This window comes from Pseudovibrio sp. Ad13, assembly GCF_001623225.1.
In the GTDB taxonomy this organism is placed as follows: domain Bacteria; phylum Pseudomonadota; class Alphaproteobacteria; order Rhizobiales; family Stappiaceae; genus Pseudovibrio.
Window position 1 is genome coordinate 55,889 of record NZ_LMCC01000011.1, and the last position, 57,671, is coordinate 113,559.

General features: G+C 51.2%; 43 protein-coding genes and 1 pseudogene (2 of these 44 running past the window's edge). 32 read left to right on the forward strand and 12 right to left on the reverse strand.

From position 1 onward, the window contains the following. From PsAD13_RS12475 to PsAD13_RS12540, 15 genes and pseudogenes are all read left to right on the forward strand, one after another. On the forward strand, nt 1-1,185 hold the 3' portion of the coding sequence (locus PsAD13_RS12475) for a glycoside hydrolase TIM-barrel-like domain-containing protein (protein WP_063318363.1). It extends 2,694 nt beyond the left edge of the window; only the last 1,185 of its 3,879 coding nucleotides appear in the window; the start codon falls outside the window, past its left edge; its stop codon occupies nt 1,183-1,185. A gap of 137 nt (nt 1,186-1,322) precedes the next feature. Beyond that, complete coding sequence (locus PsAD13_RS27330) at nt 1,323-1,616, forward strand: PepSY domain-containing protein (protein ID WP_208981842.1); 294 nt, start codon at nt 1,323-1,325, stop codon at nt 1,614-1,616. A gap of 191 nt (nt 1,617-1,807) precedes the next feature. After that, on the forward strand, nt 1,808-2,473 hold the full coding sequence (locus PsAD13_RS12480; RefSeq protein WP_057465896.1) for a response regulator transcription factor: 666 nt from the start codon (nt 1,808-1,810) through the stop codon (nt 2,471-2,473). Further along, nucleotides 2,466-3,887, forward strand: a complete 1,422-nt coding sequence (locus PsAD13_RS12485) for an ATP-binding protein (RefSeq protein WP_063318364.1) — start codon at nt 2,466-2,468, stop codon at nt 3,885-3,887. Before PsAD13_RS12480 ends, PsAD13_RS12485 begins: the two co-directional genes overlap by 8 nt. Before the next feature lie 222 nt (nt 3,888-4,109). Next, nucleotides 4,110-4,541 (forward strand): RT0821/Lpp0805 family surface protein, encoded by a 432-nt coding sequence (locus PsAD13_RS12490; RefSeq protein ID WP_208986598.1) that lies wholly within the window; start codon nt 4,110-4,112, stop codon nt 4,539-4,541. A 208-nt stretch (nt 4,542-4,749) separates the two neighbouring features. Beyond that, complete coding sequence (locus tag PsAD13_RS12495; RefSeq protein WP_063318365.1) at nt 4,750-6,216, forward strand: hypothetical protein; 1,467 nt, start codon at nt 4,750-4,752, stop codon at nt 6,214-6,216. Between the two features lie 138 nt (nt 6,217-6,354). Then, entirely contained in the window at nt 6,355-7,515 is a 1,161-nt protein-coding gene (ccmI, locus tag PsAD13_RS12500; RefSeq protein ID WP_063318366.1) for a c-type cytochrome biogenesis protein CcmI, read from the forward strand. A gap of 155 nt (nt 7,516-7,670) precedes the next feature. Continuing rightward, complete coding sequence (gene ccmE / locus PsAD13_RS12505; RefSeq protein WP_082597161.1) at nt 7,671-8,144, forward strand: cytochrome c maturation protein CcmE; 474 nt, start codon at nt 7,671-7,673, stop codon at nt 8,142-8,144. 69 nt (nt 8,145-8,213) lie between these two features. Beyond that, nucleotides 8,214-10,229: a heme lyase CcmF/NrfE family subunit gene (locus tag PsAD13_RS12510; protein ID WP_063288184.1), complete on the forward strand. Its 2,016-nt coding sequence runs from the start codon at nt 8,214-8,216 to the stop codon at nt 10,227-10,229. Nucleotides 10,230-10,234: 5 nt separating this feature from the next. Further along, on the forward strand, nt 10,235-10,717 hold the full coding sequence (locus tag PsAD13_RS12515; RefSeq protein ID WP_206599771.1) for a cytochrome c-type biogenesis protein: 483 nt from the start codon (nt 10,235-10,237) through the stop codon (nt 10,715-10,717). A gap of 167 nt (nt 10,718-10,884) precedes the next feature. Then, nucleotides 10,885-11,643 (forward strand): annotated as a pseudogene (locus PsAD13_RS12520) (alpha/beta hydrolase); the annotation flags it as partial. A gap of 172 nt (nt 11,644-11,815) precedes the next feature. Next, nucleotides 11,816-13,366 carry a Do family serine endopeptidase gene (locus PsAD13_RS12525; RefSeq protein ID WP_063318446.1) on the forward strand — a complete coding sequence of 517 codons (1,551 nt, stop codon included), beginning with the start codon at nt 11,816-11,818 and terminating at the stop codon, nt 13,364-13,366. A 299-nt stretch (nt 13,367-13,665) separates the two neighbouring features. Further along, nucleotides 13,666-14,346, forward strand: coding sequence for a response regulator transcription factor (locus PsAD13_RS12530; protein WP_057465903.1), 681 nt, complete (start codon nt 13,666-13,668; stop codon nt 14,344-14,346). Beyond that, the gene (locus PsAD13_RS12535) at nt 14,330-15,826 is read left to right on the forward strand and encodes a HAMP domain-containing sensor histidine kinase (RefSeq protein WP_063318367.1); all 1,497 of its coding nucleotides are present in this window, start codon (nt 14,330-14,332) and stop codon (nt 15,824-15,826) included. The genes PsAD13_RS12530 and PsAD13_RS12535 overlap by 17 nt, the downstream gene beginning before the upstream one ends. Then, complete coding sequence (locus tag PsAD13_RS12540) at nt 15,790-18,819, forward strand: bifunctional [glutamine synthetase] adenylyltransferase/[glutamine synthetase]-adenylyl-L-tyrosine phosphorylase (protein WP_063318368.1); 3,030 nt, start codon at nt 15,790-15,792, stop codon at nt 18,817-18,819. The genes PsAD13_RS12535 and PsAD13_RS12540 overlap by 37 nt, the downstream gene beginning before the upstream one ends. A gap of 73 nt (nt 18,820-18,892) precedes the next feature. Here PsAD13_RS12540 and PsAD13_RS12545 read toward each other — a convergent pair whose 3' ends face one another. Together PsAD13_RS12545 and pepN are read right to left on the reverse strand one after the other, a co-directional pair. Beyond that, nucleotides 18,893-21,268 carry a PAS domain-containing sensor histidine kinase gene (locus PsAD13_RS12545; RefSeq protein ID WP_057465906.1) on the reverse strand — a complete coding sequence of 792 codons (2,376 nt, stop codon included), beginning with the start codon at nt 21,266-21,268 and terminating at the stop codon, nt 18,893-18,895. A 192-nt stretch (nt 21,269-21,460) separates the two neighbouring features. After that, nucleotides 21,461-24,097 (reverse strand): aminopeptidase N, encoded by a 2,637-nt coding sequence (gene pepN / locus PsAD13_RS12550; protein WP_063318369.1) that lies wholly within the window; start codon nt 24,095-24,097, stop codon nt 21,461-21,463. A 270-nt stretch (nt 24,098-24,367) separates the two neighbouring features. On the opposite strand from pepN, the gene PsAD13_RS12555 reads away from it, so the two are divergent. The 7 genes from PsAD13_RS12555 to PsAD13_RS12585 all read left to right on the forward strand — a co-directional run bounded on the left by PsAD13_RS12555 (nt 24,368) and on the right by PsAD13_RS12585 (nt 34,391). Then, the gene (locus PsAD13_RS12555; protein WP_063318370.1) at nt 24,368-25,543 is read left to right on the forward strand and encodes a CaiB/BaiF CoA-transferase family protein; all 1,176 of its coding nucleotides are present in this window, start codon (nt 24,368-24,370) and stop codon (nt 25,541-25,543) included. A 171-nt stretch (nt 25,544-25,714) separates the two neighbouring features. Beyond that, nucleotides 25,715-27,502: an adenylate/guanylate cyclase domain-containing protein gene (locus tag PsAD13_RS12560; RefSeq protein ID WP_208986600.1), complete on the forward strand. Its 1,788-nt coding sequence runs from the start codon at nt 25,715-25,717 to the stop codon at nt 27,500-27,502. 140 nt (nt 27,503-27,642) lie between these two features. Continuing rightward, complete coding sequence (locus tag PsAD13_RS12565; protein ID WP_063318372.1) at nt 27,643-29,544, forward strand: ABC transporter ATP-binding protein; 1,902 nt, start codon at nt 27,643-27,645, stop codon at nt 29,542-29,544. After that, nucleotides 29,541-31,457 carry an ABC transporter substrate-binding protein gene (locus PsAD13_RS12570; protein WP_063318373.1) on the forward strand — a complete coding sequence of 639 codons (1,917 nt, stop codon included), beginning with the start codon at nt 29,541-29,543 and terminating at the stop codon, nt 31,455-31,457. Before PsAD13_RS12565 ends, PsAD13_RS12570 begins: the two co-directional genes overlap by 4 nt. A gap of 126 nt (nt 31,458-31,583) precedes the next feature. After that, nucleotides 31,584-32,612, forward strand: a complete 1,029-nt coding sequence (locus PsAD13_RS12575) for an ABC transporter permease (protein ID WP_063318374.1) — start codon at nt 31,584-31,586, stop codon at nt 32,610-32,612. Then, nucleotides 32,609-33,781, forward strand: a complete 1,173-nt coding sequence (locus PsAD13_RS12580) for an ABC transporter permease (protein WP_063293211.1) — start codon at nt 32,609-32,611, stop codon at nt 33,779-33,781. The genes PsAD13_RS12575 and PsAD13_RS12580 overlap by 4 nt, the downstream gene beginning before the upstream one ends. A gap of 16 nt (nt 33,782-33,797) precedes the next feature. Next, nucleotides 33,798-34,391: a class I SAM-dependent methyltransferase gene (locus tag PsAD13_RS12585; protein WP_063318375.1), complete on the forward strand. Its 594-nt coding sequence runs from the start codon at nt 33,798-33,800 to the stop codon at nt 34,389-34,391. Here PsAD13_RS12585 and PsAD13_RS12590 read toward each other — a convergent pair. The 5 genes from PsAD13_RS12590 to PsAD13_RS12610 are packed head-to-tail and all read right to left on the reverse strand — an operon-like array spanning nt 34,366 to nt 40,018. Continuing rightward, nucleotides 34,366-35,217, reverse strand: a complete 852-nt coding sequence (locus PsAD13_RS12590) for a polysaccharide deacetylase family protein (protein WP_208986602.1) — start codon at nt 35,215-35,217, stop codon at nt 34,366-34,368. The two genes, PsAD13_RS12585 and PsAD13_RS12590, sit on opposite strands and share 26 nt — an antisense overlap. After that, nucleotides 35,207-36,406: a glycosyltransferase gene (locus tag PsAD13_RS12595; protein WP_063318448.1), complete on the reverse strand. Its 1,200-nt coding sequence runs from the start codon at nt 36,404-36,406 to the stop codon at nt 35,207-35,209. Before PsAD13_RS12595 ends, PsAD13_RS12590 begins: the two co-directional genes overlap by 11 nt. Further along, on the reverse strand, nt 36,406-37,536 hold the full coding sequence (locus tag PsAD13_RS12600; RefSeq protein WP_063318376.1) for a glycosyltransferase family 4 protein: 1,131 nt from the start codon (nt 37,534-37,536) through the stop codon (nt 36,406-36,408). The genes PsAD13_RS12595 and PsAD13_RS12600 overlap by 1 nt, the downstream gene beginning before the upstream one ends. Continuing rightward, nucleotides 37,536-38,774 (reverse strand): glycosyltransferase family 4 protein, encoded by a 1,239-nt coding sequence (locus PsAD13_RS12605; RefSeq protein ID WP_063318377.1) that lies wholly within the window; start codon nt 38,772-38,774, stop codon nt 37,536-37,538. The genes PsAD13_RS12600 and PsAD13_RS12605 overlap by 1 nt, the downstream gene beginning before the upstream one ends. Before the next feature lie 2 nt (nt 38,775-38,776). Then, entirely contained in the window at nt 38,777-40,018 is a 1,242-nt protein-coding gene (locus tag PsAD13_RS12610) for a glycosyltransferase (RefSeq protein WP_063293332.1), read from the reverse strand. A gap of 253 nt (nt 40,019-40,271) precedes the next feature. On the opposite strand from PsAD13_RS12610, the gene PsAD13_RS12615 reads away from it, so the two are divergent. From PsAD13_RS12615 to ilvD, 8 genes are all read left to right on the forward strand, one after another. Then, on the forward strand, nt 40,272-42,863 hold the full coding sequence (locus PsAD13_RS12615; protein WP_063318378.1) for an ABC transporter ATP-binding protein/permease: 2,592 nt from the start codon (nt 40,272-40,274) through the stop codon (nt 42,861-42,863). A gap of 100 nt (nt 42,864-42,963) precedes the next feature. Next, nucleotides 42,964-43,404: a cyclic nucleotide-binding domain-containing protein gene (locus PsAD13_RS12620; protein WP_193757786.1), complete on the forward strand. Its 441-nt coding sequence runs from the start codon at nt 42,964-42,966 to the stop codon at nt 43,402-43,404. A gap of 13 nt (nt 43,405-43,417) precedes the next feature. Next, a complete protein-coding gene (locus PsAD13_RS12625; protein WP_063303657.1) occupies nt 43,418-44,239 on the forward strand; it encodes an MBL fold metallo-hydrolase in 822 nt (273 codons plus the stop codon). 86 nt (nt 44,240-44,325) lie between these two features. Further along, nucleotides 44,326-45,795 (forward strand): adenylate/guanylate cyclase domain-containing protein, encoded by a 1,470-nt coding sequence (locus PsAD13_RS12630; RefSeq protein ID WP_057465918.1) that lies wholly within the window; start codon nt 44,326-44,328, stop codon nt 45,793-45,795. 111 nt (nt 45,796-45,906) lie between these two features. Next, nucleotides 45,907-46,674, forward strand: coding sequence for a 3-hydroxyacyl-CoA dehydrogenase (locus PsAD13_RS12635; protein WP_063318449.1), 768 nt, complete (start codon nt 45,907-45,909; stop codon nt 46,672-46,674). A gap of 184 nt (nt 46,675-46,858) precedes the next feature. After that, nucleotides 46,859-48,199 (forward strand): FAD-binding oxidoreductase, encoded by a 1,341-nt coding sequence (locus tag PsAD13_RS12640; protein WP_063318379.1) that lies wholly within the window; start codon nt 46,859-46,861, stop codon nt 48,197-48,199. Nucleotides 48,200-48,217: 18 nt separating this feature from the next. Beyond that, the gene (locus tag PsAD13_RS12645; RefSeq protein ID WP_063318380.1) at nt 48,218-49,519 is read left to right on the forward strand and encodes an FAD-binding oxidoreductase; all 1,302 of its coding nucleotides are present in this window, start codon (nt 48,218-48,220) and stop codon (nt 49,517-49,519) included. A gap of 191 nt (nt 49,520-49,710) precedes the next feature. Continuing rightward, entirely contained in the window at nt 49,711-51,558 is a 1,848-nt protein-coding gene (gene ilvD, locus PsAD13_RS12650) for a dihydroxy-acid dehydratase (RefSeq protein ID WP_063293202.1), read from the forward strand. A gap of 83 nt (nt 51,559-51,641) precedes the next feature. Here the strand turns inward: ilvD and PsAD13_RS12655 are convergent, their stop codons facing one another. Then, nucleotides 51,642-52,292, reverse strand: coding sequence for a peroxiredoxin (locus PsAD13_RS12655; RefSeq protein ID WP_063318381.1), 651 nt, complete (start codon nt 52,290-52,292; stop codon nt 51,642-51,644). A 238-nt stretch (nt 52,293-52,530) separates the two neighbouring features. Here PsAD13_RS12655 and PsAD13_RS12660 point away from each other — a divergent pair, with 238 nt between their 5' ends. Next, nucleotides 52,531-52,869, forward strand: coding sequence for a metalloregulator ArsR/SmtB family transcription factor (locus PsAD13_RS12660; protein ID WP_063296315.1), 339 nt, complete (start codon nt 52,531-52,533; stop codon nt 52,867-52,869). Beyond that, nucleotides 52,841-53,302, forward strand: a complete 462-nt coding sequence (locus tag PsAD13_RS12665) for an SRPBCC family protein (protein WP_063296316.1) — start codon at nt 52,841-52,843, stop codon at nt 53,300-53,302. The genes PsAD13_RS12660 and PsAD13_RS12665 overlap by 29 nt, the downstream gene beginning before the upstream one ends. 41 nt (nt 53,303-53,343) lie before the next feature. Here the strand turns inward: PsAD13_RS12665 and PsAD13_RS12670 are convergent, their stop codons facing one another. From PsAD13_RS12670 to PsAD13_RS12685, 4 genes are all read right to left on the reverse strand, one after another. Beyond that, the gene (locus PsAD13_RS12670) at nt 53,344-54,144 is read right to left on the reverse strand and encodes an ABC transporter permease (protein WP_063318382.1); all 801 of its coding nucleotides are present in this window, start codon (nt 54,142-54,144) and stop codon (nt 53,344-53,346) included. Continuing rightward, complete coding sequence (locus tag PsAD13_RS12675) at nt 54,137-54,904, reverse strand: ABC transporter ATP-binding protein (protein WP_063318450.1); 768 nt, start codon at nt 54,902-54,904, stop codon at nt 54,137-54,139. Before PsAD13_RS12675 ends, PsAD13_RS12670 begins: the two co-directional genes overlap by 8 nt. Before the next feature lie 63 nt (nt 54,905-54,967). After that, nucleotides 54,968-55,987, reverse strand: coding sequence for an ABC transporter substrate-binding protein (locus tag PsAD13_RS12680; RefSeq protein ID WP_063318383.1), 1,020 nt, complete (start codon nt 55,985-55,987; stop codon nt 54,968-54,970). A 404-nt stretch (nt 55,988-56,391) separates the two neighbouring features. Continuing rightward, nucleotides 56,392-57,671, reverse strand: partial view of an anthranilate synthase component I gene (locus PsAD13_RS12685; protein ID WP_063318384.1) — the 3' portion only. 883 nt of this gene lie beyond the right edge of the window; 1,280 of the gene's 2,163 nt are visible here — the last part of the coding sequence; the start codon falls outside the window, past its right edge; the stop codon is at nt 56,392-56,394.

The window sequence follows — 57,671 nt, forward strand, 5'->3', positions numbered from 1 at the left end:
TTTAAACTTGCTCTGAGTAAAATTGATCTGCGACCGGGGGATGTATTGGAACTTCCCGGCGAGCTTCTGGGTGATGACACGACGTCCTTTCAGTGCCGGATTGATCAGATTTCATCTGGTGCTCATCTGGACGTTCAGGCCATACGGCTCAACGGACACCCTAATATAGCTGCAGCAGTCTCGGATGGATTATCACAACGATCTTTCAACGACACCACCTCAGGTCCGCCGATTGTCAGCATCTTGGATTTGCCAAGGTTCCACAGTGAGGGAGCGGATGATGGAAGCCCGGTGGTCGCCATCTACAATGCGAATTGGCCGAGTGCCTATCAGCTCTACAGCTCCAGCTCAGGTGAAGAATTCACACCGCTAGTGCAGGTGGCTGAACCAGCCATCATGGGCATATTGCAAGAACCTCTCAGCCCCGGTCCACTTTGGCGATGGGATCTGACCTCCCAGATCACCGTAAAACTCTATGGCGGCCAGTTACAAAGCCGAACGCAGCTCGATGTGCTGTCAGGCGCAAATGCCTGTGCCATTCGCAAAAATGATGAGTGGGAAGTGATACAGTTCAGTCAAGCAGAGCTGATCGCCCCCATGACCTACAAACTCACACAGTTACTCAGAGGGCAATTGGGTACGGAGCATCTGGTTGTTTCGTCGAGTGAGGAGAACGCCGAATTTGTCCTCTTGGACCAATCCCTGCTGAAACTGCCATGGACCAGCGACAAAGCTGATGTTGCGCTCTCATATCGTGTCGTTCCAGCTGGCAAACCTCTGGGCTTTAAATGGGCAGTGAACACAAGCCATGCCGGAAAACAAAGCTCACTTAAACCATTCGCGCCCGTTCATCTGAGAGCAAGCCAAACAGATAATGGGGATTTGGAACTTAAATGGATTCGCAGAGCCAGATGGGAGGCGGACAGTTGGGCAACGCCAGATATTCCTCTTCAAGAGGATAAACTTCAGTTTTCGGTCACGCTTTATCGTCAGGATGGGGGCGAAAATGAACGAACCGCCTTGCGTGAATATGAGGTGACACAGGAAAGCCTGATAATCCCACAAACCGAGCTGCAATCGCTATTTGGAGCAGGTCAGCATCTGGTGGCCTGTGAAGTTGCTCAAAACTCAACGAAATTCGGTTTGGGGACAACTTCAGATTGCTTGGCGAGCGTAACACTTTAACAATTGCTTTTACCGGATTATTTGCAAACCAAGCCAAGAAACATCACAGACCCCAGAGAATCTGCTAGGTCTTTGTTTTGAAATATATAACACCTCGTTCATGTGAGGTTCAGCCAGTGCCGGTTAGAAGACGCCCTATGAGACACCAATTCCACAACCTCTTTTTTCGCTCATTGATGGCACTGGCTTTGGCGGCAACGGTTTTTACATGGTCTGCACCTGCGCAGGCCGCGTGTTTGTCCTCCAGCCAGACCAGGCAAGCTGTTGCCAGCGGTCAGGCGCGGCCTTTGGGTTCGCTGCGGGTCAATGGGCAGATACTTTCAGCCAAGCTCTGTGAGCGAGGAGGGGGATTGGTCTATGTGCTGTCCGTACTCAACAACGGGAACGTCTCACAAGTGACGCTGGATGCACGAACGGGGCGCCGGTTGTAATCGAGCTGAGAAGAACTCTGGATAGAGATTTTTCTGCCTGAATTTGAACGAATTTTGGAAGCGATATTAGGCGATACTGCACATTCCTATCTGAAAAGTGGATACCGATTTTCAGATAGGAATGTGCAACTGAAAAATTAGAGCAGTCTGAACTGCTTGATGAGCCTGAGTGCTTGTGTGGGGTAGATCTTATGCGAATGTTGATCGTTGAAGATGATCGGGATTTGAACAGACAGCTGTCTGAAGCGTTGGAAGACGCAGGCTACGTTGTCGATAAAGCATATGATGGCGAGGAAGGCCATTTCCTCGGTGACACCGAACCCTATGATGCTGTCATTCTGGATCTTGGTTTGCCGCAGATGGATGGTCTCAGTGTGCTGGAACGTTGGCGCAGAGACGGCCATTCTATGCCAGTCCTTATCCTGACGGCTCGTGATCGTTGGAGCGATAAGGTTGCTGGCATTGATGCTGGCGCAGATGATTACGTTGCAAAGCCCTTCCACATGGAAGAAGTGCTGGCACGGGTGCGGGCACTGGTGCGCCGCGCCGCCGGTCTGGCTTCCAACGAGATTTCTATAGGCGACATTGTTCTGGACACCAAAGCAGGCAAAGTGACGAAAAACGGCATGTCCGTAAAACTCACCTCTCACGAGTTCCGCCTGCTGTCTTACCTCATGCACCACAAAGGCCGAGTGATTTCTAGAACCGAATTGGTTGAACATCTGTACGATCAGGACTTTGACCGCGACTCCAACACCATTGAGGTGTTCGTAGGCCGATTGCGCAAGAAGTTTGGTAGTTCACTGATCGAGACCGTGCGTGGATTGGGCTACAGGCTACAGGAAGAAAATGCCTGATAAGAACAGCGCAGACACCAACAACTTGCAGGGGCTGCTCAACTGGAACCCCATCAGGTTCATTCGCAAGAAGCAACAGGCGTCATTGGCATGGCGTCTGATTTTTGTTGCGGGCCTGTGGGCTGTTGTCAGCCTTGTGGTTGCGGGTGCCATTCTTGTCGCTCTGTTTCGTGAAGCGGGTGAGAAAGCACTGGATGAGCGCCTTGAAGTCCACATGACAGCAATTGTCAGTGCGCTTGCTGCGGAAGGAGAGCAGAAGAACCCTGCATTAAGCCGTATCGGTGATCCACGGTTTAACATGCCGCTGTCGGGATGGTACTGGACCGTGCAGCGCGGTGGCAAAGTTCTGTTTGAAAGCGAATCTCTTTTTGGTGACACGCTGCGCCTGCAAAACATGAAGGGCGAACTGGAACTCAAACAAAATATCACTGGCCCAGCTGGTCGCGATCTGCGCCTCTTGCAAAAGCGTATCCAGTTTGGTGGTCTCCAACCTGTAACAATCGCAGTTGCCGGAAGCACGCGAGAGCTTGGTGAAAGTACCGCATCCTTTGCATGGCAAGCAGCGATCACGCTGGGTGTTCTCGGTCTTGGTCTTGTCGCTGCTATCTTCCTGCAAGTGCGCTTTGGCTTGCGTCCGCTAACAGAACTTCAGGAGAGCCTTGGTCGGGTCCGTCAGGGAAAAGAGGAAGCAGTTCAGGAAGATCTGCCCAAAGAGCTGAAACCGCTCGCTGTTGAACTCAATGCTCTCATCCACTCAAACAGAGAAGTAGTGGAACATTCCAGAACACAGGTGGGAAATCTTGCTCATGCCCTGAAAACGCCTCTCTCTGTCATTACCAACGAGGCCAGAAGTTCAGATGAGCCGCTCACTTTGAAGGTTTCGGAGCAAGCGGATCTTATGAGAGGGCAAGTTCAGCACTATCTGGAAAAGGCACGGATGGCGGCTCAGCGCCGGGTGATCGGTGTGTCATGTGAAGCTGCACCTGTGGTGTCGCGCATGGCACGTGCAATGGAAAAAATCCATCGCGACAAAGAGCCTGAGATCACGGTTGATATGGATGAGACTCTGTTGTTCCGCGGTGAGCAGCAAGATCTGGAGGAAATCCTTGGGAACTTGTTGGATAACGCCTGCAAATGGTGTGATAAAAAAGTGTCAGTGGCGCTGAAAAGCAACAATTCCTCTGCGTCACTTATCGCTCTGATCGTAGAAGATGATGGCCCTGGATTGGGGGCTGAAGAGAAAAAACGTGCGCTGCGCAGAGGGCAAAGATTGGATGAAACCGTTCCAGGAACGGGTTTGGGTTTATCCATAATTGTTGACATTGCAGGTATTTACGGTGGTTCATTTGAACTTGGTGATAGCGAGTTAGGTGGATTGAAGGCAACGGTGATCTTGCCGTCGCTGACAATCTGATCTGTTGTGAGGCAGGGGTTGCATCTGTTTCAAACAGTCCTGATAGTAAGTGTAACTGTGTTTTAAGGGGTTGCTCCACGATAGCGTTTTCAAGCTAATGACGCTGCTTTGGTTTGAGGCCTTACTGGAAGACCTTGGAAGGGACAAAGAGCCTTTCCGAAAACGGATAAGTCGCAAAAGCGACAAAGAGGATGCATGTTGGTGCGAAACTGGAAAAAACTGATGGTCTTACCTGTCGTTGTTGGCGGTTTAGCCAGCTGTGCGACATCTGATCATGTCACCAGTGCTCAAACCGATGCCGAATCCTCATCTATTTTTGGTTTCTGGTCTTCTGACAGTGAGCAAAACGCAGCAGCTCAGGCTGCAATCGACAGCGCCACAGAAGGTGAGTTGAAGCAACTGCTCAGAAGCGGTGACCTCGACACCGTCTATAAAGCACAGAGCAAAGCGTTGAATGCCTCTGATGCAGGCAACAAAGTTGTCTGGCGCAACCGATTCTCTGGCGCGCAAGGCACAGTTAAGTCTGGTCCTGTCTACTACGTGAATGACCGCCGCTGCCGCGATTTCCAACATACCATTGCGTATGATGAGAAAACGCAGCTGATCAAAGGTGCGGCCTGTAAGGACGGTGAGCGCTGGGCAGCGCTGAACTAGCCCAAAATCCCTCGCTATAAGCAGTTTTTGCAGAAGGAAACACACCTTTCGCATGCGGAAAAGGCTGCTTATCAAGATTTGATTAAGCAATTCCGCCGATAGTTTTGATCAACAAATACAATTTTAGCAGTTGTCGTCTGCTGCATGTTGTGAGGGTTGAGCGTGTATAAGCTCAACCAGTGTAAAGCTGAGTACCAGAGAGATTTGGATGCACGAGGTCAACCATAAAGCATTGCAAATGGAGAAGGTGTTAGGAGCCTTGTCTCAATCTGCTTTGCGGATGTTGGAACGGTCTGTCGATGATACGGTGCAAAGCGGAACATCTGTGCCAAATGCCGAACTCATGCTGCTCACTATTCGCAGGCTCCTTGGTGAAGCCTCTTACATTCCTGAGAATAAGCTATCTCTGGATACGCCACTCAAGCGCGCCATTCTAAGCCCTCTTCAACCGTTCCTCATTCAAATGCCGCTGAGCACACCGCAGCAGGGTCGGATCGATGCCACAATAATGGAGCCGCTTTGGACCTACATGCGCCAGGTGCTTCTTTCTAATGAGTTTACCGAAGCGGTAGAGGCCTTGGAAGAGCTGTGTCAGCAACAAGATTTGCCCACGACCCACGAAACCATCCAGAAAGCACTCTATACATGCGCTGAAGGTCTCCGCCTGCGTTTGGTTGCTGCTGCAAAAAAAGAGCTGGAAGCAGCAGATCAAGACATTCAGATAAAGACAAAGCTTCGCCGCAAGGTTGGAGGCCATGTCAATTTTGATTTCTTCTGTGACGTTCTGGTGATTTTGGAAAGAGCGCCTGCATGGGAAAAGGTGATGGCAGACACTCCACCTTTTGCAGAAGACATTCTGTCCATGTCCTCCGGTAACAGTTTGCAAAACATGCGCGCCCACATGGAGCAGCACAGAGCTGAGGCCAATTATCTTGCAGCGCTGTCATTCCTCCGTCTGGACGAAGCGCCTGTTGACCTCATTAAACTGGCTCAAACCCTCGCAGCTGTTCCTGCTCTTAAAGATGTTACGGGCACCCCTTACGCAGCCTTTATAGAGTTTGCTTTATCTTCTTTGGAGCAAAGTGTGTCCGTCGTTGAAGGTTGGCGCATGGAAGAGGAGGCCATTGTTGGGCTTCCGGAAGCAGCCAACGCCTGCTTGCTGCATTTTGAGGAACTGGAAGAACTCGAAGGCTTCAGCGCTTGCGGTCAATGGAACCAGCGTGCTGTTCAGCTCAAAAACCGTTTGTGTATTCTGCTACGCGATGAACTGCGCAACCTCCCAGCACAACTGGAGGAAGCAATTTCTTCAGAAACAAAACCTGAAATTGCAGATTTGCAGGGTGGGTACCGGCTGGAGCAGATTCAACGCGCCTATCACAAATGTTTGAGGGGATTAAAACTCGCCAAGTTAGCGTCGCAATATGCAGGTGTGCTTGGCTTGAACGAGCTGCAAATCTCAACCAGAGATCATGTCGAACGTTTCATCGATCGCAACTCTGAGAAACTTTTGACAGCTCCCAAAGACGAGCAAAACGAGACTGAAAACCTTCCGAATTATGGCGAAATTTCGAGAAAATTGAGCCGTTTAATCTCGATGAGTGAGATCTCACTGGAGCCGGAAGACACTGCGAACCTCATTCGCAGACAGAAGACTTACCTGAAAGATGCCGCCTAACCCCCTAGTAGTGCCTGCGTCTTTTAGAAAATAAGTGCAACTTCATAGGTATTTTGTGGGTATATGGCTTGTGCGACTGCCCGTCGCAGGGGGGGAACTGTTGCCTTTCACATTTAGAACCTGTCTATTTAAGCCACTATGACATTCTGGTTAGTTCTCGCAATTTTGACGGCGGCGGTCGCATTGGCCGTACTCGTTCCATTGGCTCGCTCTCCCAAGGTTAGTCCTGATGAGCGCAATGATGAAGCTGTGTTTCGTGCCCAGCTCGAAGAAATACAAAAAGATCTTGAGCGCGGTGTAATCGCGCCGGACATGGCAGAAGCCGCCAAAATTGAAGTGTCGCGTCGCTTGTTAGCCGCGCACAAGCAAAACCAGGGAGACCACCAGTCAGCTCCCTCTAAAATGCGCATGCGCATTGTGCAGCTGACAGCGGTTGTTTTGGTACCTCTGGCAGCGCTAGGTATGTATTTACAATACGGTTCTCCGGAAATCCCTGACCAGCCACGCGCTGAGCGTTTGGCTGAAACCGCAGGGCAGGCTGATCTTGAAGTTCTGATTGCCAGGACTGAGGATCACCTCAAAGAAAACCCGAACGACGGACAGGGTTGGGCTGTAATCGCACCTGTTTACATGCGTACGAGCCAGTTTGATAAGGCTCGCCGCGCCTATGCGCAGGCGTTGAGCCAGTTCCCTGAAAATCTCGATTTTATGGTTGGTTGGGCTGAAGCAAGCATTTTCGCAAATGAAGGACAAGTGTCCGATGAAGTTGAAAAGGTTGTGCGCCGGATCAATCTCGCTAAGCCTGAAATGCTGCAACCCTACTACTATCTGGCAATGGCTATGGGCCAGAAGGGTCAGATAAACGAAGCGCTGGCTGCCTGGAATGCTCTGCTGAAGACTGCAGATCAAAATGCTCCTTGGGTGGACGCAGCAAAGGCACAGCGTGACGAACTGATCGCACGAGGCGCCGTTGTATCTGGTGAGGCTGAGGCAATCCCGGCACTTGGACAGCCAGCAGGACCTTCTGCTGAAGAAGTTGAAGCAGCAGCTGAGATGAGTGCAGAAGATCGCAATGAAATGATCAACCAGATGGTTGTGCAGTTGGATGAACGCCTTAATGAACAAGGTGGTTCTGTTTCCGAGTGGGGGCGCCTGATACAAGCCCGCATTATTCTCGGGGAGCAAGTGGAGGCCGCAAAAGCAGTCGCCCGCGCAAAGCAAAGCCTGAAGGACGATGCGGCTGCACTGGAACAGATCAACCAACTGGCCGCGAGCCTGAATTTGAGCCCTGCTGAATAAGGCAGGGGTTGCATATCTCTGATGAATACCAAGCGGTTTTCGGAAATAAGATATGCCTAGGACAAAGAGATAGAGCTTCTTTTGATGTTCTATTGAGCTGCAGAATACAAACGCCGTAAGGCATTAGTTGGCAACGTATCTACGGAACTACGAGTATGACACGTAAACAAAAAAGACTCGGGCTTATTGGTCTTGCGGGATTGGTGCTGGGGTCAGCTGTCGGCTTGGTTCTTTATGGACTCTCCAGCAGCGTGACTTATTTCCAGAGCCCAAGCGACATCGCTGAACAGCAAGTTGAAGTTGGGCAACGCATCCGTCTTGGCGGTTTGGTTGAAGATGACTCTCTTGATAAGAGCCGGGGCTCAGTGATCCTCTTCCGTGTAACCGATCAGGCAGAAGCTATTCCGGTTTCTTACAAGGGCATTTTGCCAGATCTGTTCCGTGAAGGGCAGGGCATCATCGCTGAAGGCCACATGGACGAGAAGGGTGTTTTCATTGCAGACACAGTTCTGGCCAAGCATGATGAAAGCTATATGCCAAAAGAGGTCTACGAGACCTTGAAGGAAGATGGCCACTGGATGGAAGAGGAACAGGCCGCCTCCGCAGAGCAAAGCACCAAAGTAAACTAAAAGTAAAATCAACCGGCTCTGCCCAAAAGGGCCGGTTATCCAGCGCCAAATGGATACTAGGATATCGTAATGATAATTGAACTTGGCCACTATGCACTCATTCTGGCATTGGTAGTCGCGGCTGTTCAGTCGGTCTTTCCAGTGTGGGGTGCAGTGAATTCAGACCACCGTCTGATGGGGATGGCACCTGGCCTTGCCGTACTTATGTTCCTTTTGACTTGCGTTGCCTTTGCCGCATTGACCTGGGCATACCTGAACTCAGACTTCTCGCTTCTGAATACCTATCAGAACTCTCACAGCGACAAGCCGCTGGTCTATAAAATCTCCGGTGTGTGGGGCAACCACGAAGGCTCTATCCTTCTCTGGGTGCTTATTCTGGTGTTGTTCGGTGCACTGGTTGCAGTGTTTTCACGCAACATTCCACAGCGTCTCCGGGCTGCTACTCTTGGCGCTCAGGGCTGGGTTTCCTTTGCATTCCTGCTCTTCGTCATTGTTGCATCAAACCCGTTTACCCGTATCAGCCCTGCACCATTGCAAGGTTCAGGCCTCAACCCAATGCTGCAGGATGTCGGCTTGGCGATCCATCCGCCAATTCTTTACATTGGCTACGTTGGCTTCTCAATCGTGTTCGCGTTTGCTGCAGCTGCGCTCATTCTTGGCAAACTTGATGCCGCCTGGGCGCGTTGGGTACGTCCTTGGATCCTCGTAAGCTGGATCTTCCTGACCCTCGGCATCGCAATGGGTTCTTACTGGGCTTACTACGAACTCGGCTGGGGTGGCTGGTGGTTCTGGGATCCGGTCGAAAATGCATCCTTCATGCCATGGCTCACCGGTACAGCGCTACTTCACTCCGCAATCGTAATGGAACGTCGGGATGCTCTGAAGGTTTGGACTGTTTTCCTCGCACTGCTGACATTTTCTTTGTCGCTGCTGGGTACCTTCCTCGTCCGTTCAGGTGTTCTCACCTCCGTACACGCATTCGCAGTTGATCCGGCACGTGGTCTCTTTATCCTTGCGATCCTGCTGATCTTTGTCGGTGGATCACTCACACTGTTTGCATGGCGCGCACCATTGCTTCGTCAAGGTGGCCTGTTTGCACCAATCAGCCGCGAAGGTTCACTGGTACTGAACAACCTGTTCCTGACAACAGCCTGTGCCGCGGTCTTTGTCGGTACGCTTTACCCACTCGTTCTGGAAGCCTTCTCTGGCGACAAGATCTCCGTGGGTGCGCCATTCTTCAACCTGACATTCGGCCCAATCATGGTGCCAGTACTGATCCTGATGCCATTTGGTCAGCTTTTGGCATGGAAGCGTGGTGATGCGTGGGGTGTAGCCCAACGATTGACCTCTGCTTTTGTGATCGCAATGCTCGCAACTTTCGGCCTGATCTGGTTCATGGGCGTCAGTACAACAAGCATTATGACAGCGCTTGGCTTCGGTTTGGCATTCTGGGCGATCTTTGGCTCCCTTTGGGAAATCGTTGAACGTTCCCAGCTGTTCAAAATTGGCTTTGGTCGTTCCATGGCCCGTATCAAAGGCTTTGCACCAACCGTCTGGTCTACTGTTCTGGGCCATGCCGGTCTTGGAATTACAGTTCTGGGTATTGTGACGACAATGGCGTTTGAATCTGAACGCGTTGAAGTGATGCGACCAGGCGATACGCTGGAACAGAACGGTTACAATGTGACCTATGAGAAGAGCTGGACCCAAAATGGTCCGAACTATCAGGAGATGGTCTCCCAGTATACTCTTCGCAAAGGTGGTAACGTCGTCGGTATCATGGAGCCATCCAAGCGTGCTTATAATGCCAGTGGAATGCCAATGAGTGAAACATCCATCGCGACCTTCGGCTTCTCGCAGGTGTACTTTGCAACGGGTGATTCTGACGCAAATGGTGGTATTGTTACGCGCATCTACTTCAAACCGCTGATCACGCTGATCTGGATTGGTACTCTGCTTATGTCTCTGGGTGGTTGTATTGCCCTCTTTGATCGTCGCCTGCGTGTTGGTGCTCCTGTTTCAGCCCGCAAGCGCAAAGGCGTAGCAGGCGGTGTTGCAACAGCAACCCCAACTCCGGCGGAGTAATGACCATGAAGATGAAGTTCGTACTGGTATTGATCTCTTCTGTTCTTCTGGGAGCTCCAGCTGCTTATGCAGTCAACCCGGATGAAGTCTTGAAAGATCCTGTTCTGGAAGAACGTGCACGCGAAATTTCCAAGGAAGTGCGCTGCGTGGTCTGCCAGAACCAGTCCATTGACGACTCCAACGCTAAACTGGCGAAGGATCTACGCCTGCTGGTGCGTGAGCGACTGGTGGAAGGAGACAGTGACAAGGAGGTCATGGACTATCTTGTTGACCGCTACGGTGAGTTTGTCCTTCTCAAACCGCGCTTTGCGTTCCATACCCTGTTTTTGTGGGGCGGCGGACCTCTCGCATTGCTGCTTGGAGGCTTTTTCCTGTGGCGTACATCGCGAAAGAAAAAGCATGCACCGCTGAAGAGCAGCACAGCGGGTGTCAAACCGCTCTCGGATGAAGAGCAGGCCGAACTCGACAAGCTCATGTCTTCTAACTAAGACCAATAACAGAGCCCCGCAGACATGGTTTGCGGGGCTCACGTTTAATCACATCTTCTTGCAACCAGTTGAATTGTAAAGACGCCTGTAAGCGCGCACTAGATACCTGTCTCTTAATATATATTCCGAATGTGCCAGCTGCGCAGGAAATGACAGGAACAGTTCAAATGGCAAACGATCCCATTAAATTGGAATTTGAAGGCTCTCAGGGAGCGCATCTTGCAGCGCGTCTGGACACACCAGATGGTGAACCAAAGGCCTATGCCCTGTTCGCCCATTGCTTCACTTGTTCCAAGGATCTTTCCGCAGCACGACGCATTGCATCTGCTTTGACCAAAGACGGGATTGCTGTTCTGCGCTTTGACTTCACTGGTCTTGGCAACAGCGGCGGCGACTTTGCCTCCACCAACTTCTCATCAAACCTTCAGGATCTTGTTCGCGCCGCTGATTACCTGCGAGAGCATTATGAAGCACCAAAGCTGCTTGTAGGGCATTCTCTGGGCGGCGCAGCTGTGCTCGCAGCAGCCTCTGAGGTGCCAGAGGTAAAAGCGGTTGCCACAATCGGTGCACCAGCCTCAGCTGATCATGTGATTCATAACTTCGGAGCTTCCCTTGATGAGATAAAAGAGAAGGGCGAAGCCACCGTCCAGCTTGGTGAACGACCGTTTAAGATCAAGCGCCAGTTTATCGAAGATCTTGAAGCGCAGGATGTTCGGTCACGCGTCGCTGTGCTGAAAAAGGCGGTGTTGGTTCTTCACTCGCCGGTTGATGCTACGGTTGGCATTGAAAATGCTGCTCAGATTTTTGAAGCAGCGAAGCATCCGAAATCATTTGTGTCTTTGGATGATGCCGATCATCTGCTGTTTAAATACAAAGATGCAGATTATGCAGCACGCGTGATTGCAGCATGGGCAAGCCGCTACATGCAAGGCTAACTAAAGCGAGGTGGGAGCAACTACGAAGTTTTCCCATCATTACAGAAGATTAATGTGGCAGATAGGTGTTTGTAAGGTTCGCTCTGGCATAGTCATTCTCAACGAAATGCAAAAGCCCGTTTTCCCCAGTTGGGCTGAGATTGACTAAATGGAGTTGAGCCAAATGAAGTTGACCAAGAACGCAAGTTCCAACGTTGTTTCCCTGTCTGCTGCAAAAACCACTTCCAAACGTCGTTCCCGTCTTCTCAATGGCACCATGGCACTGGCAATTGCAGGTGCAATGGTTGCTCCGCTGACACTTGTTCCGGCAACCGCTCAAGCCGAGCCTGTCCGCGTAAACGCGCCAGCAATGCCGAGCTTTGTCGGTTTGGTCGAAGCCGTTCAGCCAACAGTTGTTTCCGTTCGTGTGCGCTCTGAGGTTAGAGAGAATGATCGTCTGGCGGGCATTCCTCCAATGTTCCGCGATATGCCGGATGATCACCCACTGCAGAAATTCTTCCGCGAGTTTGGTGGTCCAGGTGGTGAGCAAAAAAAGAAAGCCCCACCACGCAAGCGCTTCGATCAATCTCAAGGGTCTGGCTTCTTCATCTCTGATGATGGCTATGTGGTGACCAACGAACACGTGGTTGAAGGTGGAACTGAGTTCACAATCGTAACCAGTGAAGGCGAGGAACTGGAAGCCTCGCTGGTTGGTTCCGACAAGCGTTCTGATCTGGCTCTTCTGAAGGTGGAAAGCGAAGAAAAGTTTGAATACGTCGCCTTTACAGATGATGCACCACTGGTTGGAGAATGGGTCGTCGCAGTTGGCAATCCGTTCGGTCTGGGTGGCACGGTAACGGCTGGCATCGTCTCTGCTCGTGGTCGTGACATCGGCGCTGGCATCTATGACGATTTCCTCCAGATTGATGCCTCTGTAAACCGTGGTAACTCCGGTGGTCCTGCATTCAACGTGAAGGGTGAAGTGGTCGGCGTAAACTCTGCGATTGTGTCTCCAAGCGGTGGCAACGTGGGCATCGCATTTGCGATCCCGGCACAGACTGCAAAAAAGATCATCTCTGACCTGAAAGAAGACGGCGCAGTTACTCGCGGCTGGCTTGGCGTTCAGATCCAGCCTGTGACCAAGGACATCGCTGAATCCCTCGGTCTCGAAAACGAAAACGGCACGCTGGTTGCCGAAGTTCAGGGCGATACCCCTGCAAAAGCAGCTGGCTTCCAGGCTGGCGACATCATCCTCAAGGTCGATGGTGAAGAAGTGAACGGCCCGCGTGAACTGGCAAAGGTCATCGCTGGATACTCACCAAACACCGAAGTGAAGATCGAATACTGGCGCAATGGTGAAATCGACACCGCGACTGTGAAGCTCGGCACTATTCCTGAAGAGAAAAAACAAGCCTCAGTGAGCAAAAGCAAGGATGCGAATACCGCATTGGTAGACAGCCTAGGTCTGGAACTGGCAACTGCTGAACAGGCAGGTGTTGATGAAGAAGGCGTTGTTGTCACCAAAGTAGATCCCGATGGACCTGCTGCTGACAAAGGCCTCGCACCTGGTGCGATCATCACCGAAGTTGCTGGTGTTAAAGTTGAAACACCAACCGATGTTGCAGAACAGGTTGAAACAGCACGTGAACAAGGACGCAAGGCAGTTCTGCTGCGTGTTACCCGTGGTGAGAACACACTCTTTGTAGCGATCCCGCTGGAAAAGGGTGAGGAATAAGCCACTTACAAGAATGCGGATCACGAGAAACGCCCCTCTCGTGATCCCTCGTCGAAACACCAAGGATACCCTCACAGGTGTTTCGGTTGTTTGAGGGGCTGATAGCAAGGGTAGCCCTCTACTTGATGTCAGTCCTAAAAACCAATGCTGGAAGAAAAGGCAGGGACCTTATCATCTGCCAACTTCACCTATAAAACTTATGCAAATGCTGACGGTTACCCCCAACAGCATTTGCTTTTTTTTATCGTTTCCCGTCAATGTGAGGAAACGAACAATGCCTTGCTCTGGGAAATGAAAAAATGAGAATCTTGATTATTGAAGATGATCGGGAAGCGGCAGACTATCTGCTCAAAGCACTGAAGGAAGCAGGGCACTCACCTGATCACGCAGACAATGGCGAAGACGGACTTGAGCTGGCAATCTCCAACACGTGGGATGTGCTCGTCGTTGATCGCATGCTGCCCAAACGCGATGGCCTCTCCATCATCGAAACACTGCGCGCCTCTGGTGATGAAACGCCTGTATTGATCCTCTCAGCGCTCTCGCAAGTAGATGATCGTGTGACCGGTCTGCGCGCAGGTGGAGATGACTACCTCTCAAAACCCTACGCCTTTTCTGAACTGCTCGCCCGCGTTGAAGTGCTGAGCCGCCGTAAAGCTGGCCCACAAGTTGAAACCAAGTTGCAAGTTGCTGATCTTGTTCTGGATCGCCTCGCGCACTCTGTTAGCCGTGCTGGACAGGAGATTGTGCTGCAGCCCCGCGAGTTCCGCCTTCTTGAATACCTCATGAAGCATGCTGGACAGGTGGTGACCCGCACCATGTTGCTGGAAAACGTCTGGGACTATCATTTCGATCCGCAGACCAACGTGATCGACGTTCACATCTCAAGGCTTCGGTCAAAAATCGACAAAGGGTTCGATTTCCCGTTGCTTCATACTGTTCGTGGTGCTGGGTATTCCATCCGTGACAGCTCTAACTAGAATCCTCTCAACCACAGCCTTCAAGCTGGCCGCAATCTATCTGACGTCGTTTACGGCGCTCTCTGTGTTTCTGTTCATCTTCATCTCGCAGAACACCGATGACCTGATGAATAAACAGGTGGTGCAGACGGTTGATGCAGAAATTCAGGGCCTTGCCGAACAATATGCACAAAACGGTATCAACGGGCTCGTCGTTGGTGTGGAGCGCCGTGTCCGAAGCCCCAACTCAAACCTCTATCTCATTCTGGACTACTCTGGAAACGTCATTACGGGCAACATCGCCTATCTGCCTGAGAAAGTTCTCTCAGTGTCCGATGGCCGAATTCAGTTTGTCTCCTACACACCACTAGGGTTTGCTGAGACGGACCAGAACAAAGCCAAAGCGATCGTCCGCATCTTCGAATTGCCCGGCAACTTCAAGCTGCTGGTCGGACGTGATCTTGAAGATCAGGTCCATCTTAAAAGCTTGCTCGGTGACGCTTTGACCCTCTGGCTGGTCGGGATGGTTGTTCTGGCTGGTATCACGTGGTTCTTCCTCAATCGCCGTATCCTGAAACGCATCGATAACCTTTCCATGAGCTCACGCCTGATTATGGAAGGTGATCTTGCCGGTCGCCTCGATGTGACTGGTAACGGAGATGAGTTCGACCGTCTGGCCAGCAACCTCAATGTTATGCTGGATCGTATTGAAGAGCTGATGAAGGGCCTTAAGGAAGTCTCCGACAATATTGCCCATGATCTCAAAACACCGCTCACACGTATGCGTGGGCGCGTGGAAGCTGCGCTGCGGCAAGATTTGAGTGAAAATGAAGGCCGCGAATGTCTGGAAGAGACACTGGTTGAGACCGATGAGCTGATCAACACTTTCAACGCACTGCTGCGCATCGCACGTGTAGAAGCTGGTTCCACTGGAGCTGAGCTGCAATCAATCAAGCTGGGCAACATCGTCAAGGACGTGTGCGAACTTTATGAGCCCGTTGCCGAAGATGATGGTGTTGAGTTCTCTGTCTCACTGGAAGATGAGCCTGTCATCGAAGGTGATCGGGAGTTATTGGCGCAAGCTCTCGCAAACTTGATAGAAAATGCTCTCAAATACGGTCGCCCAACCGAAGAGAATGTCAAACCCACAATCAAAGTCGTACTGTCTGGAAATGATGAGCAGGCTATACTCAGCATAGAAGATAATGGCGCTGGTATTGCTGCTGCTGATCGTGAGCGGGTGTGTAATCGCTTCGTTCGGCTTGATAGCTCTCGCCATGCACCGGGTTCTGGGCTTGGATTGTCACTTATCAAGGCGGTGGTAACTCTCCATCATGGAGAATTGCAGCTAACATCGGCTGGGACAGCAGATGATTCTGAAAGTGATAAGCAATCTGGCCTGCGTGCCCGGATTGTTCTGCCCTTAAACAACGGGCAAAGAGGTGAGGGAGAGGGCAACGAAGCATGGGACAAGGCTCGGAAGAAGAACGCCACCAGCTAAAAAGCAGCATTCTGAAGCGCGAACATCGTGAAGGAGCTCTTGCTCCTTTATTTGAGCGCTTGGAACGCCAGCCCATCTGTGCAGATGATGATCTGGGTGATCGGCACCTGAAAGATCTTATTGAGAAGCTGGAACGTAAAGACCTCATTTCTGAGTTTGAACAGCTCTGTCAGGGTGCCCCCCATCTGCGCAGCTTTGTTAAAGGCTTCATGGTCAGTGCGCCATTTCTGCGCGAGACCATGTTGCGCGATGTTCAACGCTTCCTGCGTATTTTGAATACACCGCCAGAAGAGACCATTGCGATCCTTTTACAGGACTGCCTGAATGCCCGACCTGAAAGCGAAGCTGCACTTATGCAATCGTTGCGTTTGGCAAAACAGGAAATGGCTCTCACGGTTGCGCTGGCGGATATTGCAGGCGCATGGCCGCTGGAAAATGTAACGGGTGCTCTCACCAAGTTTGCAGATGCATCATTGACCGCCTGCCTACGCTTCTGCCTTCGTGAGCTTGAAGTCAGAGGTAAATTTATTCCGGTTGATCATGATGAACCGGAAAAGGAGGCAGGTTTCTTCATTCTGGCCATGGGCAAGCATGGCGCGGGTGAACTTAATTACTCCTCTGACATCGATCTGATCGTTCTTTATGATCCTGAGCGTAGCCGCCTGATTGGTGGTGCAGAAGCGCCTGTTGAGTTTGTCCGTATCACCCGCCGTCTGGTGAAGCTCATGAATGAGCGTACCGGGGATGGATATGTTTTCAGAACTGACTTGCGCTTACGGCCAGATCCTGGAGCAACGCCACTGGCAATCTCTGTTCCTGCAGCGCTGGTCTATTATGAAAGCCTGGGCCAGAACTGGGAACGTGCAGCGCTCATCAAAGCACGCCCATGTGCAGGCGATATTGAAGCCGGTGAGATCTTCCTTGAAGAAATACGCCCATTCGTCTGGCGCAAATATTTGGACTATGCCGCCATTTCAGATGTGCACTCCATCAAACGCCAAATCCATGCTCACAAAGGCTTCAGCAAAATCACGGTTGCTGGTCATAACGTAAAGCTGGGACGAGGCGGCATTCGTGAAGTTGAGTTTTTCGCGCAGACCCAGCAGCTGATCGCAGGTGGCCGCAACCCGCAACTACGCGACCGGCGGACACTGATCACACTGGAAAGACTGGCTGACTGTGGCTGGATCGACCAATCCGCTGCAGAAGATATGGAAGAAGCCTATCGCTACCTGCGCGAGGTTGAGCATCGCATTCAGATGATCAACGATGAGCAGACCCACATCCTGCCTAAGGATGAAGAGGCATTAGCACGTGTCTATCACCTTATGGGCATTCAAGGCCGCTCTGAGTTCGCTGACACGATCCGCTCTAAGTTTGAGTTGGTGCAAAAGCACTACTCAGGCTTGTTTGAGCATGAGCCAGATCTGGCAACCAACCTTGGCAATCTGGTCTTCACAGGAGATGATGAAGACCCCAATACGCTGGAAACTCTCAGCCAGCTTGGCTTCCAAAGGCCCGTTGATGCAATCCGCACCATCCGTCAGTGGCACTACGGCAGATATCCGGCAGTTCGTGCGCCAAAATCTCGTGAACGGTTGACCGAGTTTACCCCAATTCTGCTGGATGCATTAGCGCGTACTGAGAATGCAGACAAAGCACTGCTGACATTTGACTCCTTCCTCTCCAAACTGCCAATGGGTGTGCAACTCTTCGGGTTGCTCAAGTCTAACCCGCACCTGTTCAACTTGCTGACGATGGTTATGGGCAACGCACCACGTATGGCCGAGATCGTCTCCAAACGCGTCCACGTTCTGGATGCGCTTCTCGACCCGGCATTCTTTGGTGGGGCGCCATCAGCAGAGCAGATTGAAACAGCGCTTGCTGTGACGCTCGATCAGGCTGGGTATTATGAAGAAGCGCTCGACCGGGCGCGTATCTTTGTACAGGAGCAACAATTCTTGCTCGGCCTGCGCTTGATCACAGGAACGATCACAGCAGCAGAGTTAGGCCAGGGACTTTCAACACTTGCAGACGCAGTGCTCTGTCAACTGCTGCCACGTGTTCAGCAGGAACTGGAAGATGCTCACGGCAAAATTCCAGGAGCTGAACTTGCTCTTGTTGCCATGGGCAAACTGGGCGGACAGGAAATCACTTGTGCATCGGACCTTGACCTGATTCTGCTCTACGATTTTCCCGAGGATGTCGTTCAAAGTGACGGCAAACGCCCGTTGGCCCCAAGTCAGTACTACAGTCGCCTCACACAGCGCCTTGTATCCGCGCTGACTGCGCCGACGGCAGAAGGCGTCCTTTATGAGGTCGACTTCCGTTTGCGGCCCTCAGGCAACTCTGGACCGCTTGCAACGCGTTTTGCGTCCTTCAAAGACTATCAGTCCAACGATGCCTGGACGTGGGAGCATATGGCCCTTACACGCGCTCGTGTCATCACCAGCTCAAGCCCTGAGTTTGCTCAACAGATCGACTGTGCGGTCTCGCAGTTGTTGCAGGACAAGCGCGATATTGAAAAACTGGCCCGTGATGTCTGCGATATGCGTGCGCGCATCCAGAAGGAGAAGCCAGCAAAGAGCCCATGGCAGATCAAGGGTATTCCGGGTGGCTTGATCGATATTGAGTTCATCGCCCAGTTCTTGCAGTTGGCTCACGGTGTCGAGCATCCTGAAGTCCTGCAGGCTCGTACCGAAGATGCATTGCTTAAGGCGCGTGATTTTGGAGTATTGCGTGAAGAGGATGCTGACACGCTTATTCCAGCCCTTCGAAACTATGAGGACCTGACACAGATCCTGAAGCTCGCTCAAACCGGACACTTTGATCCAAAAACAGCTCCGTGCGGCTTGCTCGATCTTCTTGTAAATGCAGGAGGTGAGCCAGACTTTGAACGTCTGACCATCTACATGCAGGAACAACAGATCATGGTCCGCAGAACCTTTGAACACCTCATTGGCAAAGTGGAAGAAGCTGAAAAGACCAGCTAAGATAATGTACATCTGAAAAACAAAAAAGGCCGCTGATGAAGCGGCCTTTTCTTTGAAGATTGTCTTCTTGCTCTTAAGCAGCGTTCAGGTTGCTGATGCCTGTCAGACGGCCTTTGTCGCGTCCCTTGGCTTTCAAGGGCAGCTTGATCGTAACCTCGGTGCCTGTGCCGACTTCAGAAGCGATTTCCATGTAACCGCCGTGCAGCTCGCTGAGAGACCGTGCAATCGCCAGACCAAGGCCAGATCCTTTGTGCGTCTTAGTGAACTGGTTCTCCACCTGCACAAACGGCTTGGCAAGACGGTCAATGTCTTTCTTGGAGATTCCGATACCGTTGTCAGAGATCTTGAGTTCAGCAAAGGCACCGACCTTGCGGGCAGAGACTCGAACTTCGCCATTGTCTGGTGTAAACTTGATAGAGTTTGCAAGCAGGTTGAGTAGGATCTGCTTAACAGCGCGGCGGTCAGCCTGCAGATGCATGTGAGGCAGATTTTCGCTAACAACCTTGATGTTCTTCTCAGCTGCTGTTGCAGAGATAATCCGGGCTGCATCCTGAACGATCTGCTGGATCTGAACATCCTCAACAGATAACTCAATCCGGCCCGCTTCAATCTTAGACATATCCAGAATGTCGTTGATCACATTCAGCAGATAGTTACCGGAGGAATGAATGTCCTTGCAGTATTCTTTGTACTTGTCGGAACCAAGGTCACCAAACATGCCTTGATCCATAATCTCAGAGAAGCCGATGATTGCGTTCAGTGGTGTTCTCAACTCGTGGGAGATGTTTGCAAGGAATTCGGACTTCGCCTGGTTTGCATCTTCCGCGCGGGTCTTCTCATCCGCATATTTCTCGGTCAGTTCCACCAGCTGTTGAGCCTGTAGTTCAAGTTTCTGGCGGGACTGGCGCAAGTCGGCAATGGTCGCCATATGACCGCGCTCAGACTCAAGCAATTTCTCTTCTTTACGCTTCAGCTCTGTAATGTCGGTGCCAACGGAAACGAAGCCACCATCTTTGGTCCGGCGCTCTGAGACCTGTAACCAGCGACCACCTTCCATCTCAACCTTGTAGGAACTTCCCATGTCGCTGTCGATGTGGTCGCCTTCCTCAGGCTCAGAAATAATCGGCTGGCTCGCGGAAGACATGACAGTTGCATAAGGCGTGCCCGACTGCACAACATGGTCTGGCAGCTGATGCAGCTTGCGGTAGTTGGAGTTACACATCACCAGATGGTTGTCAGCATCCCACAAGACAAAGGCCTCGGAGATGTTCTCAATTGCATCACGCAGGCGTAGATCAGCAGTACGGCTCTGTTCTGCCAAGCGCTTCTGCTCGGTCACATCCATACAGATACCGATCAGGTGAGGTTCATTGGTGCCCGCATCGGTTTGAACTTCAGCACGTACCCGAAGCCAGACCCAGGAACCATCACTGTGACGCATGCGCCATTGACGATCCACGTTGCTCTTGCCGGTATCCAGCAGGCTCTTTGCAAGATCATAAAGATCAACGTCATCGGTATGGGTCAGGGATTGGATCTCAGCAAAGCCCATAATATCATTACGCGGATCCATGCCCAGCATTTCATAGAGTGAGGCGGACCAGAACACGCGGCCACGGGAAAGGTCCCAGTCAAACAGACCACAACGACCACGGTTGAGGGCAGCGTCTATGCGAGAGCGCGTCGCCGAGTAAATGCCATCTGCCTGTTGCGCTCGGGTTGCCTGCGCAAAATAGGCATAGATGATGACCAGCAGCACCATGGAGGTTGCAACAAAGATCGTGACATTGGCGGAAAGTTCAGCACGCCAGGAAGAGAAAATCGCGTCTTCTGGCTGCATGATAGCAACCATGCCGATTTTGTTTGGTAAATGATGAACTGTTGCCCGGGTCGCGTCTTTGGTGCCCTCATTGAGCGTCAGCACACCTGCGCGCTTTCCAAAGAACGTCATTGGCTGAGTGTCACCAAGGAAACTGGTAATTTTCAACCCTTCCATATCAGGACGGGTCGGAGCACTGGCAACAATGGTACCGTTCGGGTCAGTCAACAGAATTTGACGGCTTTGGCTGGTGGCCCGGGGGGGCAGGGCCTCAGAAAGTGCACGCTGCAAAGCAGAAGTCAGGCCGGCGGAGCCTTTTTCTTGCTCGGAAATTTCAATGCTGGCGGTCAGGGCAGTTGCAATAAGTGTGAGATCGTCCTGAGCCTTCTGGCTGACATTCTCATAATTGTAAGCAATCTCAAGTCCGCGGAAGATAGCGGTACACGCAATGAACACGATGCAAAGAGCAGGGATAATTCTGCGCATCATTGGTTCCGTTGTTAAGAGGCGTTGGTAGGCTGGTTGAGCGAGCAACTTGATATGTCCGGTCAGGGCGTCTTTTTTGCCTGTCCGTTTGGTCGAGTTCAAGAGTCGTCGAGCGGTCGCGCCCCCTGCAAAGGCTCGTGCCATGAATGCCCCCATGTGTCAGATTCCGCCGCAAATAACTCGGGTTGCAATTCACCCGAATCACATTCATTTGAATCTATCCGAATCAACTTGTCCAGAGTCTCGACACAAAAAAATGGTTAACGGCAGCGCTTTTTGCTGCCGTTAATTTTCATAGGACTCTCAGAGACTTCGCTGGGTGCAAAGTAGACTGTCTTAGTCTAGACACAGCTCAACTATTTCTTTGACATCAGTAGAGAGTTGCTGATCAGCTGCAAGAATTCGCTTCAAAGCGGCTTCTGCCTTTACTCTGCGTTCCGCATTCATATTCTTCCAAGAGCCAAAGCTTTTGACCATTCTGGAAGCAACCTGAGGGTTAATCTTGTCCAATTGCAACGTGATTTCAGCAAGATAATAATATCCTGAACCATCAGCCGCATGGAAACCTCTTGTATTGCCACCGAGGAAGCCACCAATGAGCGCGTAGATACGATTTGGATTATCCCAAGAAAATGCCGGATGTTCTGTAAGAGTACGTAGAGCGCCAATCGTGTCTTTGCTCGGCGCGCTGGCCGCGACACCCAGCCATTTATCCATGGCAAGAGCAGTGTCCTTGTGGCGTTCCTCAAAGGAAGCCATTGCTTCTTGCGCCCCTGCCAGCTTGAACTTGACCAGGCAGTTCAAGGCGCTGATCCGGTCCGTCATGTTATCAGCAGCATCAAAATGTGCCTTAGCCAGAGTAGCGCTGCCTTCACCATTGCTTGCCGCTAAGTAGGACAAACAACGCAGCTTCAGCGCACGCTTGCCAGCTGAAAGAGCATCCGGGCTAAACGTTGCTGGCATCTCCAATGCATCATAGATACGCTTGAAGGTGTCATAAAGTGCAACGCCGATCTCTTTGGAGAACGCATCACGGGCATCACCGATCGCATCAGTATCGACGTCTTTGCCGAGTTCAAGTGCGATTGCCTGCTCGCTAGGCAGCATCAGGCCAAAACCACGGAACGCGTGGTCAAGGTTCTCATCCTCTGCCATGTGACCGAGCGCCTCAATAAAGGCGTCCTTGCCTGTCGGCTCTGCACCATTGGTCAGCTCAATAAGCAGATCGGTCATCAACGTCTGAGCAGCCTGCCAGCGATTGAACGGGTCAATGTCATGGCGCATCAGGAAGATCTGACCTTCACGGGACAGACCTGTTTCCAACTTAACTGGAGCCGAGAATTCACGCAGAAGGGAAGGAACTGGCCTACTGCCAATACCATGGAAGACAACGGTTTGTTTGTTGCCGCTCAGACCCAGCAAGTCGCCATCGACTTGAGCACCTTCGGCACTGGAATAGACGAGATCATCTCCATTCGGGCCAACCAGGCCAAAGCGAATTGGAATGAAGAATGGCTTCTTTTGGTCTTGTCCAGGTGTTGGAGCATTAATCTGTTCCAGCTCCAGAGTGAAAGTCTTTGCAGCTTCGTCGTAAGAACTTTTTGCTTTCACAACTGGTGTGCCGGACTGGTGGTACCACAGGCTGAAGTGAGACAAATCGATCTTGGTCGCATCCTCAAAGCATTTGAGGAAGTCCTCAATGGTTGAGGCATCACCATCATGTCGCTCGAAGTAAAGATCCATCCCTTTTCTGAAGTTGTCTGCACCAAGAATTGTCTTGATCATACGAACCAGCTCAGCGCCTTTGTCATAGACAGTCGCCGTATAGAAGTTGTTGATCTCTTTGTATTCTGTCGGGCGCACTGGATGCGAAAGAGGTCCCTGATCCTCAGGGAACTGACGGGATTTCAGGCGGATCACATCAGCAATACGCTTCACAGGGCGAGAACGTTCATCAGAAGAAAACTCCTGATCGCGGAATACAGTGAGACCTTCCTTCAGGCAAAGTTGGAACCATTCGCGGCAGGTGATACGGTTGCCAGTCCAGTTGTGGAAGTATTCATGGGCAACAACGGTCTCAATACCCTCGTAGTCTGTGTCGGTTGCTGTGTCACTATCCGCCAGAATGAACTTGTCATTGAAAATGTTGAGGCCCTTGTTCTCCATCGCACCCATGTTGAACGCAGAAACAGCAACAATGTTAAACACTTCAAGGTCGTACTCGCGGCCAAATACTTTCTCGTCCCACCGCATGGACCGGACCAGACTGTCCATGGACCAGTCTGCGCGGTCCTCATTGCCTTTCTCGACAAAGATGTTCAGATCGACTGGTGTGCCGGAAGCTGTCATATACTTTTCTGAAATGCAGGCAAGATCGCCAGCAACAAGCGCAAACAGATAAGCTGGCTTCGGGTGTGGATCATGCCACACGGCAAAGTGACGGTCAGTGCCTTCAATGTCACCTGCGTTCTGTGGATTGCCATTACCCAGCAAAATCGGATTGGTCGCTTTATCAGCCTCAATGCGTGTCGTGAATACTGAAAGCACATCCGGGCGATCATAGTAATAAGTGATCCGGCGGAAGCCCTCTGCCTCACACTGAGTGCAGTAGATGCCCTGAGAAAGGTAAAGCCCTTCCAGCTTGGTGTTCGTGGTTGGGTTCACCTTGGTGATAACTTCCAACTGGAAGCGCTCAGCAGGTGGTGCATGAACCGTCAGCTTGTCTGCAGAGGCTTCGAAAGCGTCTTCTGCTAATGGTGCACCATCAATAGCGGCTGAAATTAGCGTAAGCTCGTCACCATCCAGCTCAAGTGGAGCTCCGTCTTCTATGCCATCACGCTTGGAAATGGTGAGGGTGGAGATAACTTCGGCTGCTTCTGGTTGAAGTTTGAAGACAAGAGAAACACTCTCAATGACGTAGGGTGTCTCTGTGTAGTCTTGCAGTCTAATGAGCTGAGCTGTTTCAGATCGCATACCTGTTCTCCCAGTAAGTATTAAAGCAGCTTGATCACCCCTTGGCGCAGCGCTTCCAAATTTTTATGTAGATCGGCGGTACCGTTGAAAACGGTTCCGGTCAAATGCAGGGAATGAAAACCTCATCACTTTTGCACCCAAAAATCAAATTATCAAGCAAGGGAAGGACTGGAAGGAGATCATGACAGATCCTCGTAAGCACTATCCCGAAAAAACAGGTAGCACTGAGCTCCTGAAACAGATCTATACAAAAAGGCTGAGGTTGCTTCCGTGACAGCTCCCCTGGAAAACATAAAAGTATTGGAACTGGCGCGCATTCTGGCAGGCCCATGGATTGGACAAACCCTTTCTGATTTGGGTGCCGATGTCATCAAGGTGGAAAGCCCGCGCGGTGATGATACCCGGACCTGGGGACCTCCGTTTGTCGAAGAAGAGGGCGGAAGCAAAAGCGCAGCCTACTTCCATGCCTGCAATCGCGGCAAGCGCTCCATAACTGCTGACTTCTCAAAGCAGGAAGACCTTGAGTTGATTTATGATCTAGTACGTCAAAGTGATGTGCTGATCGAAAACTTCAAAGTTGGTGGGCTAGCCAAGTTTGGCCTCGACTATGATAGCCTCAAGAAGATCAATCCGAAGCTGATCTATTGTTCCGTGACTGGTTTTGGTCAGGATGGCCCTTATGCCCATCGCGCTGGATATGATTTTATGATCCAGGGCATGGGCGGTATTATGGATCTGACTGGTTCGCAAGGCGGCGAGCCACAAAAGGTAGGCGTTGCTTTTGCTGATATCTTCACGGGCCTATACGGGGTCATAGGTATTCAGGCAGCTCTGCGCCGCCGTGACCTGACCGGTGAAGGCGAATGGATCGATATGGCTTTGCTGGATGCTCAGGTCGGTGTTTTGGCCAATCAGGCGATGAATTATCTAAGCAGCGGCAATGTCCCTAGCCGTATGGGCAATACTCATCCAAACATCGTTCCATATCAGGTTTTTGAAGTGAAGGATGGTCATCTCATTGTGGCGGTTGGCAACGACACTCAGTTTGCGAACTTCTGCAAGATTCTCGGGCAGGAAGAACTGTCTGAGGACGGGCGCTATGCGACCAACCCGTCTCGTGTGAAGCACCGCGAGGAATTAACAGAAAAGCTTCAGGCTCTCGTGCTGAACTTCAATCGGGATGAACTCCTGTCAAAAATGGAAGAACGCGGCGTTCCGGCAGGTCCGATCAATACAGTTGCTGATGTTTTGCAGGATCCGCAAATTGAACACCGGCAATTGAAAGTCAACTTGCCAACAACATCTAAGCATCAAGGCGAGCAAACCTATGTCCGTACGCCAATTCGGTTTACTAATTCTAAGCTGAAACTGGAGAAGGGTGCACCAGCTCTCGATGAGCATAGAAATGAGATATTGAGAGAATTAGGCAAAGAAGCAGTAGAATAAAGACTAGCGACACCATGTGCAGGAAGGCAGTTTGACCCTCGGTCCGGGGAGTGGTTTAACGGGCTGGCATTCCTCACACAGGTGGGTCACGGTTTGAAGCTTTGGAATAGGATCAGGCGTAAAGCAATCGGCATACGGTGGTGCTATTACAAGTTGTCATTGACGTGGTTGGTGAGCCTAACCTTCGTGACTGTGGTGACCTTGTGCGGCGGTATTGTGCTGTACATGTCTGTTCATACCAATCTGAAGAATACCCGAAGCTTGATCGAAAAAGCGTCGATCATGTCCACCGAGGCAATCAACAATGCCTTGAGTGCCTATATGACCCCGGCATTTTCCTCGGTACATGCAATCAAAGTTTATGCGGAAGAACAGCCAACGGCGCAAAATGCGATCTTTCGTGCCCGCCAGACGTTTCGTGGCGTACTGTTCGGGGTGAAAAGTGTCGAAGGCTTGGTGTTGTCGCTGCCCAATGGAACGGTTTGGGGCTTGCGTCACGCCGAAAACCGGCAAGATCTGATCTCATTCCAGCCTGAACAAGATCTGTTTGAATTCTCCAGAATGCAAAGCATCGATGCGCAAACTGCTGAAGACCCATTCTGGGGAGATTTCTACGCATCTGGTGAAGATCCATTTGCAACGGCGACAAGCGTTATCAAGTTTGATGGAGAGACGATCGGCTATGTTTCTGCAATCATCACGATGAAGGGAGTTGGCTCGGTCCTCGCCTCTTCAAAAGAAGATGGTATTGGAAACGAAGTAGACGAAGAGGATGTCACTCGCTTTATCCTGACTGACAAAAATCGGGTGCTCGCGTATTCCTCTCCAACCAATGAGCTGCAACAGCACAATCTGCTGGCGCATGTCACAGAGTTTGGAGATCCCGTTCTTGCAAAGTTCGAGGGCAGTAAAGCTCAGCCCTTTAGTCAGCGTGCGCGCAAACGAGGCGTTGAACTGCATCTCATTTATGATGGCGAGGACATGTATGTTCTTGTTTTACAAAAGCTTGTTTCACCAGATGGCGAGGTCTACTACGTCGGTGAATATCAGTTGGCAAACTCGCGCTATGATGAGTTCACCCGTCTGATTAACTCGGTCTTTGCTGGCGTGGCCGTTGTGTTCCTGTCCGCACTTGTGGCGATCTTCTTCGCGCGTCGTCTGTCATCGCCGCTGAAAGGCATTGCTGCACGCGCTCAAAAGTTCGGTGCTCTGGAGTTTGAGCACCTTGAACCATTGCCACGCAGTCATATTCGTGAAGTAGATCAGATTACCTCCGCAATGAATGCCAGCACCAGCGGCTTACAAGCCATGAGCCGGTATATTCCAAAGTCGCTCTATTCCAAGTTGATGGCTATGGGGATCGACCGGGCGGCCAAAGCGAAAGAAGCTGAACTGACGATCCTGTTTACGGACATTGAAGGTTTCACGTCGATCTCCGAACACAGAAGCGCTGGCGAAGTGGCTGGCCTGCTCAATGATCACTTCAAACTGCTTGTGTCTGCTGTGGAGGCTCATCAGGGGACTGTCGATAAGTTCGTCGGCGACGGCATGCTCGCATTCTGGGGTGCACCAAACGAGATGGAAGATCATGCCCGCCGCGCGATCTCCGCTGCAGAAGATATGGTCAGCGCCATCCAGCAAGCCAATGCAGTTACACCCGAAAATGCTTTGAATGTACGGATTGCCATTCACACAGGCCCAGTAATTGTTGGCAACGTGGGGGCAGTCGAACGTTGGAATTACACCATTGTCGGCGATGCCGTGAATGTGTGCAGTCGCCTGCAAAGCCTGGGTGGCACCATCTCCTCTGTTAAAGGAGCATGTGTGGTGTTGAGCGGTGAAACTGTTGAGAGAGCAGGCCGACCCGATAACGTAACCCATCGCGGTAGCCATGACATTCGTGGACGGAAGGGCAAAGTCGAGGTTTGGCAGCTCAACTCGACCATATGCGACGACTGATAATCCCGGCATTGTCTTCTAGTTTAATTTAAGTGTGCTACGTAACCCAACCTCATTGAAAGAAAGCCCTGTTCTAGTGTGAAAGCCGCGAAAGGTTTTCTCGCGTGCGCTAGCAACAGGCCAGTGAGGAAGGGACGCACGTGAACCTGCTTGACGTCAAAGGGTTGTCGGTAGAGTTTCATGGAGACGAAGGGCATCACCAAGTTGTCCGCGATGTGTCTTTTAGTGTCCCGGAAAACAAATGCGTCGCTTTGGTTGGTGAGTCAGGGTCTGGCAAGACCGTGATCTCCAGGGCGGTTATGGGGATCCTTCCCGCAAAATCTCGCATCACATCAGGTCAAATTTTATTTCGAGACAATCGCAAAAACGGCGAGAAAGTAGACATTGCAAAACTGCCTCCGGCTGGTCCTGCCATGCGCGCCATTCGCGGCGATCAGATTGCAATGATCTTTCAAGAGCCCATGGTCTCGCTCTCACCACTGCACACCATTGGAGACCAGATCAGCGAAGCAGCAAAACTGCACCGCTTTGTTGGCACTAAAGAAGCCCAGGAGCTGACCAAGGATATGCTGCGTCTGGTTCATTTCCCCGAGCCTGAGCGCGCAATCCGTGCCTATCCATTTGAGCTCTCTGGCGGCTTACGGCAACGTGCACTCATAGCCATGGCGATGATCTGCCGCCCCACGCTTCTTATTGCAGATGAGCCGACAACCGCGCTGGATGTTACCATTCAGGCCGAAATTCTGAAGCTGATTAAGGAAGTACAAGCTGAACTGAACATGACACTGCTCATGATTACGCATGACTTTGGTGTAGTCACAAATATGGCTGATGAGGTTGTCGTGGTCTACAACGGTGAGGTCATGGAAAAGGGTAGTGTTGAAGACCTGTTCCTAACCCCACAGCACCCTTATCTGAAAGCGCTGCTCAACGCGGTTCCTTCGCTTTCTATGGAGCCGGATGAACGCCTTGTTCCAATCCGCCCAATTAAACCCCGCACGCATCATTCTGATTTGCAGCCAAGTCCGGTTGGCAAAGCTCACGCATTTCGTGGAACGCCGATCATCGAACTGGAGGGCGTTTGTAAGAACTTCACATTCAAGAACCTACGCGGTAAAAAACGCAGAGGCATGACAACCGCACTCGACAATGTATCTTTGACAGTCCGTAGAGGCGAATGCCTTGGTATTGTTGGAGAGTCTGGTTCCGGAAAAACCACAGCCGCCCTTGCTATGCTGCGAGCTTTTCCTTTGACGCGTGGCAAAATCTCCTACACCACTGAGGACGGCCCACGCGATATTCAAGGCTTCTCTGAAAAAGAGCTCTTCCAATACCGTAAACGGGCTCAAATTATCTTTCAGGACCCGTTTTCTTCGTTAAACCCACGCAGGACACTCAACGAGATCCTACAGGAACCGCTCGTCATACACCGTATGGGCGACAGCCTCAGTCAAGGAGCACGTATCCGGGAACTGATTGATCTTGTCGGCTTGTCGCCAAGATATCTACGTCGTTACCCGCATTCCTTCTCCGGAGGCCAAAGACAACGTATCGGGATCGCAAGAGCTCTGGCGCTAAACCCGGAGTTTTTGATTTGTGATGAACCAACATCAGCGCTTGATGTCTCCGTTCAGGCACAGATCTTGAACCTTCTCAAAGACCTCAAAGATGAGTTGGGCCTGACCTATGTTTTCGTCAGCCACAACCTTGCTGTGGTTGACTACATTTCTGATCGCATAGCGGTCATGTGCAAGGGCAAGGTTGTCGAAGTCGGACCAACGCGGCAGATCATAGATAATCCGATCCATCCCTATACGCGTACACTTCTCAAAGCAGTGCCAGAACCCTCTTTGGACCACAAACTGGATTTTTCATCTCTGGCAGGAACCGCAAGCTCAGACCCGACACAATGGCCTTCGCCCTACCGGATGCGCTACTCAACCGTACCGTATTTGGTTGAGATTGAGACAGATCATTGGGTATGTGCTCCGGGAATGGAAAGTATGCGCGATATCGTCGGTTTAGGGGGGAGCCATATATGAGAAAATTTGGCCTCCTCACAACGGTTGTTATGCTTATCAGTCTCGCAGTACCTACGGTCTCGGCAGCTCTGGTCCTGAAGGAAACTCCGGGAATTCCGCCGGGCCTGCCATCTATCGTAGATCGTGTTCCCAAAGAACCACTTGTGACCTACCCCGATGATATTGGCCGCGTAATCGGAGTGCAGGGTGGTGCGCTGCATACGCTCATTTCGCGGCCTAAAGACGTGCGTCTGATCAATGTGTGGGGCTATGCAAGGCTGGTTGGGTACAATGAAAACCTCGAGTTAAATCCAGACATTTTGGAGAGCGTAGACAATCACTATGACAAGGTCTTCACTCTAAATCTGCGTGAAGGCCATAAATGGTCTGATGGAAGTTCTTTTAATGCAGAAGACTTTCGGTTTTGGTTTGAAGATGTCGCCCTAAACGAGGAGCTGAACCCCATCGGCCTGCCAGGGTTCATGCTGGTGGATGGTGAAGGTCCTGAGTTCTCAGTTATTGATGAGACGACTGTTCGTTTTGAGTGGCATGAGCCAAATCCTCTGTTCCTGCAAGAACTTGCAAAAGCACGCCCACCGTTCATTTACCGGCCGGCTGCTTACATGAAGCAGTTTCATGAAGAATATGGTAATCCGGAATTTATCAGGCAGATCGCTCGTATTGAGAAAGTGCGTGGGTGGGCGCCATTGTTCAACCGCATGGACGACATGTACGGCGCATCCAATCCGCATATCCCCACATTGCAGCCATGGGTGCCACGAAACACTTCGGGTGATCGCAGGGCAGTTATGGAGCGCAATCCGTTCTTCCATCGCGTAGACAGTGCAGGCCAGCAACTTCCCTATATCGACCGCATAATTATGGATGTGGTGGATGGTAAACTTATTCCGGCAAAGGCGCTGGCTGGTGAAAGTGATTTGCAGGCACGTGGGCTTGGGTTCTCTGATATTTCCGTTCTTAAACGTGGTGAACAGACACAGGATTATGACACCCGTCTCTGGCTCAACTCCAAGGGATCTGAGATTTCGATCCTGCCCAACCTCAGCGTCAAAGACCCAACATGGCGCAAACTCATGCAGGACCGCAGATTTCGCCATGCTCTCTCGTTGGGCATCGATCGTGAGCTCATAAACAAAGTGCTTTATTTTGGTTTGGGGAGAGCTGGCAACGATACGGTTCTCAACATTTCTCCGCTGTATCAGCCAGATTTTCAAACGGCTTGGGCGGAGTTTAATCCAGATCTTGCCAATCAGTTGCTGGATGATATTGGACTGACAGATCGGCGAGGAGACGGCGTACGCTTGCTGGAAGACGGACGCCCGCTGCAACTCATTATTGAGACCACAGGCGAGAGTGCTGAACAGGATGATGCGCTGGAGCTTGTTGCAGAAACCTGGAAGGAAATAGGTGTTTCTGCTTTCATCCGCCCAAGCCAGCGCGACACGATCCGGGCTCGCGCGCTCTCTGGCACTTTGATGATGTCTGTCTGGTCCGGTTTTGAAAACGGTGTACCAACAGCAGATATGCCGCCGATAGATTATGCTCCCACGCGCGAAGATTTTCTCTCATGGGCTCCATGGGGCAACTACTATGAGAGTGATGGACACGCAGGTGTTAAACCTGACTGGCCCCCGGCAATCCGCTTGATTGAGCTCTTTGATCAATGGCTCGTGAGCAGTAGTTTTGAAGAACGGGACATGATCTGGGAGCAAGTCCTGCAGATTCACGCAGATGAAACAATTCATATCGGTCTGGTCAATGCTGTCCGGCAGCCGGTGGTTGTTAAGGGGCTTTTGAATGTACCTGAAATGGGCATTTATGGATGGGATCCCGGTGCTCAGTTCGGCATCCACCGCATGGATCTCTTCTTTTTTGAAGACCTCTTACCGGATGAAGACGATCTCCCTCATTGATTTTTTCACTTGCCTTAAGCGCGGGCTAATAGGGCTTCTCAAACCTGATTAGATTTTCTCAGAGAAAGCCAAGAGAGCTCCTTTAGACTTCTCCCACGAGTGGTGTGAGAAAAGAAAGGGAAGCGGGTGCTCAATTACATCCTGCGGCGGCTGTTGGTGATGATACCAACGCTTGCTGCCATCAGTTTCCTGGTTTTCTTCATCATTGAATTGCCGGAAGGGGATTACATCTCCAACCAGATCTCCATGCTTCGCTCAACCGGAGAAAGTGCTTCCATTGGCAGACTGGAGTTTCTGCGCAAAGAGTTCGCTCTTGATAGGCCGTTTGTGGAGCGTTACGGAATTTGGGTGGGGCTCTGGCCCGGACCCAATGGGTTTGATGGACTAATTCAGGGCAATTGGGGCTGGTCCTTTGAATATGACCAGCCAGTCGGTGAAGTGGTTGGGCCAACATTGCCGCTCACAGTTGCGCTCAACCTTGCCACGATCCTCTTCATTTACTGCGTTGCCTTTCCCATCGGCATTTACTCTGCGACACATCAGTATTCGGTAGGAGATTACACCTTCACACTTATTGGGTATCTCGGTCTAGCGACTCCTAACTTCTTATTGGCATTGGTTTTAATGTATCTGGCCAACAGCTGGTTTGGACTGACGGTAGGGGGCATCATGGAGGAGCACTACATTGGCGAACCCTTGAGCGGCGGTAAAGCCCTGTCTATTGTGGCACATCTTATTGTTCCGGTGATTGTCATCGGAACATCCGGCACAGCTGCCATGATCCGCCGATTACGCGCTAACTTGCTGGATGAAATCTATAAGCAATACGTCACCACCGCCCGTTCAAAGGGGATGCGAGAAAGCAAACTCCTCGTTAAATATCCCCTTCGTGTGGCTCTCAACCCATTCATAGCGGATATAGGAAATCTAATTCCCTCGCTTGTATCAGGCTCGGTTATTGTTTCTGTTGTCCTCAACCTTCCCACTGTCGGTCCTGTCCTTCTTGGTGCGCTTCAATCGCAGGACCAGTTCCTTGCAGGGTTTATCCTCCTCTTCGTCTCTATCCTCACATTGATTGGCATGTTGGTCTCTGATGTCTTGCTTGGTTATCTGGATCCACGAATTCGCCTTGGAAAAGAAGGGGCAAGACAATGAGCCCGGGCGAACGTGGAGAGGACAAAGCAGAGCACTACGTCAATCCTAAGGGCTTTGACCCCAAGGATGTAGAGATCCTGACCCGAGAGCAGGAGAGATATTATCAAGCGCCACAATGGAAAATCATCTGGTGGAAGTTCCGCAAGCATAAGCTGGCCGTTATCTCAGCGATCATTCTCTTCTTCTTCTACCTATGCGTCCCTTTTGCAGAAATTATTGCACCTTATCCGGTGGCAAAGAGAAACGTAGATTTCCTCTTTGCTCCGCCACAAGCCATCCACTTGTTCCATGAAGGCAAGTTGGTTGGACCCTTTGTGTATGGTCTGAACCCTTCAGTTGATCTGGAAAATTTGAAGTGGGTCTATGAAACAGACACCACAAAAGTTCAAAAGCTCCGGTTCTTTTGCAAAGGAGACCCCTACAAGTTCTGGGGCCTGTTTCCCGCAAGCCTCCACGTCATTTGCCCCGCTAAAGACGGGACGCTGTTTATTGCAGGAACGGACAGATTGGGGCGTGATCAATACTCAGGTCTCGTTTATGGAGCACGGCTGTCTCTCACCATTGGTCTTGTCGGGGTAAGCATATCCATGGTGCTTGGTGTCTTGCTCGGCGGACTTGCTGGTTTCTTCGGTGGGTGGATCGATAGCTCAATTCAACGCGTTATCGAAATTATGCGCTCATTGCCCGAACTCCCACTCTGGATGGCTTTATCTGCCGCCTTGCCGATAACATGGTCGCCAGTCTGGATTTACTTCGGCTTGACGGTCATTCTGGGCCTGTTGGACTGGCCGGGTTTGGCGCGTGCCGTCAGATCTAAATTGCTCTCACTGCGAGAAGAAGAATATGCCAAGGCAGCAGCTCTGATGGGCGCCAGCCCAAGTCGTATTATCGTCAAACACTTGCTTCCCGGTTTCACGAGCCACCTTGTTGCATCAGCAACGCTTTCTGTACCGGCGATGATACTTGGTGAAACGGCTCTGTCCTTCTTGAATCTCGGACTGAGGAGGCCTGCTGTATCCTGGGGTGTTCTTCTCAATGAAGCCCAGAATATCTCCGTTGTTACCATTTATCCGTGGTTGATGGCGCCGGTTATTCCGATCATCATTGTCGTGCTTGCCTTCAACTTCATGGGCGACGGGCTGCGCGATGCAGCTGATCCGTATAAGTAGCTGGAGCCTCAATATAATGGAAGATCTCTCAGGTGATTGGGATCGCCAGTACGAAGCAGGACGCTGGCATTTTCTTAATGATATCAAAGAGGCTGCGCGCTACGGAATTCTCTCAGCATGGCTTGGGCAAACTGCAGCGACACGTGCGGTCCTTGATGTCGGCTGCGGTGAAGCAATTCTGTATCACTATCTCAAGTCATCAGGCTTGCAGCGGTACTGTGGTGTCGATCTCTCAGAAATTGCACTAAGCAATGCCAAGGTTGGGGAGGAGCATGTGCAACTGGTGCAATCTGATCTTGAGAGCTTCAACGCTAAACCAGAGGAGACGTTCTCAGCAGTTGTCTTCAATGAAGTGCTCTACTTTTGCGAAGAGCCTGAATTACAGCTCAATCGCTATGCAAAATTTCTTGAAGATGACGGCGTTATTGCAATCTCCATGTACACGCCAGCTCGAGAAAAATCAGGCGCAAACAAGTCCATTAAGAAGATCTGGGATGAAACCGACAAAACAGATCACTGGCAAATGCTGGATGATCTGGAGTTGAAGTCTTTTTCAAAGAATGTAGGGTGGAAACTACGATTGGTCAGACCTGTCCGGCAGCCAAAGTAAAATCACGTTTTGCTTGATCCAGAAGGTTTCGAGAACTAAGCCATTTAACTGCAGGATGAGCAGACGTGAGCTTGAAAAATGCCTCCAGAAACTCAGAGCAGCCTTCACCGTGATCAAGATGATGTGTCAGCAGTCCGATCGGCTCAGCGACATTGGTTCGACGTCGGCAAAGCTGCAGATCTAACCGTTTGCAAGCGGCCTCCCAACCGATAAAGCGTTTGTTTTTCTTCCATTTGATGATGTCGACGTGGCTTTGGAGGCGTGGCAGGCGGAAATGATTGATCCAGGTAAATGCGGATAATCCGTAATCGCCTTGCTGCTTGAGGAGTTGCACAGCACGCGGCGCAATCCGGTTCCATGGAGGCACAAACAACGGCACAAAGCGTTTACCGAACAAGTTTTGCAGGATCTCTCGGCCTTCTGTCAGTTCTTTTTCCATTTCCTTAGACGTTCGCCGCCACCCAAACTCACTGGCTTTCTCGCCGTATATTTTCTTCTGATAATTCTTATGCTGCCAACCATGATGAACGGCATGAACATCCTGCGTGTTCGCAAGGCGCTGGGCGAGCGCATCTGTTGCGAATTTTGGAATTACGGCAAGCGAAAGCGGAATGCGGAACCGGTCAGAAAACATAAGTAATTCTTCAAGCGCAGGGGTTGGTGAAACAGCATCATCGTCCCGCCACCAGAATTTGACAGTAAGGCCGCGCTCTTCAAACCAATTGAGGTGCTGGGTGAGATGATGTTCAAACACCCCTTGGCCGTCACCTGCGAAGTGTTCGGTTTCCGGAACAGTCTCAAAGACAGGAGCAATACTAGAGATCACGAGAAACGTTCCTTTCCCAGATAATCCCGAGCGCATGGTCCATGGGTGTTTCCATGCCAAGATCCGCGGCAAGCACTTGAGCTGAAATCTCCGCTCCATTGAGCGCCACGTGTAAGTCTGGCGCTGGAAGGGAGAGTGCTTTTTGTGCTGCTTGTGCAAGCGTATTGGGGCTGAGCACTTTTTCGGGAACAGCCACAGCTCTGTGATGCTTCATGAGGCTGAGCGCGCGCTGAGTTTGCTCTGTCTCAGCTTCTTGTGCGAAAGGAACCAGAACGGATGGAATACCTGCACGCAGTATATCGACAACCGTGTTGTAACCAGCTTGAGAAATAGAAAGTTTGGCATTCTTCAAAAGCGCAGGGAAGTCTTTGCGAGCCCGCTCAATAATGAGCTCCGATGAGGAGTGCCTGGAAAGCTGTTGGAACTCAGCGTCGGGAACGTCTTGTCCAACAAGCACGCGCCACCGATGGCTGATGTTGGGTGACATATGGTTGGGAGCAGAAAGCGCGGCCCGCAACAAAGCAGAGCCGACAGCTCCACCTCCACACGAAACAATAATCTCACCTGCACCGTCAATTGAAGGTGCGGATGTTGTACGGTCATCACTGATATAGCCCGTGTAGCGGATATGCGAACTCACCCTGTTTGAGAACGGAAAACTCTCATCAAACGTAATGAGTTGTGGGTCTGAGTGGACAAGGATTCGATCGTAAAAGGCGGAGGCTTGTGAAGCCATCCATTCTTCCTTCCATAACTCGTCCTTGCGCACCAGAATGTCACGCACGGAGCAAACGACCCAGGGTGGGGAGAGTTTGCTGCCAGCACATTCAAGAAGCCGCGTCATCTCAGCTGCAAACATCCTGCGCCCAAAGGGGTAGGTTTCTGTGATTAGCAAGTCAAAATGCTCAGAGGAAAAAGCAGAAAGCGTTGCCGTGATGCGTTTCTCCCACCAAGCCTCATCAATCGGGACGTTATGCTCATCCAGCAGAACATCAAATTTTGCATTAGCAGCACGCACAGCAGGCAACCGGACAACAGATAGCCCATCACAATTCAACGTGTCAGGAATACGGTTCCCAGTTGCAAGGGTCACTGCAATGCCTTGACGAACCAGCGCCTTGGCAAGCGCCACTGCCCGGACGATATGGCCCGAGCCAAGTAAGTGCTGAACATGGATGAAGGCTTTCATCATCGGCCTCCGTGAACTCTCCGTTTAAACTTGTGATGTTCAAGAGCTGCGTTGAGCACCTTATCCAGCCCTCTCGCACCAGCTTCAAGACTATGGTTTTTGTGAATGTTTTCTATAGCTGCGAGCCCCATATTCTCCCGCTTGTGTGTGTTTTTTATGAGAGACATCAGATTCTGAGCCATAGCAGAGGCGTCACCTTCATCTGAAAGCAAACCACTGGTACCTTCCTCCACGATGTCAGGTACACCAAACACCCGCCCACCAACCACGGGCAAGCCACAGGATTGTGCCTCCAGAAACACAAATCCAAAAGCTTCACGAATGGCAGGCCAGACAAAAATGTCGTGAGACCGGTAAAGGCGTGGCATCTCTTGCCAAGGGATGAGCCCGACAAACTCTGTGCGTGCTGGATCAAACAGCGGTTCTATCTCACCTCGGGCCGGTCCATCTCCGGCAATGGTCAGGCGCCATGGCAAATCGGCAATCTGTTTCAGGGCGGCAGCAAGCACCATGTATGAAAACTGCTTGTCGCCTTCACGCATCATACCCGCACACAGCAGCCGTATCTTTCCATCAGCCGAGCCTTTGGTGACACTGTGACTGACCTCAAACTTTGCAGTCTCCAAAAACGGTGGCAGAACCGTCAGAACGTCTTCATTCAAGACCTCTTTCAGGCATTGTGCATCAGATTTGGTTAGAGCGACCACCTGACTGGCCTGAGCAAGAGCTGCATCAGCTGCATTAAACCCGAGAGCCCAGTTGCCTGCCTGCCGTTTTGGAGCACGACTGGCTTCCACGACCACATAGGGAATGTTGAATTTCGCGCACAGGTACGGCCCGATCCAGTCAGGTGCTTTGTGGTAGAGGTGATACGTGAGAAACACATCAGGCACTTCACTGTGTTCAATCCAGCGCTTTGCAATAGTCTTTGCCTCTGTAAGCGCCAGCTCTTTTACGTCGCGTGTCACGTCCTCACCACCCTCAGCGCGCCAGCTGCGAAAAGTGGAGGCAATTTCAACCTCATGCCCTGCCAAATGTAATGCTCGTACGATCAACCGCCCCATGGTTCGGTCTCCCGAAGGCACAGGGTGGTCAATAGGCTTCATGGGCGCTGTAAAGGCGACTTTCATCAGCAGGGCTCCAAACTTCTCGAGAACTTCTCCTCTAGAAAATCCAAACCGGGCGAAGCACTGAATCGGCGATGAACGCTTTCAAACGCATTGGTTCCAATGCGCTCTCGCTCAGAAGGGTATGTGATCAGAAGCTGCAGTGCCTCTGATAAGGCTGAGATGTCTTCAGCAGGGCAAAGCAGGCCAGTCTCATTACTTTCAATGATCTCAGGAAGAGCAGATACCTCTGTTGAAACACACGGCAACGCCATAGCTTGTGCTTCCATCATCACGTTCGGCAGACCGTCCCGGTCACCTGACTTTGAGACACGGCAGGCAAGAGCGAAAATATCGGCGTTTTCCATCTCTTCCAACACAAGCTTCCTCGGTTGGGCTCCCAGCCACGATATACGGTCATTCAGACCAAGTTGCACACCAAGGTCCTTGAGTGAACATGACAGCTCACCTCCACCGATGTGGGTGAAGTGCCAGTTCAGGTCCTTTGGGAGTTTGCTGAAAGCGCGCAGCAAGTTGTCATAACCCTTCTTGTCTACCAGTCGCCCGACGGAGATAATCCGAACGCCGTCTGCTCCTGTTCCATCCCGTAACGTGGCAGGACGGGGAGCCTCAGGAAATCCGCAAAAATCGAGACCATGATAAACAAGACTGATTTTGTCAGGTTCCTTGCAAAGGGAACGCAGGTAAGCAAGGTTTGCTTTGGTACAGGTTACTCCCCAGGCAGCGTCAGCAAGTTTTGTCTCAATCTCCCACCGTTCTGTGGTCCATATGTCTTTGGCATGAGCTGAAAATGACCAGCGACGCCCCGAGAGCAGAGCTGCGTAACGTGCAACACTACAAGGGCTGTGAAGGTAATGCGTGTGTATCCAGATAACATCCTCTGGCAGTTCATGAGCCATCACACAAGCTTGCCCCCATCGGCGGAAGCGCTCTGCATTTTTCTTGTGTTTCAGGTCTTTTTCAAAACATGCTCTGGCTGCTGCGTATGCCGGTTGTTTCTTTGCCCATGCCATAGCTTTTTGGACACGAGGAGGGTCATCCTTGAGATACTCAGTAAGGTAAAGCACGTCGGAAGTGATCTTCTCGTGGACGTCATGCACATAAGGATCATAGGGATGGCGCAGCGCGACAATAAGCTGGCCTACACCGCGTTCCTGCAGACCGTAGATTTCCTGGGCAATAAAGGTCTCGGAAAGACGAGGATACCCTTTAACAACCACAGCAATGCGACCAACTTCCATCACTACCCCGCATTATATGTCAGTTTGACATCGTCTCGAGGACCAAGACGTTGTGATAAATGCTGTTCACGCATGCCAAGAATTTCGGCAGTTCGCAGATTGATAATATCCAAACCACCTAGATAGTTTTCGGAATGAGCATGAGACGGTGGTGCGATAAATGGTAGGTTTGCCAATGCTTTCACCATCAGCTCAACACTCGGGTATGAGTCAATCGGAAGCATCTGCGCAAGACCCAGCCGCTGGGCTTGCTCTGCTCGAATAGCCTGCTCTCTGCGTGGCACAACACGTGGAACCAGAAGGGCTGGATTATCAAAGGAAAGTATTTCACAGAATGTGTTGTACCCCCCCATGCCAATCACAGCAGTCGCATTGGCCATGTAGGGCTCAATTTCCGGGGTAAATCGAAGGATCTCAACATCGCGCAAATGAGATGCACGCGTTGTAAACGCTTCCACATCTGCCTTGCTCATGAAAGGTCCAAGGACAATGAGAGCAGGGAACAAGGGACGCAGACGTGCTTCATAGGCCCGTATAACCCAATCGACGAGCTCAACACCGTCACCGCCACCGCCTGGGGTCACCAACACATAGGGGGCACCGTCAAAGGGCGCTGTGAAATCCTGAGCTGAACTTGGCATTGACCGGCGCAGGTAGCCAGTAAAGAGTGTTTTTTCCATCACCGACTGGTCAAAGCCAAGCCCATCCAATGGATTGTTCATCACTGAAGGGCCGTAAACCCAGATCTCATCATAAAGATCATTGAGAGCAGGGTAGGCACGTTTGCGAAGCCACTCCTCCTTCAGAACATGCGGATCATCCATCACATCGCGTAGCCCCAAAACCAGCCGCGTTTTTTGCCCCTTAAGGTATTGAAGCGAGGGGAGAACCTCACCACGCAGCCCAAGCGGCTCCTTATCGACGATGAAGATATCAGGTTTAAACACCTTGGCTGTGTGTTCGATGATGGATGATCGGATGGCGATCGTCTCATTGATATCAAGCTGCAAGGAGAGCGAAGTGTACTCACCACTGCGCAGTTTGATCACGCCCGGAATGCGGACAAAATCGACCCGGGAACGAAACTCGAAACTACCAATGATGGGAGATCCTGAAAGGATGAGAACGGACATTTCCTGGAAGGAGCCAACCAAAGATTGTGCGATTGTGCGGCACCGCCGCAGATGGCCCAATCCAAAGGTGTCGTGGCTATAAATCAGAATTTTTGGCGTCATTACCGTCATGCGCTTCTTATTCCATGTGCTGCGCATAAACCTCAGCATCAGATCAGTTTGGCGGGGGAGGGCCACCAAGGAACGGTCAAACCTGCTTTGAAGCGTTTAAACACCAAAGAAGTACCCCCATAAATCCAAGGGATCTTGCGGGTTTATGCCGTTTTTTAAGATCTTAAAGCGTAGGGTTCCCTTGCGTCAGTTAGAGCGTAAATCGCATCGCCTCAGTTTGGGTTAGTCTGATCTGAGCTTAATCGGAGTGGACATGGAAAAATCGCTTTTCCAATTCATCTGGAAGAACTCAGCCCGCTATCAAGTGGCGATTCTTCTAGTCACCATATTGTCCTATCCGGTGAGTTACATCCTGCTGGATCTACCTAAGACAATTACCAATGAAGCAATTCAGGGTAGCAATTTTCCAGTAGAACTTTTCGGAATGCAGCTCGGTCAGATTCAGTATCTGGCGGTGCTATGTATTTTGTTTTTGGTTCTTGTTGTTGTTAGCAACTGCATCAAGCTCTACCTCAATGTCTACAAGGGTAGACTGGGTGAGAGGATGCTACGCCAGTTGCGGTTTGAGCTGTTTCAGCGCGTACTCCGCTTCCGCCTGCCTCACTTTAAGAAGGTCAGCTCCGGCGAGATCATACCAATGATTACCGCCGAGGTCGAGGATGTTGGTGGTTTTGTTGGCGAGGCCTTCGCTTTACCAGCCTATCAAGGCGGAATGCTGGTCGTTCAGGTCGGCTTTATTTTCATGCAGGACCCACTGCTCGGACTGGCCGCCATCTCACTTTACCCGGTGCAGGGGTATATCATTCCCAAGCTTCAACAGAAGGTCGTTCGCCTGTCTCGTCAGCGTGTGAAGAACGTGCGCGTGATCGCCGATAAGGTGGGGGAGAGCATCTCAGGTATCTCCGAAATTCATAGCAACGACACCTCAGCGTGGCATTCAGCAGACCTCTCAGACAGACTCTATCGAAACTTCCGCATTCGTTTCGATATCTATAATCGCAAGTACTTCATCAAGTTCGTTAATAATTTCATGAACCAACTGACGCCGTTTTTCTTCTACTTTATCGGCGGCTATCTGGTCATCAAAGGTCAGCTCAGCATCGGTGCGTTGATTGCGGTGATTGCAGCTTACAAGGATCTGGCTGGTCCATGGAAAGAGCTGCTGGCCTACTACCAGATGACAGCAGACGTCTCAGTCAAATACCAGACAGTGGTTGAAAACTTCGATCCACCTGACCTTTACGACAAACAACGCCTGCTGGATGATGAATCTCTGGTGCTAACAGGTTCACTTACCTTAGATAAACTAGGGCTATCAGGAGTAGGGACCGGGCAGGAAGTGCATAATGTTTCACTTAATGTCGAGCCGGGTAAACCACTGGCTGTTTCTGGTGTGGATGGTTCTGGACGTGCTGAATTGTTGCAGATGGCAGCTGGATTGCTGAGCCCCACCTCAGGATCAGTCACCATCAACAACACTAATTTCGAAAGCATGCCAGAAGCGACCTTGGGTCGGCAGATTGCCTACGTGGGTGGTCATTTGCATGTCTGGACAGGGACAATTCGCGATAACCTCTTCTACGGGCTGCGCCACAGGCCTCAGGAAAAGGTCGAGTATGAAGGCAGTGATCTGAGAAAGCGGCAGCGCCAGTTGAAGGAAGCTGCCATGACACTCAATCCGTACTTTGATTTGAAAGCGCGCTGGGAAGATTACGAGTTGGCCGATGCTGGTTCCATGCAGCAACTGGAAGACAAAGCCCTTGAGCTATGTAAAGTGGCGGGTTTCTCGCGTGATTTGTACTTACTGGGCGTTGAGACAGTCATCAATCCAAACGAGACTGAAGAGCTCAATGGCGGCCTCATGCCCAAATTGGTTGAGGCGCGGAAAGCCTTGCGCGAGAAAATCCAGAATGACACAAAACTTCAAAATCTTGTCGAGTTCTGGGACCCTGAAAAATTCAACATGTCTGCTAATCTGGCGCAGAACCTGTTTTTCGCCAGCCCCAAAGAACACTTTATGACCATTGAACATGTTCCGACAGACCCGCAGATTTCAGCTTTCCTCAAAGAGACCGGGTTTGATGTGCTCCTGGCAGATATCGGACTGAAAATCGCAAAGACCATGGTCGAGCTGTTTGCTGATGTCAGCGCAGACAGTGATTTGCTGAACAGGTACTCTTTCATCAGTCGTGAGGATCTTCCGGAGTTTGCCCGTATTGTGAATGAGCAAAAGGGGGAACAACGGCGAAAACGGCTCAAAGATGTAGATCGGGCACGTTTGATTGCGCTGGCGCTCAAGCTCATTCCAGCAAAGCACCGCCTTGGTGTCTTGGATGATGATATGCGGGAGAAGATCCTTGCAGCTCGGAAACAGTTTATGGAAACAGTGGGCAAAGACAATGAGCGTTTCGAGTTCTTTGATCCCGACACTTATCTCACCACTTTGAGCATCGAGGACAATCTGGTCTTCGGTCACGCAAGATTGGACCGCCGCGATGCCCGTCAGAAAATACAACAAGTGCTGCAGGAGCTCGTGCGTGAAAGAGATCTGATCGCCCCAATTCGCCGCGCTGCCTTCGATTATCAGGTGGGCGTTGCTGGCGCGAAGTTATCCTCCCATCAACGTAGGTTGATCTGTCTGGTTCGTGCCCTGTTGAAGAATGCACACATCTACGTTCTGGATGAGACAGCAAACAGTGTAAGTGCAACAGATAAGACCCTGCGCGAAGACCTCAGGAAGCTCATGAGTGATAAAATTCTCATGTTCGGAGTAAGTAATGAAAGTGTTGCTGAGGAGTTTTCTACGACGCTTCACCTAGAAAATGGGAGGGTTATCGAAAGATAGTCTTGGGAACTATGGTGAAACAAAGGCGAGATGATGTGAGCTGGAACACAGTTTGCTGGGAGAACTTCAGCTATGCTCATCAAGTTATTGGGAGTGAAATGTGACTATTGATGCAGAAGTCCAAGCTTTAAGCCGTGTCCCTCTCTTTCAGGGATTGGAACCAAGCAAACTGCGTCTTCTTGCGTTCATCAGTGATCGCATGGAGTTTCAGGATGGGGAGCATTTGTGCCATCAGGGAGATGATGGTGACAGTGCATTTGTTGTCCTCTCCGGTGAAGTTGCTGTGTTTGTTGATGAAAATGAGGTTGCGAAGGTTGGACAATATGCCATCATTGGTGAGATTGCGATCCTGTGTGATGTGCCAAGAACAGCGACCTTACAGTCAGTGGGTACAACTCACATTCTGGCAATATCCAAAGACGATTTTTTGAAGCTCATCGCGGAGTTTCCGAAAGTTTCGCTCGAGATTATGCGTGTATTGGCGTTGCGATTGGAAAAAACGACCAGAGAACTTGCGCAGGCACGCCCTGCGTCCACTTGAAAGGCCAGATTACTTGAACGAGTTTTCTCTTAAAATTTGGGGTGTTCGCGGTTCAACAGCTGCTGCTGGTCCCGAAACACTTAGATACGGCGGAGAAACAACCTGCTTTGAAATCCGGGCGGGGGACGTTCTGTTGATGGTCGACTGTGGGTCTGGTGCACGCAATCTGGGCAAAGAGTTGATGAAAGGCCCGCACCGCGACATCGATCTTCTCTTCACGCATACACATCTCGACCACATTTGTGGTTTGCCCTTCTTTGAGCCTGCGTACGATCCCAATTTCAATATTCGTCTAACTGCAGGCCATTTTAATGACCCGTGTGATTTGAAGGATATCATCTGTCGGATCATGTCGCCCCCTATTTTCCCGGTAGGAGCGAACACGCTAAGTGCTGTTTCCTTTAAAAGTTTCAAGGCAGGGGACACCCTGAAGAAAGACAATGGGCTGATAATCAAAACTGTTGCGCTAAACCATCCTGGCGGCGCCTGTGGCTACCGGATGGAGTACAATGGTAAGTCCATGTGCATCATCACAGATCACGAAATGGGGAGCGAATCTCACGATGCAGCTGTCCTAGAGTTTATCCGTGATGCAGATGTTGTGATCCAGGATGGGATGTACACCTGTGCCGAATACCCTAAGTATAAGGGTTGGGGACATTCCACATGGGAGCATGTGGTCGGAATATGCCAGCGCGCCAACGTGAAAACGCCCGTGATCTTTCATCACGATCCGCGTCGCACGGATGATGAATTGGACGAGATAGGTTTGGCTGCCCAGCAGATGCATCCACGAGCAATCGTGGCCTCTGAAGGGATGGTCTTCAAACCTTGAGTTCATTCACCCGTCGCTCGCAACCGATCGGATGAAACTGCGAGCAAACCAGCAACACCTGTTGAATGGTGTGACGGGAGACAAGTGTGGCAGTTGGAAGTGGTCCAGAAAATTCCGATCCTTCAAAAAAACGTGGATCTGAGAAAAAGCCGGATGTGGACTTGAGCGAAAAGTTCCATGGCATCTCTTATCAGAAGAAAGCTGAACCTAACTTCTACCAACAGCTGAAGCGCGGTGTTTTAGGTCCAAAAGCTCCGGAAGGAGACTTACCTTTACGTGTGCGTAGTGAAGTAGCGCGTCAGGAAGCGGCCTCAGAACGTCTGATCGGCATTGTCCAGCTCGGCGTTATCATCTTCTTCGCTGTTCTATATGCCCTTGCTCCGAGGGCCGAAGGCACAATGGGATTCAACTTCGTTCCCATCGCCTTTTCCTGTTATCTTGTCTTTACGCTTATTCGAATTTACGTCTCTTTCAGAACCACCCTGCCGGTCTGGTATCTGGTCCTGTCTATCATGGCAGACGTGGCGCTTCTGGTCGGATTGATTTTCTCCTTCCACATCCAGTATGCCCAGCATCCCACTTTTTACCTCAAGGCCCCGACCTTGATGTACCTGTTCCTGTTCATCGCCTTGAGAGCCCTCCGCTTTGATCCAAGATACGTGATCCTCACTGGTGTCTTCGGAGCCCTGGGCTGGCTGGGACTGGTGTTCTACGCTTTGACGTATCAAGGTGGTTCGACGCTCATCACCCGCAACTACATCGAGTATCTGACGGGCGAAGCGGTTCTCATAGGGGCAGAGCTGGATAAGTTGATAATCATCCTGTCAGTGACAGCGCTTCTTGCCCTTTCTATCTTCAGAGCCCGACGGACCTTCTTCTCAGCCATTCGCCAAAAGAATGCAGTAAAAGACTTGAGCCGCTTTTTCACGCCAGAAGTTGCAAATTCCATTGTGGAATCTGAAAGCAGGCTCATGGCTGGAACCGGTGAAATCCGGGATGTTGCCATCCTTCTTGTCGACATCCGGTCCTTTACAAAAACTGCCGCCAAACTGCCGCCAGAAACCACCATGCGTGTTTTGAGCCTCTACCAAAAGAAAGCTGCAAAGGTGATTTTGGGAGAAGGGGGCAAAATTGATAAGTTCCTTGGTGATGGAATCCTTGCAACCTTCGGCGCTGTATCAGACAGCGAAACGTATGCAGCTGATGCGTTGCGAGCAGGTGTCGAACTGACTCACATTCTGGAGGAAGAGTGCGCCGATCTGGAAGCTGCAGGCTGGCCCATGAAATTTGAAGTTGGTGTAGGGGTCGCAGCAGGTCCGGTCAGCGTCGGAGTTGTTGGTGTGCGGGACCGGTTGGAGTTCACCGTGATCGGTGATGCTGTCAACCGCGCTGCAAAGCTGGAAGCCGCCAACAAGGTCCAGGGCACGCGGTTCCTGACAGATGGCGCAAGTTATTCCATGGCTCTACGACAAGGGTATAAGGGAAACATGATAGATTTAAAGTCTGAGTGTGTTGCGGGAATCAATGGAAAAGTAGACCTTGTGGCTTTGGCGTGAGAATGATTTTCTCATGCCGACCCGCAATCCAGCATTTTGCTGCTTTCAAAGAATTTTGGCGGGAGCTTTGAAAGACAGCGGGGCAAACAAAATGAATCGGGATGGGATTCCATGCAACTTAATAAAGAAATTGCAGCCGTTGTAACCGGCGGCTCATCAGGTCTTGGCGCGGCAACCGCACGGAAATTGGCTGGCCATGGCGTTAAAGTAACTCTTTTTGACGTGAATGAAGAAGCTGGTAAAGCACTGGCACAAGAGATTGGTGGTCAGTTCGTAAAAGTGGACGTCACCAGCGATGACAGCGTGAAAGCAGGTCTGGATGCAGCTGAAGCAGCGCACGGCCCAACACGTATTCTCGTCAATTGTGCAGGTATCGCGCCTGTTGCAAAAACCACCTCTCGTGGTGAGCCGCACCCAATGGATATGTTCCAGACGGTGATCAACGTAAACCTTGTTGGCACATTCCGTTGTACGTCGTTTGCTGGAACACGCATGGCAAGCCTTGAACCACTGACAGAAGATGGTGAGCGCGGCGTGATCATCTCCACTGCATCTGTGGCAGCATTTGACGGTCAGATCGGCCAGGCAGCTTATGCAGCGTCTAAAGGTGGCATCACCGCTCTGACATTGCCTGTTGCACGCGACCTGTCTAAGTCCGGCATCCGCGTGATGACTGTTGCACCGGGTATCTTCGAAACTCCAATGCTTCGTGGCCTCTCTCAGGAAGTGCAGGACTCACTCGGTCAGCAGGTGCCGTTCCCGTCCCGTTTGGGCCGCGGCGACGAATACGCTCAGCTGGTGGAAGCAATCTGCACCAACCCAATGCTGAACGGCGAAACCATCCGTCTGGATGGCGCAATCCGCATGGCACCGCGCTAAGCAATTCTCTGGTCTGAGAGCGCTGAGTTCTCAGGCCAGCTTCTGGTTGCGAAACAACCAGACCTACCAATATGGTCTAATCCAAAGGTCGACTAAGTGCTTAGGCACACCCTCGTGCAGTGGTATCTTAGTCCTGCTAAGTTCATCGGATTGTAACTTACAGATCCGATTCCTAGAGGCCTTCATGGCGACCTATACCAGCTCCACTCCCCAACAGTTCTTCGGCGACCTTCCAGAACAGACTGATGTTCTGATTATTGGCGGTGGCGTGATTGGCACCTGCACAGCCTACTGGCTGGCACAAAAGGGTGTGAACGTGACACTCTGCGAAAAGGGCCGCGTTGCCGGAGAACAGTCGAGCCGCAACTGGGGCTGGGTCCGCCAGCAAGGTAGGGATGCCGCAGAACTCCCCATATCCATGGAAAGCAGCCGGCTCTGGCAGCAGCTGATGAAAGAAACCGGAGAGGATCTCGGGTTTCGCCAGGAGGGCGTTTATTATCTGGCAGAAAAACAAGAGAACCTCAAAAACTATGAGGACTTTCTTGAGCTTGCCAAACAGCATCAACTCGATACCAAGCTCCTCAGCAAAGACGAGGTCTACACCAAAATTCCGGGGCGTGATGGCAAATGGGTTGGCGGAATGGTCACACCAAGTGATGGCCGTGCTGAGCCATGGATAGCTGTGCCCGCGATTGGCAGGGCAGCGGAACGCAACGGCGCTGTGATCGTTGAAGACTGTGCAGTGCGTACGCTCGAGATTGAAGGTGGTAAACTCACAGGTGCTGTGACCGAAAAGGGGACGATCAAAGCAAACCGTGTCCTGATCGCTGCTGGTGCATGGTCCTCACTCTTTGCACAAAACCTCGGCGTGTCCATGCCTCAGTTATGTGTGCGGGCAACTGTGGCTGCAACCAAGGCTGTGCCTGATCTTTTCAACGGCAACGCTGCAGACGGCACATTCGCGTTCCGTAAAAGAGTAGATGGTGGCTACACGCTTGCGGTCAGTGATATTCATGATCACTACATCGGTAAGGACTCGTTTCGTCACCTCTTCAAGTGGCTTCCTGCTGTGAAAGCGTCCTTCAAAGGCATTTCCTTTGGCATGAACCCACCAAAGAACTATCCAGATTCATGGGCGCATAAGCGGCATTGGTCTGGAGATGAAGTCACACCGTTTGAAACATGTCGTGTGCTAAACCCTGATCCAAGCCCGAAAGCCCTCAAACGCATTCAGGATCGTCTGGTTGACCGCTTCCCTCAGCTCAAAGGGCTGCAAATGGAAGAAAGTTGGGCTGGAATGATTGATGCAATGCCGGACTTTGTCCCGATCATGGATGAAGTCCCGACACAAAAGGGCGTGTTTATCGCGACGGGTTTTTCCGGGCATGGGTTTGGCATTGGTCCTGCAGCAGGACGCATAATGGCAGATTTGCTCATGGACAAACCAGCTGGCTACGACCTGACGCGCTTCCGCTATTCGCGGTTTTCCGATGGCTCCAAAATCAAGCTCGGACCCTTTATCTAACCTCCTTGAGTAAGTGACGTGATTTATTCAGAAAATACACCGCAGCAGTTCCATGGAGAACAGCCGCAGGAAACAGACGTGCTCATCATCGGCGGGGGCATCATTGGTGTGTGTACCGCCTATTACCTCTCCAAGAAGGGCGTGAGCGTCACTCTTTGCGAAAAGGGGAGAGTTGCAGGAGAACAGTCCAGCCGCAATTGGGGTTGGATTCGCCAACAAGGACGTGATGAGCCGGAAATCCCGCTCTCTATCGAAGCTCGCCGTTTGTGGAAGGAACTCAGCGAAGAGACAGGGGAAGACCTCGGCTACAGCGCGAGCGGCGTCTACTACCTTGCTGAAAAGCATGAGGACTTGGAAAACTTCGAGAAGTTCGTCGAGCTTGGCCGGAAATATGATCTTGATACCTGCATGATCTCAAGAGCGCAGGTTCATGAAGATATCAAAGGTAAGGAAGGCCGCTGGATCGGCGGAATGCATACTGCCAGTGATGGTCGTGCTGAACCCGGGCAGGCGACGCTCGGCATCGCAAAAGCTGCAGAGCGACTTGGAGCTGTCATTTGCGAAAACAACGCTGTTCGTACATTGGTAAAATCCGGTGGCGAGGTTGTGGGCGCTGTCACAGAACAAGGCGAGATCAAAGCAGGACAGGTAATGCTGACAGGTGGGGCATGGTCTTCTTTGTTCGCCGCCAATGCAGGCATTAAACTACCTCAACTTTCTGTAGAGTTGACCGTTGCAGCAACGCAAGCCGTACCGGATGTCTTCCCGGCAAATGCCTCAGACAACACTTTTGCTATGCGCCGCCGTCAGGATGGTGGCTACACGCTGGCACTGAAGAACAACCAGACCCATCATATCGGTCTGGATTCATTTCGGTTCCTGAAAGAATGGCTGCCCAACATGGCCGAAAACCTCAAGGGTACCAGCATCAAACCATGGTCTCCAAAAAACTATCCTGATCAGTGGATGCAAAAAAGACGTTGGACCGGAGCGGACACAACACCGTTTGAAGCAATGCGCGTCCTCAACTCCAAACCTGATCAGAAAGAGCTGGGTGCTCTAACACAAGCACTCGCTGATCGTTTCCCGCAGCTCAACGGAACAAAACTGCAATCCGCCTGGGGCGGCCTCATTGATGCCATGCCAGACTTTCTGCCGGTGATCGATAGAGCTCCAAATCTGGATAACCTGCACATCGTGACAGGGTTCTCAGGCCATGGGTTTGGAATAGGTCCATCTGTCGGACGTGTTATGGCAGATGTGCTCACAGGGAAACCAGCTGGCCACGATCTCTCCAGTTTTGCCTTTAACCGCTTCTAAAAGCTGCAAGACTTGAGGCACGAGCAGGCGACACCCGAGAAATGCTCAAGCGATCAGAAGAGGAGAGGCGTACCCGCGGGTACTCTTTTTCTCATTAGTGGTGTAAGCTGAAGAAAAGTTGCCAAATTAGTCCGATAAAACTAACTATACCGCAACGCGTAAATAACATATTCGCCAGATTGGGGTTTTCGATGCCAAACTATCGTTCGCGCACTTCCACACACGGCCGCAACATGGCAGGCGCCAGAGGCCTGTGGCGGGCAACCGGTGTTAAAGAAAATGACTTCGGCAAGCCAATTATTGCTGTCGTCAACTCCTTCACGCAGTTCGTGCCAGGCCACGTGCATTTGAAAGACCTCGGCCAGCTCGTCGCTCGCGAAATTGAGCAGGCCGGTGGCATCGCAAAAGAGTTCAACACCATCGCAGTCGATGACGGCATCGCAATGGGTCACGACGGCATGCTCTACTCCTTGCCATCTCGTGAGTTGATCGCCGACTCCGTGGAGTACATGGTCAACGCCCACTGCGCAGATGCCATGGTCTGTATTTCCAACTGTGACAAGATCACTCCAGGCATGCTGATGGCGTCTTTGCGCCTGAACATTCCAACCGTGTTTGTGTCCGGTGGACCTATGGAGGCTGGCAAAGTAACGCTCGCAAACGGTGAAAAACGCAAAGTTGACCTTGTCGACGCAATGATCGCCGCAGCTGATGACAACGTTTCTGACAGCGACGTTGAAAGCATCGAGCGCAGCGCATGTCCGACATGTGGCTCCTGTTCTGGCATGTTCACCGCAAACTCCATGAACTGTCTGACAGAAGCCCTGGGTCTGTCCCTTCCGGGCAATGGCTCAACTCTGGCAACGCATTCAGACCGTAAACGCCTGTTCATCGAAGCTGGTCACCTGATCGTAGATCTGGCAAAACGCTATTACGAACAGGAAGATGAGAGCGCACTGCCGCGTAACATTGCAAACTTCAAAGCTTTTGAAAATGCAATGATTATGGACATCGCGATGGGCGGTTCCACCAACACCGTTCTGCATTTGCTGGCCGCAGCGCAGGAAGGTGAAGTGGACTTCACCATGGAAGACATTGACCGCCTGTCTCGCATCGTACCAGTGCTGTGTAAGGTGGCTCCATCGATCGCCAACGTCCACATGGAAGACATTCACCGCGCAGGTGGTATCCTCGGTATTCTGGGTGAACTGGACCGTGCAGGCCTCATCGATACCTCAGTAAAATCAGTGCATGCCAAAGACTTGGCCGACGCTCTTGAGCGCTGGGACATCAAACGCACAGACAGTACAAGCGTGCGCGAGTTCTTCTCAGCAGCACCTGGTGGTGTGCCGACACAGGTCGCGTTCTCTCAGAGCTCTCGCTATGCCGAAGGTGTTGATGAGGATCGTGAAAACGGCGTTATCCGCTCCAAAGAACATGCCTTCTCACAGGATGGCGGACTGGCAGTTCTCTACGGCAATCTGGCAGAAGACGGCTGTATCGTTAAAACCGCAGGCGTTGATGAGAGCATTCTCACATTCTCCGGCCCTGCACGCATCTTTGAATCTCAAGACACAGCAGTCAGCGCGATCCTGACTGGGAAGGTGAAAGAGGGCGACATCGTTCTTATCCGTTACGAAGGCCCTCGTGGCGGTCCGGGCATGCAGGAAATGCTGTATCCAACCAGCTACCTCAAGTCCAAAGGCCTCGGCAAAGCCTGCGCACTCATCACAGATGGCCGCTTCTCTGGTGGGTCTTCCGGTTTGTCCATTGGCCATGTCTCCCCGGAAGCAGCTGAAGGCGGCAATATCGGCCTGTTGGAAGAAGGCGATATGATTGATATCGACATTCCAAACCGTAAAATCGAGATGCGTGTTTCTGATGAAGAGCTTGCCTCCCGCCGCGCTGCGATGGAAGCAAAAGGGAATGCTGCATGGAAACCTGTTGAGACGCGTAAGCGTAAGGTTACCACCGCGCTGAAAGCCTATGCTGCCATGACCACCAGCGCATCCAAAGGCGCAGTTCGTAAAGTTGACTAAGCCTCAGGTTCAATAAGACATTCAAAAGCCCCGTAGAGACCATCTCTGCGGGGCTTTCTATTGCAGGAGCGTGTTCTGAGTGGTTAGCTCGGCGCACTCACATATCGAAGATAGGGCAGGACTGTTTTCACAGAGCCAAATTTGACTTCTGCGTCTTCGGTACTGACAGCTGGGGGCACGATTACATCCTGACCAACAGTCCAGTCCGCAGGCGTTGCAACGCCCTTGGCAGACATCTGAAGCCCGTCTAGCGCGCGCAGGATTTCTGCGAAATTTCGTCCAACGGTCATTGGATAAGTCATCATCAGCTTCACTTGCTTGTCCGGCCCGATGATGAAGACTGAGCGCACAGTGGCAGAGTCTGCAGGTGTGCGGCCATCAGGAAGCACATATTCAGCAGGCAGCATGTCGAAGGCTTTGGCCATTTCAAGACCAGCATCGGCTACAATCGCAAAATCTGGCTTTGCACCGCCAACAGATTCAATGTCGACTTTCCACTTCTTGTGGTCTTCTACACCATCAACTGAAACGCCTAGGACTTTGGTGTTACGCTTTGCCCATTCTTCACTGAGCTTTGCCACAGCTCCAAATTCGGTAGTGCAAACCGGAGTAAAGTCTTTCGGATGCGAGAAGATAATTGCCCAGCTACCGCCAATCCAATCATACAGGGTGATTTCGCCCTGATCAGTTTCTACGGAAAGGTTAGGGATAGTATCGTTAATGCGTAAAACCATGAGTAATCCTCTTCTTATCCAGTACTGCGCATCGCTCAAAAGGCCTTGGACCTCCCACAGCACCAATAACATTTAAGTACCGAATTTCTGCATTCAATGGGAGCGGCTTTCAGTTCTTGATACAATTTTGTGAAGTATTAGCGTGGAGAGTTTCAACCTGATCTCTCAATAGAATTTGTTAATGCAATCAAACATATTAATCAATTGACTTTGCGTTAGTCAAAGCTTACCGTAAGTTATGACTTACCAAGATATCCTTCATGCGCTGGCAGATGATACTCGTCGCAAGATATTTGAAGATCTTCGGGCAGGTCCTAAGAATGTCAAAGCACTCTCACAGGCAAAAGGCGTCACTCGGCCAGCTGTCTCTCAGCATCTGAAAGTGCTGGAACGGGCTGGGCTGGTGGAGGCCGATCAACGCGGAACGTCGAGATTCTACGCAGTAAGGCGCGAGGGCATCTCACCTTTGCGTGACTACCTTGATCAGTTCTGGGAGGACGTCCTGAACGCTTTTGCAACTGAAGTCACCGAACAACAGGAGATGGGGCATGATCACACCAGTGGTGAAAACGATTAGGGTGGACTGTAGTCCGGAAAGAGCCTTCGAGGTTTTTACAGGGGATTTCAGTAAATGGTGGCCAATTCAAACCCATTCTGTAACAGCAATGAATGGCAGCGAACTACCTGAGGTCTTTTGTGAGCGGCAGGAAGGCGGCAAGCTATATGAAGTCGCAAAGGATGGCACGCGACATGACTGGGGAACGCTCAAAATCTATCAGCCCTCAAAAGCCCTCTCGTTTCTCTGGCACATTAATAACCCGGAGAGCATGGCAACCTGTGTGGATGTGACGTTTGAGAAGGACGGCGAGGGTACCAAAGTGGTTCTAAGCCATCATGATTGGGAGAAGATGGGCGAAATCGGCTCCACAATGCGCGAAAGCTACAACAACGGCTGGGTCAGCGTTTTTGAGGTTCATTTCAAAAACGCGTGTAATTCCAGTCCTGCTTAGAAGCAAAGCCTCGCTGTTTTTTCTCCAGCGAGGCCTGTTTGTTATCCGCGCCAGTTCAGCAGGGCCTTTTCCGCCTTCCCGATCAACCAACTGACGCACAGTCCCAAAATGGAAAGCATCGCAACTCCGACGATCAGCTGATCTGTTGCGAACAAGGAACCAGCCATCAACACATAAGCGCCAATGCCATATTCTGCGCCGATCATTTCTGCAGCGACCAGTAGAATAATCGCGATACTTGCGGAGATCCGAGCTCCGGACAGGATCGCAGGTAAGGCTCCGGGCAAAATGATCTTCCGTACGATGGAAAGCCAGCTCATACCGAAGGATTGTCCCATGCGGACCAATCCACGCTCCACATTATCAACGCCGCCATAAGTGGCGATGACTGTAGGAAAAAACGTACCAAACAGGATTGTCGCAACTTTAGAGCCTTCCCCGATTCCGAACCAGATGATGAAGAGCGGCAGCAAGGCAATCTTTGGAATTGGAAAAAACGCCGAGGTGAGTGGAAGAAGGCTGGATCGTGCCAGTGAGAACAGCCCAATCAGCAATCCCACCAAAATGCCGAGTGCTGTTCCAATGCTCCAGCCAAAGACAAGCCGATAAAGACTTGTGCTCACGTGCTTCCAGAATAGACCTGAATTATAGAGATCTAAGAAGGCCTGAAACGCTTCTGATGGTGCTGGCAAAACCAGATTGCTGATGATACCTGTGCGGGAGCCAAACTCCCAAAACAGCACCAACGCCAGAAATACAAATGGAGCAACAAAACGGATTGGGCGGGGCTTAAACCCACCTCCACGAAATGGAACTTTCTTGCGGTTTACCGGATTAGACATCGGCAAGCTCCCTGTCGGCAGCAAGAGCTTCTTCACGCATCATGTGCCACAACTGCTGCTGCACCTCCTCAAGCTCAGCGGCACGTTCACGGCGTTCATTTAGCGGGATAGAGATCTCTACAACATCGCGAACCTTGCCCGGGCGGCGAGACAACACAATGACCTTGTGGCCAAGGCGAACAGCTTCAGCAAGATTATGCGTCACATAGCAAGCAGAGAATGCCTCACGGGCCCAAAGAGCCACCAGATCATCCATCAGAAGTTCTCGTGTCTGGCTGTCCAAAGCTGACAGAGGCTCATCCATGAGCAGAAAGGCAGGGCGAACTGCTAATGCTCGCGCAATTGCCACGCGCTGCTTCATCCCACCGGATAGCTGGCGTGGAAGTGCATCATGAAACTCTGAGAGGTTGGTGCGTGCAAGCACATCATCAATGATCGCCTTGCTCTGCTGTTTGGAAAGCTTGTGGTCTTCAAGCACCAAAGAGATATTCCCGGCCACAGAGCGCCATGGCAGCAACGCAAAATCCTGAAAGATGTAGGTGAGGGGATTGAGAGACCCTTCTGGTGCTTGACCTGCGATATAAGCGGCGCCCTTGCTCGGCTCTTCAAGTCCGCCCATCAGACGCAGCAACGTAGATTTTCCGCAACCGGACGGACCGATGATCACGGCAATCTCGCCGGGCTCAAAGGTCAGGTTGATATCATTCAGAACTTCGACTGAGCCGTAGGCGTGCGAGAGATTTTCAATGGAAATTTGCATGTAATCCAACCGGATTATGAGAAAAGGCATTGCCCACCCGCAGCGGGCAATGCGTGAGTTGGATTAGAAGGTTTCGACGAACTTCACATCAACCAACTTGTCGAGTGTTACACCTGCTGGTACCAACTTCTCGCTCTTGAACCAGTTGAGCTGGTCTTCAACACTCGCCATGTTTAGCGCAGCACCTTCGTTAAGACGCATCGCTCCATTGCGAATGGATGGAGCAGCTTTCTCATATGGACGATCAGCATAGACGTACTTATGAATGAGCTTCACCATTTCTTCAGCTGCCGCATCTCCGGCGGATTTGTCCACCAGAGCCGCGTTAAAGTCAGCTGCGCCTTTGGAGTAGGCGCCAAGGAAGGTCTTCACCAGCTCAGGATTACTATTAATGTTCTTCGCGGAGGTAAAGACAGTGGTCACCTGATAATTCGGTACATAGTCAGAGACTTTGCCGATCATTTCCACTTGTGGGGACTTGGCAAGGCCTTTTGCGATGTGGGGAACAATAGACCACGCATCAATCTGACCACTCTTCAGTGCACCAATCACCGCACCAACTTTTTGGAGCGGACGGATCTTGATGTCTTTGCGGTCAAAACCTTCTTTATCTGCAATTTTATGCGCCATGTAATGGAAAGACGAGCCTGCTGTCGTCACACCAAAGCTCTTGCCTTTTAGATCAGCAGGAGTTTTCAGGCCTGCATCAAACGCAGCTTTAGAGGCAAGGATCATCTGGCCGTCAATGCCAGCTTCTTCCTGTAGCGCGCCACCAATCACTTTCACAGCGCCCTTATCGGCAAGACTGATCAAGCCACCGGAAATCGCGGTAAGGCCGAAGTCCACATCGCCGGAGGCGATAGCAAGCGCCATTGGTTGTGCGGCTTGAAAGAACTTGAACTCAACTTCCAGACCAGCTTCGTTGAAATAACCCTTTTCAAACGCAACAAAATTCGCCGCATGAGAAGTGAAGCGCAAGGCGCCGACAGTGATCTTCTCTGCTGCAGTTGCTGTAGTCGCAAACGTTCCTGTTAGAACCGCTGCGCCCATCAAAACGCCGCTTAAAATACCGCGTACCTTCATCTTTATCCTCTTAAGTGAACCTTGAGAGCAAACTCTCGTCAATCAAAGCGTATTCCTGAAAAGTGGCAACTGTTTTCCGGTAGGATACGCAGTAAAAATCTTTTGCAGTCTATAGATCCCTATGGAAAATGACTGCGTCAATCACTTCAATCGTGCATAGATTAGTCATATAACGCAACCCGGCGCACATGAGACTTGCAATATTCTCAATCTGAATAGGTTCGCTTTCACTATCCAACGCATTTATATGCTGTAGTTCCACAATAATGCGACCAAAGATGCTTCTAGGTTTCGTGCAGATAAATCATCTATACAAAATTCTAGGAGAAAGGCCGGAAGTGATCGCTCAATCCCGGCCTTTAATTTAGTCCAATTGATGAATTCAATTTGGTCAGAGAGTCGATCTAGCCACCGGTAAGAAGTTTGGTCATCACATTTTCAATAATCTTGTGACCACCGTCTTGATCGAGGGACATGATAGACTCTGGATGGAACTGAACAGCGCCAATAGGCTCATTCTTGTGTTCAATTGCCATGATCACACCGTCTTTGGTCTCTGAGGTTACCTCAAGGCAATCTGGCAACACATCCCGTTTAGCAAACAAGGAGTGATAACGGCCAACACTGACAGGTGAACTCAGCCCATCAAACAGCTTGGAACTGTGACTGAAGGAAACAAGAGATGGCTTGCCATGCACAGGCACATCAAGCTGGTCAAGTTCACCGCCAAACGCTTCGGTCAGCGCCTGCAGACCAAGACACACACCAAAAATTGGCAGCTTGCGTGCTCGGGCCCGTTCGATGGTAGCCCGGCAGTCAAAGTCCTTCGGAGAACCTGGGCCAGGGGACAATACGACCAGATCCGGACGAACCTGATCAAAGACATCATCCAGCACCGGACTACGGTAAGTCACAACCTCAGCGCCTGTCTGACGGAAGTAATTTGCCAGTGTATGCACGAAACTGTCTTCGTGGTCGACGAGTAGAATCTTTTTGCCTTTGCCCGGTTTAGCCTTAACCACTTCCTCTTCAGAGGTAAGCGCAAGTCCAGCTTCGCGAACAGCAGCAATCATCGCAGATGCTTTCAGCTCAGTCTCAGCTTCTTCATCCTCTGGGATGCTGTCATAAAGCAGCGTCGCACCTGCGCGGATCTGAGCCACACCATCTTTGATACGAACTGTGCGCAGCGTCAGACCTGTGTTCATATCGCCATTAAACAACACGGCACCGATCGCACCACCATACCACGCACGGGAACTCCTTTCGTGGTCCTCGATAAACTGCATGGCCCAACGTTTCGGCGCACCAGTAACAGTTACAGCCCATGTATGAGAAAGGAACGCATCCAGCGCATCCTTGCCATCAAGCAGAGTGCCTTCGATGTGATCCACGGTATGAATCAGACGAGAATACATCTCGATCTGACGACGACCAATCACACGGACAGACTCTGGAACACAGATGCGGCTCTTATCGTTCCGGTCCACGTCAGAACACATGGTCAGTTCTGCTTCGTCTTTGGCGGAGTTCAGCAGCTTGCGGATTTGTGCTTCATCTTCAATCGCGTTCTTGCCGCGGCGGATCGTGCCGGAAATCGGGCATGTCTCCACACGGCGACCACCAGTCACCCGCACATACATCTCAGGAGAGGCACCAACCAGATATTCGGCGTTGCCTAGGTTGA

Coding starts and splice junctions, on each gene's coding strand:
- PsAD13_RS27330 (WP_208981842.1), top strand. CDS start 1,323: ATGAGACACCAATTCCACAACCTCTTTTTTCGCTCATTGATGGCACTG.
- PsAD13_RS12480 (WP_057465896.1), top strand. CDS start 1,808: ATGCGAATGTTGATCGTTGAAGATGATCGGGATTTGAACAGACAGCTG.
- PsAD13_RS12485 (WP_063318364.1), top strand. CDS start 2,466: ATGCCTGATAAGAACAGCGCAGACACCAACAACTTGCAGGGGCTGCTC.
- PsAD13_RS12490 (WP_208986598.1), top strand. CDS start 4,110: ATGGTCTTACCTGTCGTTGTTGGCGGTTTAGCCAGCTGTGCGACATCT.
- PsAD13_RS12495 (WP_063318365.1), top strand. CDS start 4,750: ATGCACGAGGTCAACCATAAAGCATTGCAAATGGAGAAGGTGTTAGGA.
- ccmI (WP_063318366.1), top strand. CDS start 6,355: ATGACATTCTGGTTAGTTCTCGCAATTTTGACGGCGGCGGTCGCATTG.
- ccmE (WP_082597161.1), top strand. CDS start 7,671: ATGACACGTAAACAAAAAAGACTCGGGCTTATTGGTCTTGCGGGATTG.
- PsAD13_RS12510 (WP_063288184.1), top strand. CDS start 8,214: ATGATAATTGAACTTGGCCACTATGCACTCATTCTGGCATTGGTAGTC.
- PsAD13_RS12515 (WP_206599771.1), top strand. CDS start 10,235: ATGAAGATGAAGTTCGTACTGGTATTGATCTCTTCTGTTCTTCTGGGA.
- PsAD13_RS12525 (WP_063318446.1), top strand. CDS start 11,816: ATGAAGTTGACCAAGAACGCAAGTTCCAACGTTGTTTCCCTGTCTGCT.
- PsAD13_RS12530 (WP_057465903.1), top strand. CDS start 13,666: ATGAGAATCTTGATTATTGAAGATGATCGGGAAGCGGCAGACTATCTG.
- PsAD13_RS12540 (WP_063318368.1), top strand. CDS start 15,790: ATGGGACAAGGCTCGGAAGAAGAACGCCACCAGCTAAAAAGCAGCATT.
- PsAD13_RS12545 (WP_057465906.1), bottom strand. CDS start 21,268: ATGGCACGAGCCTTTGCAGGGGGCGCGACCGCTCGACGACTCTTGAAC.
- pepN (WP_063318369.1), bottom strand. CDS start 24,097: ATGCGATCTGAAACAGCTCAGCTCATTAGACTGCAAGACTACACAGAG.
- PsAD13_RS12570 (WP_063318373.1), top strand. CDS start 29,541: ATGAGAAAATTTGGCCTCCTCACAACGGTTGTTATGCTTATCAGTCTC.
- PsAD13_RS12580 (WP_063293211.1), top strand. CDS start 32,609: ATGAGCCCGGGCGAACGTGGAGAGGACAAAGCAGAGCACTACGTCAAT.
- PsAD13_RS12585 (WP_063318375.1), top strand. CDS start 33,798: ATGGAAGATCTCTCAGGTGATTGGGATCGCCAGTACGAAGCAGGACGC.
- PsAD13_RS12595 (WP_063318448.1), bottom strand. CDS start 36,406: ATGAAAGCCTTCATCCATGTTCAGCACTTACTTGGCTCGGGCCATATC.
- PsAD13_RS12600 (WP_063318376.1), bottom strand. CDS start 37,536: ATGAAAGTCGCCTTTACAGCGCCCATGAAGCCTATTGACCACCCTGTG.
- PsAD13_RS12605 (WP_063318377.1), bottom strand. CDS start 38,774: ATGGAAGTTGGTCGCATTGCTGTGGTTGTTAAAGGGTATCCTCGTCTT.
- PsAD13_RS12610 (WP_063293332.1), bottom strand. CDS start 40,018: ATGACGGTAATGACGCCAAAAATTCTGATTTATAGCCACGACACCTTT.
- PsAD13_RS12615 (WP_063318378.1), top strand. CDS start 40,272: ATGGAAAAATCGCTTTTCCAATTCATCTGGAAGAACTCAGCCCGCTAT.
- PsAD13_RS12635 (WP_063318449.1), top strand. CDS start 45,907: ATGCAACTTAATAAAGAAATTGCAGCCGTTGTAACCGGCGGCTCATCA.
- PsAD13_RS12640 (WP_063318379.1), top strand. CDS start 46,859: ATGGCGACCTATACCAGCTCCACTCCCCAACAGTTCTTCGGCGACCTT.
- ilvD (WP_063293202.1), top strand. CDS start 49,711: ATGCCAAACTATCGTTCGCGCACTTCCACACACGGCCGCAACATGGCA.
- PsAD13_RS12655 (WP_063318381.1), bottom strand. CDS start 52,292: ATGGTTTTACGCATTAACGATACTATCCCTAACCTTTCCGTAGAAACT.
- PsAD13_RS12660 (WP_063296315.1), top strand. CDS start 52,531: ATGACTTACCAAGATATCCTTCATGCGCTGGCAGATGATACTCGTCGC.
- PsAD13_RS12665 (WP_063296316.1), top strand. CDS start 52,841: ATGATCACACCAGTGGTGAAAACGATTAGGGTGGACTGTAGTCCGGAA.
- PsAD13_RS12670 (WP_063318382.1), bottom strand. CDS start 54,144: ATGTCTAATCCGGTAAACCGCAAGAAAGTTCCATTTCGTGGAGGTGGG.
- PsAD13_RS12675 (WP_063318450.1), bottom strand. CDS start 54,904: ATGCAAATTTCCATTGAAAATCTCTCGCACGCCTACGGCTCAGTCGAA.
- PsAD13_RS12680 (WP_063318383.1), bottom strand. CDS start 55,987: ATGAAGGTACGCGGTATTTTAAGCGGCGTTTTGATGGGCGCAGCGGTT.